Below are 43,367 nucleotides of genomic sequence, written 5' to 3'. Positions count from 1 at the left end.
CCGTTTTTTTTTCAAGCAGCAGACGGCAGCCGACATCGGAGGCCGTCGCGTGGGCTCGGAGATGAGGATATCAGACAGCCCCAAAACCCCCCCCCATAACCGAACCCCCATCAAAACCCACACCTTGACATCAATCAAACGTTCAAAACCCATCTGCACACAGTCAATTGACCTGCGTCAATCGCAACGCCTCGCCACCTCGTAGACTCAATTAAATCGCGGGCAACCACCCGCCCACGTCTCTCAGTTCCGGAGCAACAGCGATGACTTACAAAAGTATCCTCGTGCAACTCGATACGGGCATTCACGCGCACACCCGCATGGAAGTCGCGCTACGTCTCGCACAGAAATTTCGTGCAAAACTGACAGCCCTCTTCACAACATATCTGCCCGATCCGCACGCGTTCTACGTGATGGCAGGCACGGCGGCCTACTACGCCGAACACGAGCGACAACGCCACGAACGCGGCGCCGCGCTCGAACGGCTATTCCATGCGGAAGCGGCGCGCGCCAAGGTCGAAACCCGCTGGATCGCAACGGCAGGCTACGCGAACGACATCGTGCCGCCCTACGCGCGTCTCGCCGATCTCGTGATCGCCGGTCAGGACGATGCACAAGACCCGGAATCGTTTCTCGCCGACCAGTTCGTCGAGCATCTGCTGATGTCGGCGGGACGGCCCGTGCTGCTGTTGCCATCCACGGATGTGCGCGCAACGCCTGGCCAACGCGTGCTGATCGCGTGGGACGGCAGCCGCGAAGCCACGCGCGCGATTCACGACGCGATGCCGTTCCTCTCGCAGGCCGCCGACGTCACGCTGCTGACCGTCAACGCCACGCGCACCGAGCCATCCGCGTGGCGCATCCCCGGCGCCGACATCGCGCTGACGATTGCCCGGCACGACGTCAAGGTCAACGTGCGTGAAGTCTCCACCAGCGACGACACACCGATCGGCGACGTGCTGCTATCTCAGGCGGCGGAATCGGGATGCGACCTCATCGTGATGGGCGCCTATGCGCATTCGCGTGTGCACGAACTGGTGCTGGGCGGCGCGACGCGCACCGTCCTGCAGTCGATGACCGTACCCGTGCTGCTGTCGCATTGACCTGATCGTATCGAGTCCGACAAGGAACTGACATGAGCTACAAAACCCTGCTCGTCCATCTCGACGATAGCCGCCGCAGCGAAACGCGCCTCGCGTTGTCGCTCGAACTCGCGCAGCGCTGGGATGCCCATCTGATTGGCCTGTACGTGGTGTGCCAGGATCTGTTGCGGCCCATCTTCCGGCAGGACAGGACACTGTCGTTCGCGCAGATCGAGGCGCACGAGGCCGAGCGCCGCGACAAGGCCCGCGACGCGTTTCTCGACGCTGCCGAACGCGCGGGCCGCAGCGCCGAATGGCGCGCGCCGCACGGGCCCGCACTCGATGTGGCCATGCTTCACGCGCGCCACGCCGATCTGCTGGTGCTTGGCCAGCAGGATCCGAACGATCCTGCGTCGTTCGTGGCGCCGCATTTTGTCGGCGATCTGCTGCTGGGCGCGGGCCGTCCCGCGCTCGTCGTGCCGTATGCGGGCGAGGTGCGCACGCTCGGCGAAAACGTGCTGGTCGCGTGGGACGGCAGCCGCGAAGCCGCGCGCGCCGCCGCCGACGCCATGCCGCTGTTGCAGCGCGCACGCCACGTCGGTATCGAGATCGTGCGGCATCACGGCCAGCCGCTCCATGACGCGCCCGAAGGCCTCGACGTCGCCGCGTGGCTCGACACGCATGGCGTGCGCGCGTCGTTTTCGACCACGCCGCATCACATCGGCGTCGGCACGGGCGCGACATTGCTCAACCGTGCATCCGATCTGCACGCGGACCTGCTCGTGATGGGCGCATATGGCCACAGCCGCGCCCGCGAACGCGTGTTCGGCGGCGCCACGCGGACCATGCTGGAGTCGATGACGGTGCCCGTGCTGATGGCGCATTGATGCACGTGCGGTTTGGGCGCCCGGCACGCCGATGCGAGCGCCGTGGTGCTGACGGGCCGCGCGTGCGGCCAACACTACGTGCTGCGCATCGCGGATAATGGCCGAGGCGCTCAAGCCCGCGCGTGCGCCAACCTGAGCACCTCCGGCAGCACGACCACGCGTCGTTAGATCTGATCGGCGTGCGCGAACGGGCTTACATGCCGGGCGGTTCGATGCAGATCGATTCCGCCGGTGACACCGGCTTCGCATTGACGGTGACCTTTCCCTTGCAAGCGGTACAACAGGAACAGACGCATTCATGATCAAGGTATTGCTTGCCGACGACCACACCCTCGTGCGCGACGGCCTGCGACACATCCTGCAGTCCGCCAGCGGTTTCGACGTATCGGGCGAAGCCTGCGACAGCGCGACCACCATCGCGCTGATCCGCGCCACCGACGCCCATGTGCTGGTGCTCGACCTGTCGATGCCCGGTCGCAACGGGCTCGATCTCATCAAGCAGATCAAGGACGAAAAGCCCGCGCTGCGCATTCTCGTGCTGACCATGCACGCCGAGCAGCAATACGCCGTCCGCGCCTTCAAGGCGGGCGCATCCGGCTACATGACCAAGGAAAGCGCCAGCGCCGAGCTGGTCGGCGCGGTAACGAAGGTGGCCTCGGGCGGCGTCTACGTGAGTCTGGCGATGGCCGAGCGTTTCGCGCAAAACCTGAATGAACCCGCCGAAGCGCTGCCGCATCAACGGCTGTCCGACCGCGAGTACGACGTATTCCGCCGCATCGTCTCCGGCCAGAGCATCACCGAGATCGCCCGCGACCTGTGCGTGAGCGTCAAGACCATCAGCACGCACAAGACCCGCATCCTCGACAAAATGCAGATGCCGAACGAAAACGGGCTGGTGCGCTACGCGATCCGCCACAAACTGATCGATGATGAGGGCGATATCTAGGCGCGATTCTTAGAAGTAGCGTCAATGCAGTAGGAATATTCCTATAACCCCAACCCAAACTCCTAGAACAGCTTCCATCGCGTCCTATACATTTTCAAGATAAGACCGCCGATACTGCTGGACATGGATACCGCCGTGCCAGCCCTCGCCGCAAAGGTCTATCTCGTCGACGCCGCCGTCGAGGTGCGTTGCCGGCTTGCGCTGCTGCTGTGCGCGATCGCAGGCGTCGAGATCGCGGGTGAAGCGGAAGACGGCGACGCGGCGCTCGAAGGCATCCTCGCTTCGGATGCCGATATCGTCGTGCTCGATCTGCACCTTGCAACCGGCAACAGTCTCGAACTGATCGCGACGCTGTCGCGCCTGCACCCGGCCATCGTCACGATCGTGCTGACCAACCACATCGCGCGCGCTTTCCGCGACGCCTGTCTTGCGGCGGGCGCCAGGTTCTTCTTCGACAAGACGTCCGAATTCGATGCAGCCTGCCGCACCATCGCAGGCATTGCGCGGGCGCCACGCGCGCCCGCTGAGTGAACAGGAGCCGACCATGCTTGCCGTCACCGACCCCGTCATCGCGCCTGGCAGCGACCTTCCCGCAGCGCGGGCGCGCGTCGTGCCGATTCATCCTCTGGCACGAACCACGGGCACCGATCCGGCCGCACGGCGTGCGCCGCGCTGTTCCGCCTGCGCGATGCGCGCGCTGTGCATTCCCGCCGAACTGAACGCCGAAGAACTGGCGAAGCTCGACGCCATCATCTGCTCGACCCGCCCTGTCCGGCGTGGCGATGCGCTCTACCGCGCCGGCGACGCGTTTCATAGCCTTTACGCCGTGCGTGCGGGCTCGTTCAAGAGCATCGTGATGCATCGCGACGGACGCGAGCACGTGACAGGCTTCCAGATCGCGGGCGAAGCGCTGGGGCTCGACGGCATCGGCACGGCGCAGCACAACGGCGACGCCATCGCGCTCGAAGACAGCGTGGTCTGCATCATTCCCTTCGCGCAGCTCGAAGCGGCCTGCCGCGAGATCAAACCGCTGCAGCATCACATCTATCAGATGATGAGCAGCGAGATCGTGCGCGAATCCAGCCAGATGATGCTGCTCGGCACGATGACGGCCGAGCAGCGCGTCGCCACTTTCCTGCTCAACCTGTCGCGGCGCTTCAAGGCGCGCGGCTTCTCCGCTGCCGAATTCAACCTGCGCATGACGCGCGAGGAGATCGGCTGTTATCTCGGGATGAAGCTCGAAACGGTGAGCCGCATGTTCTCGAAGTTCCAGCGCGAGCGGCTGGTGGATGCGAACGGCAAGACGATTCGTATCGTCGATGCCGAAGGGCTGGCGCGGGTGTAGCGCGAACAGGGACTGCCCTTGCCCGCTTCCCTGCAATCTGGTGCAACCGATACCGAACTGATATAACTCAGCTTCGAACCCGCACCGCGTCCTTTCATCCACAGCCGGCAATCACGATGGCCACTTCGGGCAATGAGCCGTCCCGCAACGACAAGGCGACGTCCGCATCGGATGTCTCGCTCGAAGACCGCTATTTCCTGCTGATCGAGGCCGTTCAGGATTACGCGATCTTCATGCTCGACCCCGCTGGCCATGTCGCAAGCTGGAATCCGGGCGCGCAGCGTATCAAGGGCTATTCGCACGGCGAGATCATCGGCCATCATTTTTCGGCCTTCTATACGCCCGAAGATATCGCGGCCGGCAAGCCGGCCCGCGAATTGGAGATCGCTGCAAGCGACGGCCGCGTCGAAGACGAAGGCTGGCGCGTGCGCCGCGATGGCTCGCGCTTCTGGGCCAACGTCACCATTTCGGCCGTACGCGATGCAGCGGGTGCCTTGATCGGCTTCGCCAAGGTCACGCGCGACATGACCGACCGCACGCGACTCGCGGAACTCGAACGCGCGAGCATGGTGGCAGCGCAAGTGCAGATCACCCGCGAGAACGAGCAGAAGCGCATCGCGCGAGAACTGCATGACGATCTCGGACAGCAGCTGACCGCGCTGAAAATGAGTGTCGCGCTGCTGGAGGCGTCGCTGGGCGCGAAGGCGGATACGACGCCACTCGTGCAGCAAACGCAAACCTTGCAAAAGGAAATCGATGCGATGGCGATGTCGTTACGACGCATCGCTTCGGATCTGCGCCCGCCGCTGCTCGACGATCTCGGCCTGACGGCCGCGCTCGAATGGCTCGCGGAAGACTTCACGAAACGCTACGGCATCGCGGCGACGGCGCATATCGAAGCGGACGAGCCGAAGTTCAACGAGTTCGCGTCGACCAATCTCTTCCGCATCGTGCAGGAAGCGCTGACGAACGTCGCGCGCCACGCGAAGGCGAGCCGCGTGCGGATCGAACTGGCGTGCTCCCGCGACCTCGTCTCGCTCGACATCGAGGACAACGGCGTCGGCGCGATGCTCGATCTGCCGGTGGGCGGCGCATCGTTCGGGCTGCTTGGCATCCGCGAGCGCGTGAGGCAGCTACATGGCACGGTGTCGTTCACCAGTTCGCCGGGCGAAGGTTTTCATATTGCGATCAGCGTGCCCACAGCCTGCACGCGGTAACGCTAATGCTGACGCTGACGCTGACGAGCGTCACTCCATCCGACGCAACTCACGGCGCAGAATCTTGCCGACCGTCGACTTCGGCAGTGCATCGACGAAATGCACGACCTTCGGCACCTTGTACGCGGCCATGCTCGCGCGGCAATGCGCGATCAGCGCGTCGTGCTGCACATCGGCGCCGGGTGCCGTGACGACGAACAGCCTGAGCGCCTCGCCTGTTCTGTCATCGGGCACGCCGATGCACGCACATTCCGCCACGCCGGGAAACGCAGTCGCGACGGCCTCCACTTCATTCGGATAAACATTGAAGCCCGACACCAGCACCATGTCTTTCTTGCGGTCGACAATGCGCAGAAAGCCTTTGTCATCGAATACGCCGACATCGCCGGTGCGAAAATAGCCGTCCGCCGTGAACGCTCGGGCGTTGGCTTCGGGCTGCTGCCAGTAGCCGCACATCACCTGCGGGCCTTTCACGCAGATCTCGCCCGGTTCGCCGATGCCGGCCTCGCAGTCGTTTTCGTCGAGCAGCTTGACGTCGGTGGACGGCACGGGCAAGCCCGTGGTGCCCGTGAAGGTGTCGATGAACTGCGGGTTGAACGACACCACGGGCGACGTCTCCGACAAACCATAGCCCTCGCGAATGAAGCTGCCTGTCACGGTCTTCCAGCGCGCCGAGACGATGTCGATCACAGCCGCGCCGCCGCCCGCGGACAATTTGAGCCGCGACCAGTCCACTTCCGCGAGACGTGGATGCGCGGCCAGCCCCGCGTAGAGCGTGTTGACGCCGACGAACACGGTCGGTCGCGCAGCCTTCAGCACGTCGATGAAGGGATCGACGTCGCGCGGATTCGCCACCAGCCAGTTCTCTGCGCCCACGGAGAAGTACGTGAGGAAGTTCACTGTCAGCGCGAAGATGTGATACAGCGGAATCGCCGTCACGACCACTTCGGCGCCCGGCTCCAACGTATCGGGCATGAAGGCCTTGAACTGCGCGATATTCGCGACCAGGTTGCGATGCGACAGCGCCGCGCCCTTCGACAGTCCCGTGGTGCCGCCCGTGTATTGCAGAAACAGCAGATCGTTGCCGTTGACGTCGACGGGATCGGCGCGGAGGCGCTGACCTTGCGCGAGCGCCTGCGGTAGCGTGATCGCGCCGCGCAATGCCGGGTCGACCATCGGACCGGGAATCGTGGTGCCGCTGCCGTCGCCCGCGCCTGCCGTGATCACCGTGCGGATCTGCGTGCTGCCGATCACACCCGCCAGCGTCGGCGTCGAACCGTCATACACGACGATGGTCTCGACACCGGCATCGTTCAACTGATGCTCGAGTTCGCGCGCCGTGTAGAGCGGATTCACGTTGACCTGCACGGCGCCAATGCGCGCGATCGCGATGAACGCAATCGGAAACGCGAGCAGGTTGGGCAACATCACGGCCACGCGGTCGCCCTTGCGGACACCCGCCACTTTCTGCAGATACGCGGCAAACGCCGCCGACAAACGGTCGATGTCGGCATACGTCAGCGTCTGGCCGAAGGCGCGAAACGCGGGCTGCGCAGCATACCGGTGCAGCGCCTGTTCGAGCAGCGCATTGACGGACGGCCACGCGTCGGCGTCGATGCGGGTGGGGATCGGCCCATACGACCTGAGCCAGGGCCGCCGGCTCGCGGCGTGCTCAGCGGGCGATGTCGTGCAAACGGCGGGGTGGTCCACGGTGTCTCCTGATCGAACTTGTCTGTAGTCGGCACTATCGCAAGACGGGCGCGGCGTGCAAATGATCGACGCGGCCTGATTGGTGATCGCAACGGACAAGCTGCTCGCACGGCGCGAACGGTACATGTCGCACCAACACGCTTCAAAACGGGTTGAATCAGGGTGAACCCTATGGCGAACGACGCCTTTCGGGCGCAAAATTCCGGGCACGCGACGGGTATCAATTCGGACACAGGACTCACTCATGCCACCACGCGCGCCCGCGGCTGCGGCGCCCGACCATCAACCGGGCGAGCGGATCAACCATGCCACGCCCGCTATCGGCTGGCGTGAAAAGCGCTTCGCGCCGTCCAAGCTGGTGGCGCTGCTCGATGTGACCTCCGCGGCAGGCATCGACCCGAACGCCGTGCTGGCCGGCACCGAACTCGACGCCGACGCGGTCGCCAATCCGTTTACGCTGACGTCGTCGCTGCAGTTCCTGACAGCCGCCCGCAATGCTGTGCAACTGTGCGATGAACCCGATCTCGGCGTGCGCGTGGGCTGCCGTCTGCATGCGTCGAGCTATGGCATGTATGGCTATGCGCTGCTGTGCTCGGAAGCGCTCGCCAGCACCTTCGATACCGCCGTCAAATATCATCAGCTTGCCAACGGCATGCTCGATATCCGCTGGATCGAGCATGACGACGCGGCCTCGTGGATATTCCCGAATCGCGACGACGTGCGCCTGCCCGACATCGGCGAGCCGTTGTACCGCTTTCTGATCGACCTGCAGTTCGCCGTGCACGTCACCGTCATCAAGGACGTGATGGGCGCGTGGTGCGTGCCCGCGCGCGCGATGTTCACGCAGGCGCCGCCACCGCACGCAGCGCTGCTGGCCGATGTGCTGGAATGTCCGCTCGTATTCGAGCAACCGCAAAATCTGTTGAGCTATCCCGCCGCGTGGCTGTCGCGTGCGCCGCAGCTTGCCAACCCCATCACGGCGGCGCAGGTGTCGACGCAGTGCGCGCGGCTGGTCGAGCAGTTTCGCTGGCAGGCGGGCGTCACGCGGCGCGTCTATCAGGAACTCACGCGCACGCCGGGCAAGTTTCCCGACATCGAACAGATCGCCGAGAGCCTGTGCATGACCTCGCGCACGCTGCGACGCAAGCTGGAGGCAGAAGGCGCGTCGTATAGCGAGTTGCTGACGGGCGTGCGCAAGGCGCTCGCGGTCGACTACCTCGGCACGACGGCACTCAGCATCGAGGACATTGCGCTGACGCTAGGTTTCAGCGACGCCGTGAGTTTCCGGCACGCCTTCAAGCGCTGGACGGGCAAGACGCCAAACGAGGTGCGGCGCGACCGCGGCGTGGGGCTGCCATAAACGAACGGCTATGGCGTGCCAAAGTTTGTTTTATTGTTCCGCGCGAAAGCCGCGACCTTACACTTGAACACTACGCTGGAGCCGAAAGCGTCACTTCGACCATCCGATAACACTCACGCCAAGGAGACGATGCCTTTAAGCCAGGGCATCAGCACCTCATGCCGCCCACTCTCGTCTATACGCACGACGCCTGTCTGAATCACAAGCCCGGCCCGCATCATCCCGAATCGCCCGAGCGTCTGAAAACCGTGCTGCAAGCGTTGCGCGCACCCGAATTTGCCGCGCTCGAATGGCGCGACGCGCCGATGGGCACGCTCGAGCAGGTGCAACTGATCCACGTGCAGGACTTCATCGACGAAGTGGCGGAGATTGCGCCCTCGCACGGCTACATGCCGCTCGATGGCGGCGATACCATCATGTCGCCTGGGTCGTGGGAAGCCGTGATGCGCTGTGTCGGCGCGGCGTGCGCGGGTGTCGATGCCGTGCTCGACAACCAGGCGCGCAACGTGTTCTGCGCGACGCGCCCGTGCGGGCATCATGCGGAACCAGGCAAGGCGATGGGCTTCTGCATCTTCAATCAGGCGGCTATCGCGGCGGCGTACGCCTATGACGTGCACAAGCTGGAGCGCGTGGCCGTGGTCGATTTCGACGTGCATCACGGCAACGGCACGCAGGCCGCGTTCTATGACCGGCCCGAGCTTTTCTACGCGTCGAGCCATCAGTCGCCGCTCTATCCGGGCACCGGCAAGGCCGCCGAAACGGGCGTGAGCCACAACATTCTCAACGTGCCGCTGCCGCCCGGCTGCGATTCGGATCTGTTCCGCTCGCGCATTGAAGCCGACATGTTGCCCGCCGTGCGCGAGTTCAACCCTGAGCTGATCATCATTTCAGCCGGCTTCGACGCGCACCGGCTCGATCCCCTCGCCGCGCTGCGCCTCGACGACGACGACTTTCACTGGATTACGCAGGAACTCGTGCGTATCGCCGACGAGACCTGTCAGGGCCGCGTGGTGTCGATACTCGAAGGCGGATACAGCATGGAAGGCCTTGCCGGAGGCACACGCGCGCACATGCGTGCGCTGCTGGGCATCTGAGGATGGGTCCGGCGCAGTTGTGAAAGGTCAGCCGCGCATCGACATCCACTCGTGATGCCGATGCGCGTGCGTTACGTCACTGACTTTGTTGCTGCTGCAAATACTGCTTCACGTCGTTCAACGACACTCTGCCCGAACGCGCGGTGTCGATCTGATCGAAGTGCTTCGCGATGAAGCCAAGCCCGCTGCTTTGCGCCTGCGCCTTCGTGATCGACGCGCCATTGCTCAACACCGAATTGCCACCCATGCGCGCATCGATGCGCTGTTGCGCCTGCTGCTGCAATTGCGTGCCTGTTGACGGCAGAACGGCCGCCGTGCGCTTGTTCGGAAAGAAAGGACCATCGACGCCATGATTGCCCTTGGGCAACGTCACCGGCGCGACCGACTGCGTTGCCGCCTGCGCGCTGCCGATCACTGCACCGAGCACCGCGACGACGGGAAGAATGCGCAATAACCTCGTGAATGAAGACATGATCACTCGCCCTGAATAGATGTGCCGGAGATCCCCACGTCGAGTGCGCGGGGATCTGCTTCAATGAATCCTATTGCGCCGCCTGCGCGGTGGCCGTTGGCGTGCCAGCCGGCGCTTCGTCGCGCCACGGTGCAGGCAACGTCCACAGCGACAACGCGAGCGGTATCGGCTGGCCGCGATAGTAGTCGACCAGATCGTTCTTCATTTGCGGACGCGCGACATCATCCAGATAGATCATGTGACCGCCCTGGAAGAAATTCACCTGCAGGTTCGGATTCAGGCGTGGCACCGTTTGCAGACGCGCCAACTGCTTTTCCGTCGTGAAGAACGGCGTGGCGAGATCGTGATAGCCATTCTCCGACAGCACCTTGAGCTTCGGATTCAGCTGGATCGCGCCGAGCAGATCGGGCAAGGTGTCGGGCAGCGCCTGGCCGTTGTGTGAGAAGTCCCACACGTTGATGATCTCGTCGTTCAGCGGCTGATACGTTGCGTTCGGCGCGGTGTAGCCGAGATAGTCGGGCATCTGCGTCGCGAGCGCGGTCGTGAACGGCTGCGAGATCAGGATGTCCGACGGGTCGCCGTCCGTTTGCAGGCGCGGGTCCGAGTTGGGTAGCACCACGCGTCCGTCGTAGCGTCCGATGGTCGAGCCCGGAATCAGCGCGAGACCGAACGAGTTGGGATCGAAATATGCCTGCAGAGCGTGCAGCGTGAGGCTCGACGGCCATTGCCACGACTGCAGCGTACGCGTCGCCGGATACACGGGCGGATCGAAGTAACCGGGCAGCCCGAACTGGCTCAGCGTCCACGTTTCCGCGTACTGCTGGAAGTGGTTGTACTGCCCTGTCGCGAAGATCTCCGATTGCAGCGCGAACAGCCCCTGGTCGAGCAGCGGCGGCGACACCTGATGGAAGTACGCCGCGACCTCCGCATAGCCGGGGTAATAACCGGCGAGCGTATCGGTGTCGAGCACGAGGCCGTCCTTGGTGCCGAAGATCGCCGTGGCTTCGATCGAATCCGCGAAGTAGTTGAGAATCGACGACTGCAGCACGATGCCCGTCAGTTGCCCGCCCGCTGTTTCGAGTGCGAGCGCGAGCATGTCCGTGCGCGGCGTGCCGTACGATTCGCCGTACAGATACAGCGGCGAGTCGCTGCGATTATTGGCGGCCAGATAGCGGATGATGAAATCCCGCATGATGTCGACATCGGAATCGCATCCCCAGAATTGCTGGGTCGTGAAAGGCAGGACGGCTTCTGAAAGACCGGTGCCGGGAGGATCGATGAAGACCATGTCGGTGGTGTCGATCAGGCTCTCGGCGTTGTCGACGAGCGGATAGTTCGGCCAGTTGGTGAGCAGCGGATCGGGCGTCGCCACGCGTGTCGGTGCAAACGAGCCGAGCCGCAGCCAGATCGACGATGAACCGGGACCGCCGTTATAGACAAAGGTCAGCGGGCGCGGCTTGCCGTTCGTGCTGGGCGCCGTGTAGGCCACGTAGGACATCGTGGCTTCCGGTTTGCCTGTCGCATCGGCGGCCGTCAGGTGGCCGGTGGTGGTCGTGTAGTTGATCGTCGTCTTGCCCGACTTCCACTGATAGTGCATCACCGCCGCCTTCTCCGCGACCTGCGATGCCGCCAGCCCGTCGTTCGCGTGCGGCGAATAGGGAATCGGGTCGGTGTACGGCTGGGTGGCTGCCTGAGGCTTCGCCTGCTGTTGCGCGAGCGCTTGTGCATTCGCCGCCTGGCTCAACGCGCTCGTCGCCGACGACGCGCCACCGCTGTCGCCGCCGCCACATCCTGCAAGAACCAGCAACCCGGCAAACATCGCGCCTGAAGCGACGAGCAGCCCGAGACGACCCGAGCGGCTGCGGCTGGTGCTACGGTCTGGTTTCATTTCTGTCCCTGTGATTGGTAAGTTACCGCTACACAAAGGCCGCCTTCGCCGGTAAGGCGCATAGGACACGGACAGCAGTGCAGAACCTCGTCGGCACTTATGGCGGCTGACATTAAACTTTCTATTTTCTATCAGCCTTAATACAGATTGTTTTATTTTCCAGTAATTCGGATCGCTAATTACATAAAAGGAAATTGGCCGGTAACTTGTACTGATTCTATCTAACTTTCCATTCAGGAAAGATTTGGTAATGAATGCAGCAGAGGAAAAATAGGAGGTCGCGTAGGGCTTTGTCAAGGCACGTTTTTACGTGCTATGCGCATTGAATAGGAGCGAAACTTGCATTCGCGATGCTTTGCTTCGGTTTTTATAAATCGCGCAAAATCAATTAAAGACAATTAACCTGCCATTCAATACGACGGCAATAGATGATTCGCATTATTTATTTAAAGCACATTCGAAACGGGCAACTCACACCGGGTGATACTCGTGCGATTTCCGTACATGGAAGCCGTGTCTACTGCGACTGCAGACTCGATACGTAACTGGCGAGGTTACGAATGTCGTCATCGGTCAGATTGCGCGTGACGCTGCCCATGTTGCCGCCATCGTTGGTGCGCTTGCGCGAGCGGAAGTCCTGCAGCTGTTTGACGATGTATTGATAGTGCTGTCCGGCGACGCGCGGCACTTCCTTTTGCCCAGCGAAGTTGCCGAGATGGCATGTCATGCATTGCTCGCCAGCCGACTTTTTGCGTCCCGCTTCGACCGCGGCACTATCCGCATTGAATGCGATGGGTGCTGGCTTTTGTGAGGCGAAGTAGTCAGCGAGATCCTGCGCGTCTTCTTTGGAAAGCGCTGTCATCGGTGGCGAACTACGCGGATGTTTGCGAGCGCCTTCCTTGAAGTCCTTTAGTTGCAGATACAAGTAACCCGCTGTTTGCCCTGCGAGCACGGGATATTGCGGGTCCGTCGAATTGCCCATCGGGCCATGACACGCGACGCAACTCCTCGCCTTCGTCTTGCCGGCTTGCGCATCGGCCTGCGCCTCACCCTGCGGCCACATGACGCCCCCTGCACACAGCACAACCGCGCAAAGCCGCGCGACGATGCGCGATACAAGCGGCGCGATCCACGGCGGCATCATCTCGCGCATGCATCACCCAGATACGCCCACAGGGTCCCGATTGTCGAGGGCACAAACGAGCCAGGCCGGTTCCGGGATGGATTCATCGGGTCTCCTCCGCCTTGTGTTGCTTGACGTCGCAAGCGATTACCTGTGTGTTCAATCACACGCTAATGACGCATGAACGGGCGCAGTTTTGCAATCCCTCTGACATGAAAGGGCTTGAATGTGCAACCGTTGGACAGGTTTAATCGGGGTGAGGTGGCCGCTGCGAAACGTGGGAGCGAGCCGCGTTGCGCAGCTCTGCAGGCCGGTCAGATGAAGCGTAGTCGATGCCTCAAGGATTTGCCAGGCGAGACCACCGCATCGGCGCAGGATGGCCCCACAGGCGCATTCAGAACCACTTCATGTATGAGGATTCGCCGCCGCTCGCAACGGCGGCTTCAGGCGCGCGAATACCTCAATCCTGAGCTTCGGCGTCCGAGTCGAGCATGCGCATGGCCGCTTTCTCTGCGTTGGCAACGTGCAGTTGGGCAAGCGCCTGCGCTTCATTGGCGTCGCGCGCCTTGAGCGCCTTGTACAGCTTGTCGATTTCGCGCAGGCTGCTGGGCAGCCGGTCCGGGTGCATCAGCGACGTAGCGCGCAACAGGTTCACGCGCGAATACAGGCTGTTCAGAATCTCTTTCACCAGCGCATTGCCGCAGTTGTCGAGCAGCACGTCGTAGAGCGCCGTCTTGGCCTTCAGCACGCCCGCCTGATCCTGCGCCGTGGCTTGCGTGCGCAACTCCTTCGCGGCCTCGCCGAACTGCGCGATGGCTTCGTCGCTGGCAAGCCGCGCGAATTCGTGCGCCGCGAAACCTTCGAGCAGCCCTCGCAACGCGTACAGCTCGCTCGCCTCCTGCTGCGAGATCACAGCGACGATCGGGCCTTTGTGCGGCACGCTGCGCACCAGCTTTTCCGCTTCGAGCTTGCGCAATGCCTCGCGCACCGACGTACGGCTCACGCCGAGCGACTCGCACAGTTCGCGCTCGATCAGCCGTGCACCCGGTGCAAAGCGTCCGCTCATGATGGCCTGACGCAACACGTTTTCGACCTGATGACGCAGTGTCTCAGGCCGGACCAACCCGATATCAGTCGACATTATTGTCTTCCCGTCCGACAAAGTTACAGTCGCTATGATACTTCACTGCCAGCCGTTTTCCGCCCTCCGTTGCGCATAAGATGCGTCGAATGTTGCCCGTCGTTGCCGCTTTCGCGCCGTGCTAGTTGTAGCCAAGGATCGCAACGGCCCGTACATGTGCGTGCTCGGTGCCGTTCGCTGCGAGCCGCGCGAGCGGCACGGTCTGCAACGCGCGGAACGTCGAAAGTCGCTGGCGTTCAGGCTCGGCGGCGTGGCGTGCCGTCGCTTCGCTGCGCGTGGGCCGCACACCCGGGTTCAGCATCGCGCGGTTATGCATCGGCGGCCACGCGCTGCTTCATCAAAGCCGCTTCGAGCAGCGGTGCGCCAAGCTCGGCACCATGAATGCCCGTCGTGCTGACGATCTCCAGCAGTTCCATCAGTTCATACGCCGTCGCGCCATAGCGCAGCGCGTTGCGCATGTGCAGCTTCAGACCCGGCACGTACAGATGCGTCGACGATGCATCGAACGCGCAGTACATGAACTCCTTGATCTTCGGACTCAGCACGCCGGTGCGCCACGGCACCGAAGAAAACTCGACATACGCTTCGAACAGATCGGGATCGAGTTCGAGCAGCCCTTCCCAGGTCGGGTGCCAGTAGCCGCGGTTCTTTTCGAACGCGTCCTTCAGCGCGCGGCGCCGTTCGTCGAGCGGCGCAGGACCGTCACGCAGCCCTTCTTCCTCGAGCACTTCGAGCAGCACGGGCACGCCGACATTGCTGGTATGAATGCCGATCGTGCTGATCAGCTCCAGCACTTCCATCAGTTCCTCGCGGGTCGCGCCGAACTCGAGCGCCCGTTCGAGATGATGCGCGACGCCGGGCGCATACAACTGCGTTGCGCACGCATCGGCGGCGAGCGCGATGAACGCGCGCGTCTTGTCGTCGAGATGGTTGCGGCGCTGCGGCACAGCGGAGAACTGCAGATAGGCGTCGACAAAGCCGGCATCGAGACGCAGCATGCTGTCCCACGCGGCGTTCCAGATGCCGTGCACGCGCACGAAGTCGTCCTTGATCTGCTGCGGCTCGCGCGGCGGTTTTACTGCCTGCTTCATTCGTCTGTTCCTCCCAATGACAGCACCATCCCGATCAAAGCCTCAAACCGCGACCAGCCCATGCGGATAGTCCGCTTCCGCCACTTCTTCCTGCCAGGTCGCCTTGCCGATCGATGTCGCGATATGCACCATGTAGCTGCCGTCGCTCGCGCCGTGCCAATGGCGCTCGTTCGGTCCGATAAAGACAATGTCGCCCTGGCGGATCTCCTGCGGCGCTTCGCCTTCCTTGCAAATCCACCCCTTGCCCGCCGTCACCTGCAGTACCTGGCCATGCTCGTGCGTGTGCCAGTAGGTGCGGCCGCGCGGCGCGAAGAACACCGTGTTGATCGTCACGCCGTCAGTGGGCGGCATCACCGGGTCGGCCCATACCGTGCCCGAGAACGTCTCGCCGCGCAGTTCCGACATCTTCCCTTCTGCCCTGCCGTGAAATACCTTCATGCCTGCTTCTCCCTTTTATTTGCCGTTCCTTCATGCAGGCGCACCCCGCCCGACACATCGCCGATCGCATCGACCACGCGATTGCTGATCACATCGCCATAACCCAGTGCCGTGCCGAGTCCGAAACTCGCCAGCGGGCCGGAAGCATTTAGCGACACCACACCCAGTTCGCGCGCGCGATCTACATACAGCACGACCTCTTTTGTCATCAGCTTGCCCGTCAGCCCGCCTTCCAGATAATCGCCATCGACGATCTTCGGGAACCGATTCAACGTTGCGAAGTTCACGCCGCTGCTGCTGTTGAGCACGTCGAGCAGCAGATGCAGGTCGAGGCCCGCCTTCTTGCCCGCCACCATCACTTCCGCGCTTGCCGCGAGGCTCACGGCATTGAGGAAGTTGTTCAGCAGCTTGGTGGTGTGGCCCGCGCCGCTCTCGCCCATGTGCGCGACCTTCGAAGCAATCGGCGCGAAAGCCCATTTGAGCGCTTCGACGGCGCTGGCATCGCCACCGACCATCAATGTCAGCGAGCCTTTTTCCGCGGCAGCCGCGCCGCCCGAAATGCCGGCATCGACATACTGGACGCCCGCTTGCTTGAAGCGCCGTGCGAGCCTGATCGTCGAACTGGCGGCAGCCGTGCTCAGATCGACGACGATCTGTCCGGCGCGGCAATGCGCAAGCACACCACCCTCGCCTTCGACGACGGCTTCGACAACTTTGCTGTCGGGCAGCGACATCATCACGATATCGGCGAACTTCATCACGTCCGCGATGGAAGCCGCAGCCTGCGCACCCGCCGCTTTCACGCGCTCGGGCGCGGTGTCATAGCCGAGCACGGCGATACCCGCATCGACGAGACGCCGCGTCATGCGGCCGCCCATGTTGCCGAGACCGATGAATCCGATCCGTTCCTTGTTCATTTCCACTCTTCCCCTGAAATCAGGTCATTGGTCAGAAATCGACATCCTTCGTTTCCGGTCCCATCAGCGCGCCGACGGCACCGATCAATCCGCCGACACACAACAGCACCACCGACGTCAGCCGCAGCGGCATGAATGCACCGAGCCAGTTCATATAGAACGCGTAGAACGACGGGATGATCACCGAGAGACTGAAGCCGACGCCGAAACCGGTTGCGCGCACATCGGTGACGAAGCGCTCGTTGATGTACGTGACGATTACGCCCCACGGCGACGTGACCAGTACCGCGAGCACGCAGACCAGCGCGATGATGGCGGGCAGCGACAGACCGTCCACATTCGCCAGCACGTAGAGCAAACCCGCACCCACGGTCGCGATCAGCGGACCGACGATGACGAAGAAGCGCCGCCGCCCGATCACCTGCGCGAGCATCCCCGAGCCGATGTAGCTGAAGAACAGCACGAAGTAGGTGATCATCAGCGTCGACGTCATCTGGAAGCCCGTCAGATGCAGCGTCTTCACGAGCAGGCCAGTCGGCAGGAAGATCGTGATGATGTTCTGCGTGAGCCAGAAGCCCGTCATCATCACCAGCACCTGCAGCAGATTGCGCCCGCTCTTGCCGCGCAGCAGGTCCGTGAGCGGCAGTTTCTCCGGCTGGCTGGCTTTATCGGCAGCCTCGCTTTTCCAGATTTCCGATTCGGCTACCTTGTGCACGTAGTACATCGCGAGAAAGCCCGCGAGCACGGCGCCCAGCACGAACGGAATGCGCCAGCCCCACTGCGCATACGGCGAGTTCATACCGTTGAGCGGAAACAGCGCGAACATCAGCATCGCGACGAGGTTGATCGACACATAGGCCGCCGGAAAGCCCGCAATAATGAAGCCGCCCACGAAGCCGCGCTGCTCTTTCTTCGAGTACTCGATGGCGAGCGGCATGGCACCCGTGTAGCCGCCGCCGAGAAATATCCCATCGACGAAACGCAGCAGCACCAGCGCCCAGTACGACACGATGCCGATGCTCTCGTAGCCCGGCAGCAGCGCGATCAGCAGCGTCACGACGCCAAAGCCAGAGACCGACCAGATCGACGCCTTGCGCCGCCCGATACGGTCCGCGATCATGCCGAACAGCAGCGCGCCAATCGGCCGTCCCAGCAGCGTGGTGATAAACACCAGCGACGCCAGGATCGTCTCCATGCCGCTCGACAGATGCGGCGGCTGAAAGAACGCCAGCACCGGCGACAGCACGACGACGGGCAGATAAATATCGAACATGTCGATATATTCGGAAAAGAACGCGCCTTTGATGGCATTGCGCCGTTTCGTTTCTATCGACTGCTCGCCTTCGGACTGTGCGATGTCGGTCGCAGTGAGGGTTTTCATCGTTGTCTCCAATCCATGTCTTTGACGGCATCGCGCGATGGTTGCGCGCTGCCGCGTGTGGTGTCGTCGCGCCCGCTCAGGCCGCCGAAGTCTCCGCTTCGTACGCCTTGATCGCTTCCGACGCGACGCGGAACGCCGCCAGCGCCAGCGGCGCACCGCAGTACACGGCCGCCTGCATCAGCACTGCGCGGATCTCGTCCTTCGTCACGCCGTTGCGCAGCGCGCCCTTCACGTGCACGGCCAGTTCGTGGTGCTGGCTCATCGCCGTGAGCATGCCGAGGTTCAGCATGCTGCGCGTTTTGAACGACAAGGTCCTGTCGCCCCAGATATCGCCCCAGCAGCACTCCGTGACGAACTTCTGCATCGGGCGGTTGAAATCGTCGGCATTCGCCCACGACTTCTCCACATGCCCCGCGCCGAGCACTTCCTTGCGGTTCTCGAAGCCTTTTTCGAAACGTTCGTTGCTATCCATCTTGAGGTCCTCTTCGTTGCTTAACCCGTTCAGTTGCTTTCTTCGATCAGACTGCCTGACGCACTGATTGTCGGACAATTAAATCGCGCAAAATTTTTTGGCGCTACTCGCCGTAGCCCACCATCGCCTTCGTTTCCAGGTACTCGCGCAAACCCGCTTCGCCCCATTCGCGGCCATTGCCCGAACGCTTGTAGCCGCCAAACGGCGCATGGAAATCGGCAGGTGGATAGTTCAGATGCACGCCGCCCGCACGCAGCGCACGGCCCACCTTGCGCGCGCGTTCGATATCCGCCGATTGCACGTAAGCCGCGAGACCGTAGTCCGTGCCATTGGCGATCGCGATGGCCTCTGCTTCGCTGTCGTACGGGATCATCGACAGCACCGGCCCGAAGATCTCCTCGCGCGCGATGGTCATGTCGGGCGATACGTCGGCGAAAATCGTCGGCTTCGCGTAATAGCCTTTTTCAAGGCCGGCGGGCAAGCCCGTGCCGCCTGTGACCAGCCGCGCACCTTCGTCGATGCCTTTCTGGATCAACATCTGCACGCGCTCGAACTGGTTGCGGTTGACGAGCGGCCCGAGTTGCGTGGACGCTTCATCCGTCGGGCCGACGCGATACGTTTCCGCTGCGCGCTTCGCAATCTGCGCGGCATCGTTCATCAGATGACGCGGCACCAGCATGCGGGTGGGAATCGAACACGACTGCCCCGAATTCGTGAAGCATGCGGCCACGCCACGTTTGACGGCCTCTTCGAGATCGACGTCGTCGAGCAGGATATTGGCGGACTTGCCGCCCAGTTCCTGTGCGACGCGCTTGACGCTCGTAGCAGCCGCCTGCGCGACCAGCACGCCCGCGCGCGTCGAGCCGGTGAACGACACCATGTCGATATCCGGATGGCTCGCGATCGCCTCGCCGACACCTGGGCCATCGCCGTTCACGAGATTGAACACGCCGGCAGGCACCTGCGCTTCGTCGAGCACTTCCGTGAACAGCAGCGCGCTAAGCGGCGAGTATTCGCTTGGCTTGAGCACCATCGTGCAACCCGCCGCGAGCGCGGGCGCGATCTTGACGACGATCTGGTTGACGGGCCAGTTCCACGGCGTGATCAGACCGCACACACCGATCGCTTCGAGCACGACCCGCGTGTTGCCGCGTTGTTCTTCAAACGCGAAGCGCTCCAATACATCGATGAGTGCATTCAGATGCGCCGGACCACGCGCCGCCTGACCGTTGCGCGCGAAGGTGATCGGTGCGCCCATTTCACGGCGCATCGCTTCCGCGAATTCGTCATAGCGGCGTTCGTAGAGTTGCAACACGCGCCGCAGCAACGCGACGCGTTCCGCGACGCTCGTAGCCGACCATGCAGGAAACGCACGACGTGCAGCGACGACAGCACGATCGACATCTTCTGCATTGCCGAGCGCGAGCCGCTCGAAAGGTTCTTCTGTAGCAGGATCGACGATATCGAACCAGCGGGCCGACGTGGGTTCGACCCATTGTCCGTCGATATAAAACTGCGCTGCATGTGACATGGCAGGCTCCGTTGGAAAAGGGTCACTCGGCATCGGGATCGAGCAGGCGATACATCTCGGTGTGATCGGTCGTGGGCGTCGAACGTTGCGCGGCTTCGTCCCACATCGTCACGGTGGTCTCGCCGAGCGTCATCGGATAACCCACCGATCTGGCGAGCGCACGCGCGATCTTCAGATCCTTGTTCATCAATTGCAGCGCAAAGCCGGACGCGAACGTGCCGCTCAGCATGAACTGCTTGACCTTGTTTTCCGACGTATTGCTGCGCCCTGTCGACGCGTTCAGCACGTCCGTCATCACACCCGGCTCGATGCCGAAGCGTTGCGCGACCAGCAGCGCCTCGACCGTCGCCGCCAGGCCCGCCGCCGACACGTAGTTGTTCAGCGCTTTCGCCGCATGGCCCGCACCCGCGCCACCGATATGCAGAATGCTCTTGCCCATCGCGGCGAGCACCGGCTGGCATGCCGCGAGCACGTCCACGCGCCCGCCGACGAGAATCGCCAGCGTGCCTTCCTTCGCTTTCTTCACGCCGCCCGAAACAGGCGCGTCGAGATACGCGAGGCCGCGCTCCTCGAGCACGGCGCCGAGCTTGCGCGAGCGTTCCGGTTCGGACGAACTCATATCGATCACGACCGCGCCCTGCGCGAGCACGCTCGCCCAGCCATCCGCGCCGCTGCCGAGCAGCACGCTTTCGACAATCGCCGAATTCGGCAACATGGTGATCAGCACATCGAGTGCGGCGGCGTTCCCGCGCGTCAGACGCTGCGCGCCAACTTGCGCGGCGAGCATGTCGGCGCGTGTTGCGTCGGCATCGTCGATATAGAGGTCGAAGCCTGCATTGGCGAGGCATTGCACCATTGGCGCGCCCATCATGCCAAGCCCGATGAAACCGATGCGCTTGCTATCTGTCATGGTTTTGCGGCTCCTAGCGCAACGCGGAGAACGACGTCGGCGTCAGGAAGTGATTCTCGATGCGCTCGATGATCGGCTTGTCCGCTTCCGAAGCCGCGCGAATCCTGATCCAGTCGGCGTCGGCCTGGAACGCATTCCACTTCTGCTCGCGTTCGGCAAGGCTGTCCCACTTGATCATGTACGTGAGCGCATGATTGCTCGGGCCGATCAGCGTGGTCCAGAAGCCAATCTGCTCGATGCCGTACTTCTCGAAGAAGCCCAGCGTGTGCGTGGTAAAGCGGTCGAGCAGCGCCGGCAGGCGCGTCGCGGCGCAGTGATAGATGCGCATTTCAACGATCATGGTGTTCTCCGTGTTGATGTCTTGTTTTGCTTCGCCGATGCTTCAATCTTCCAGGCCATCGACCGACGACCAGCGCTCGACATACCTGACCAGTTCCGTCATGTCGCGCGCGGCGCCGTCCTGCATCGCGGCGTAATTCCACACCTGACGCGCGACATTGCCCACCCACATCGGCACGCCGAGCGCCTGGCATTCTTCGACGGCAAGGCCGATGTCCTTGCAGACGCTGCCCACCGGAAAGCCGAAATCGAAGCTGCGCGGCAGCACGTGCTTCGGAAACTTGTCGAGCGTCGCGCCGTTCTTGCCGCTGCCCGAGTTGATCACCGACATCATCACTTCCGGGTTCAGTCCGCCGCGCATGCCCGCAACAAATGCTTCCGACGTGATCGCAAACGCGGTGGAGGACAGCATGTTATTCAGCAGCTTCAGCAGTTGACCTTGCCCCGGTTTATCGCCGACCACGAACACCTTGCCGCACACGTCGAACAGCGGACGCACTTCTTCGAGCGCCACCGCGCTGCCTGCCGCCATGATCGCGAGCGTGCCCTTCTTCGCGCCCGCTGCGCCGCCGCTCACGGGTGCATCGACGGTTTCGATGCCTTTGGCGAGCAAGCCTTCCGCTACTTCTTTCTCGGTGCGCGAGCCAACCGTCGACAGATCGACCAGAACCTTGATCGCGTTGCCGTTGATCAAACCGCCTTCGCCGAGTGCGACCTGTTTGAAAACCGCGGGCGTGGGCAGACTCGTGAAAACGATGCGCGCAGTGTCCGCCACGTCGCGCACCGACGCGCCGACCTGCGCGCCCGCCGCCTTCAGTTCCGCCAGCGCTGCTTCATCGCGGTCGTACACGATCACGCTGTGACCCGCTTCGATCAAACGATGCGCCATCGGCCGGCCCATCGTGCCGACGCCGACGAAACCGAGCAAGGGACCGCGTTGCTGACCTGATGCCTGACTACTCGACATGACAATCCTCGTGAATGAAAAAGCCTTGATTCCGGTTCAGATGCGAGCACGCGCGAGATGCATCACTGCACCTGCGTCCTGTGCCGTTTCGAACTTCCATAACCTGTCGATCAACGCGTGCGCATCGATCGCCGAGCGGCCATACGCAGCCAGCTGATGCAGCTTGTCGGCCAGTTCGACATTGGCAAGCGGCGCGGCAAGACTGCCGCGCGCCGCATGCACGCGATGTGCGACGCGCTCGCCCGAGCGCAGCACGATCGTCACCTGTGCCGACTCGACGGGCCACGACGCGTCATCGATGAAACGAAGCTTGCCTGCCAGCGCACGCAACGACGGATCGGCCACGGCTGCATCGCTGAATGCTTCGAGGTCCGCTTTGCCGCGCGCGAGCACCACGGCCACGGCATGCTGCGCGCTCACCTGCGATTCGCGCCCCGTGCGCACGCCGGGCCGGTCGGTGCGCTCGCGCAGCAACGGATGCCCCGTCAATTCGATCTGTTCGATGTCATCGAGCGACCAGCGTGCGTCGCGGCGCAAGTCGAGGCACGCATCGATCACCGGGTTCAGCACGACACCGCACGGATACGGTTTGTATGTGTTCTTCAGCAACTCCCATGCGTGACCGAGATCGGACGTGATCGCGGACCAGTCAGGCTGCGACGCCGTCACGCGCAGAAAGCCGCGCTCGCCTTCGAGCGGCGCGTCCGGGCCGGAGAAGCCCTCTTCAGCGAGCAGCGCCGACAACAGGCCGTTGCGCGCCGCGTTGCCCACGCTGATGCTTTTGGACATCGTGCCGAGCGTTTCAACCAGCCCGCCCGTTTGCACCGAGGCGTTGCCGAGCGCCCAGACGGTTTTCTGTTCATCGAGTGCGAGTGCTTTCGCCACGGCGGCAGCCGCGCCGAACACGCCGCATGTCGATGTGATGTGCCAGCCGCGCTGATAGTGCTCCGGCGACACCGCATTGCCGATACGGCACTCCACCTCCACGCCAAGCACGAACGCGAGCAAAAAAGTTTCACCGCTCATCGGCTGCGATTCCGCGAGCGCGAACAGCGCAGCCGCAACAGGCGCAGTCGGATGAATGATGGTTGGAATGTGCGTGTCGTCGAAGTCGTACACGTTCGCGCTCATCGCGTTGAGTGCGGCGGCGTTCAGCATGTCCGTGCGCTCGCTGCGGCCGACTATGCTCGCGTGCGTATCGGCGCGAAAACGCTGATAGGCATTGACGGCTTTATCGACGGTCGGATCATTTGCACCTGCCAGCGCGACCGCAAAGTAATTGACGAGCGAACGTTTTGCTTCGTTGCGCACGGCGGCTGGCAAATCGCTCCATTGCGTATCGGCAACGAAGCGCGCGAGCGCTCGCGTCAATGCACCGCTGCGCAATGCGTTCGAATCGATGGAATCAGCCTGCAAGCCAACCTCCTTCTATTGGCATCATGGCGCCCGTGATCTGGCTGGCCGCTGGCCCGCACAAAAACACCACCATCTCGCCGACATGTGCGGCATCGACCAGTTCGCCCGTCGGTTGCTTGCCTTTGAGGAATTCGCGCACGGCATCGCTGCGGTTCAGTCCGCGCTCGTCCATCAACGCGTTGATGCGTCCGTCGATGTTCGGCGTCAGCACCGAGCCAGGACAGATAGCATTGCAGGTGATGCCCTGATTCAGGGTTTCGATGGCAACCGAGCGTGTGAGGCCGAGCAACGCCGTTTTCGTCGTTACGTAGTCGACGCGGTTAGCGACAGCCCGCGCGCCATAGACCGATGTCATGTTGAAGATGCGTCCCCAACCGCGCTCGCGCATGCCGGGCAACGTCAGTTGAATCGCGCGGAACGCGGCCGTCAGGTTCACCGCGAGCGCGTTGTTCCAGTGTTCGAGTGAAAACGCTTCGATGCCCGCGAAATGCCGCACGACGGCGTTGTTGATCAGCACGTCGAGCGTCCTGACGTAGTCACGCGCTGTCGCAATCAGCGCATCGACGCCCGCAGGCGTGGCGAGATCAGCCTGCACATACGAAACCTCGACGTCGAAAGCAGACGACAGTTCTTCGACCGTAGACGCCATCTGCTGCGGCGTCTCCAGGCCGTGCAGCACGATGTCGCATCCCGCGCCCGCAAGCGAGCGCGCCATTGCGAGCCCCAGACCATTCGACGAACCCGTCACCAGCGCGCCTTTACCTTTTAGCATCACGTGCGGCTCCTTCAGCGCGACGGTGCGTCGAGCCGCACGATCCAGCCTTCCGTCTCTCGATCATGCGACGGATAACGCGTCAGCACCGCTGGATCGTGGCCCGGAATCACATGCTCGGGCGAACTCGCGAGCCGGTGTGCCGCTTCATATCCTTCGAGCATGTCGCCGACGTTGTAGACCACGGGAAACGGCCGATGCTCCTGCATGTTCGCGTAGAAATGCGATGCATCCGACGCCAGCACGACCCAGCCGCGCTCTGTATGCACGCGCACCACCTGCAAGCCGTTCGTATGTCCGCCGACCCAATGCACGCTCAAACCCGGCGTGATCTGCGATGCACCATCATGAAACTGCACGCGTCCTTCGAACAGACGGCTCACCATCGATTTCACATCTTCCGGCTCGAACGGATGACTCAACGCGTGATGACACATGCAGCGCCCCGTGCAATACGCCATCTCGCGATCCTGCAGGTGATAACGCGCGCGCGGAAACAGCGCGCTATTGCCGGCGTGGTCGTAGTGCATGTGCGTGATGATCACGTCTTCGACATCATTGGCGCGAATGCCGATCTGCTTCAGCCCGCGCTCTACTGTGTTAGTGATCGTGCGGCCACGCTTGTCGGCCATTGCCTGATCGAAGCCCGTATCGACGATAAACGTGCGCGATTCGCCCACCACGGCCCAGACGAAGTAATCGAGCGGCATCGGCACATCATGCGAATCGCCGCCGATGAAGTTGTCGCCCGAACGGCGTTCGAAATGCGCGTACTTGACTGCGTAGATCCGGTACTGCTCTGTGGGCGATGCCATGTCTCGTGTGTCCTTTTGTTTGAATTTCCGTCCGACTTCAGGCGTTCTTCAGGCGCTCATTTGATACCCGCCGCCGCGCCGCCTTCGAGCGTTTCCGCATCCGCGCTGCCTGCCTCGGCGGCAATCGATTCGAGCGAACGCTGTTTCGTCTCCGCGCCGAGCACACCGACGATCAGCGCCTGAGCCAGCAGCGTGCCGACAATCAAGGTCAGCACACCCGCAATGCCGAACCGCGTGAACGAACTCGCGACCGCGTACGGCACGCCGATGCTGACGGCACGGCCAACCGTATTGGCAAGACCCGAACCACGCAGGCGCAGTTCCGTCGGAAAGAGTTCCGGCACATACGTCGCGACGCTGAACGACGACAGCACGTAAATGCAGCAGGTGATCGCAAAGCCGAGCGCCGTGATGGCAACGGCCGATTGCGCAAACGGATACGCCACGCCAAATGCCGCACACACCAGCGAAAACACCACGATGCCCCACTTCCGGCCGACGCGCTCGGCGAGCGCAAAGGCGATCAGCGAACCGATCGGGCCGCCCGCGAACATCAACGCCGTGATGCCAAGCGAGTTCGACACGCTATGTCCCTGCTTGACGAGGAAGGTCGGTATCCAGCTGACGAACGCGAAGTTCACCGTGAACAGCGCGACGAGCACGGTGATGCCTGTGATGGTGCGCGTCAGCAGGCGACGCGAGAACAGATCGGAGAAACGGCCCGTGTCGTTCGTATGGAACTCGCGCGTGGTCGCTTCAGCCCCGCGCACCGGCTGATGGACCACGTTGCCGCATGCCGTCTCGATGCGTTCGACGATCTGCCGCGCTTCATCGTTGCGTCCACGCGATGCCAGCCAGCGCGGCGATTCGGGCATCGACTTGCGCAGGAACCACACGAACAGCGCGCCGCATCCCGCAATCGCGAACATCCAGCGCCAGCCGTACTGCGGCACGATCAGCCAGCCGAGGAAGGTCGACAGGAACAGCGACGTGTTGATGATCAGATTGAGGATGGTGCCGAAGCGGCCGCGCCACGCAGCGGGAATGAACTCGCTGAGCGTGCCGTAGCCGACCACGATTTCCGCGCCCATGCCGAGTCCCATGATGAGACGGAAGAAGATCAGCCAGTAGATGGACGGCGCGAGCGCAGCGGCAATCGACGCGAAACCGTAAATGCCGAGATTGAACTGGTAGCAGAAGCGCCGCCCGAAGCGGTCGCCGAGCAGACCCGACAGCCATGCGCCCGTCATCATGCCGATGAACGTGACGGACACGAAGGTCGCGTTGAGGCCGAGCGTGGATTCGCCGCTATGGATCATCGCGGCGAGCACCGTGCCGGCAATGTAGATATCGAATGAATCGAAGTACATGCCCGCCGCAATCAGACCCAGCAAGCGCCAATGAAAACCGGACAACGGAAGTCTGTCCAGGCGCGCCCCAATGCTGGCATCCATCTGCATGATGCTGTCTCCGTGATGTTGGCGTTTTTGTGTGGCGCGGCTTCGCGTTCAGTGAGTGACGCGAACGGCCAGTTCGTGAGACGGATTATATTCCTGTCATACAATCCGTCAAGAAGACGATTTACCAAGATGAAGTCGGCGTTGAATCCCTGTATGTCAAATATGTGGATAAAAGGCTACAACTTGCCTCACGAATGTTTACTGCAGACTGACATCTCGATATATTCCCACCACTACATCGGCGCCATCTCCTTACGGGGCGGCGCTTCACGCAGTCCAGACGCGCCACGAAAGCCGGAAGACAGGTTCTGACCTGCATCGTGGAGCAATGCTGCGGCGCGTGTGCATCGCTGTGCATACCGCCCGTTGCATCGACAGACATACACAGGCATCGAAACGCAAGATCGTGCGCACCCCCGCATGAGGCCCCTGCTCGTTCTGACGTTTCGCGCCATTCACGCAGCACGTTTTCAAGACCATGTCGCGCGGCCGCCGCCAACGGACACGCGGGCATTCACTACAAGAAGGAAGAGAATGAAAAAGACCATCCTGGCCGCAGCCGCTCTCGGGACTGTCAGCATCGCTGCTCACGCACAAAGCAGCGTCACGCTGTACGGCCTGCTCGATGCCGGTATCACGTACGCCAACAAGGCAGCGACGTCGACCGGTCATGACAGCCTCGTCAAGTACGGCGACGGCGTTGCGTCGGGCAGCCGTTGGGGCCTGCGCGGCACGGAAGACCTGGGCGGTGGCCTGAAGGCGATCTTCGTGCTCGAAAGCGGCTTCAGCACGGGCGACGGCACGTCGGGCCAGGGCGGCGCGCTGTTCGGCCGTCAGGCGTACGTGGGTCTTACGAAGGACGGCGTCGGCTCGCTGACGTTCGGCCGTCAATACTCGTTCTCGACCGACTACCTCGGCGCGAACTACACGATGGGCAGCCAGACGCCCGCCGGTAACTACGCGTACCACATCAACGATCTGGACCAGCTGACGTCGAGCCGGATCAACAACTCGGTCAAGTTCAACAGCGCGAACTTCGCGGGCCTGACGTTCGGCGCGATGTACGGCTTCTCGAACTCGACGCAGTTCGCCGGCACGCCGACCACGACGGGCACGGGCGGCGCGCAGGGTTCGTCGAGCACGTACAGCTTCGGCGCGAACTACGCGAACGGTCCGTTCGGCATCGGTGCGGCATACACCAACATCCGCTTCCCGAACGGCGCGACGCCGGCCTTCAGCGTGAGCATCGCCAACATCAACACGCTCGGCCTGCGTGACCTCGAAACGTTCGGCGTCGGCGCACGCTACGTGATCGCTTCGGGTCTCGTGTTCGCCAACTGGACGCACACGAAGTTCGAGCCGCTGACGGGCGAATCGTCGAAGCTGAACAACTATGAAATCGGCGGCCGCTGGGGCTTCACGCCGGCACTGTCGGCAGGTCTGGGCTACACGTTCTCGAAGCTCGACGACCGCTTCGAAGGCAAGTGGCATCAGATCAACAGCTCGGTCGACTACGCGCTCTCGAAGCGTACGGACGTGTACCTGCTGGGTATCTATCAGAAGGCATCGGGCAGCAATGTCGTCGCGGGCCGCAACGTGCCGGTGCAGGCTGAGATCGGCTCGTCGTCGTCGTTCATCGGCAACGCGGGCGCGAACACGCAGTTCGTGACGCGCGTGGGTATTCGTCACCGCTTCTAAGCGCCTCGCTTCATCTCCTCCTGTGGCCGCCGCGCAGCTTGCGCGCGGCCACGATCGAGCAGACATCGCCGAGTCGCGCTAACCTTACGGGTTTTGACCGACTCTCAAAGGACCGCGATGTCTGCTTTTCCCTTCGACGCCGTGTTATTCGACTGCGACGGCGTACTCGTCGATTCCGAAACGATCACCAACACCGTGCTGGTAGAGATGCTGGGCGAACTCGGCTGGCACCTGGGCATCGATGAAGCGATGTCGATCTTCGTCGGCATGACGGTGATGGACGAAGCGCCGCTGATCGAAGAGAAAACCGGCTTCCGGATCACACCCACGTGGCTCGAAAAGTTTCGCGACCGCCGCAATGCCGCGCTCGAACGCGACGTGACGGCCATCGAGGGCATTGTCGAGACGGTTGCCGCGCTGCATGCGCGGCTGGGTGGCAAGATCGCGGTCGCGTCAGGCGCCGACCGGTTCAAGGTGCGCCTGCAACTTTCGAAGATCGGCGTGCTCGACTACTTCGAAGGACGCATCTTCAGCGGCCACGAAACGCCGCGCAACAAGCCGAATCCCGATGTGTATCTTGCCGCGGCCGCCGGGCTTGGCGTCGATCCGGCGCGCTGTGCCGTGGTCGAAGACACGGTGACAGGCGCCACGGCAGGCCGCGCGGCGGGCGCCACCGTGGTTGGCTACAGTCCCAGCGATAAAGGCCATAGCTCGAAAGAAGCGTTGCGAGGCGTAGGTGTGGCCGAGGTGTTCGAAGAGATGGCGCACTTGCCCGCGCTGCTGGCGGGCTGGCAGCGCTGAGCGCGCTCGCCTTGACTTGCCTGGCTTTGCGTCAACCACGGCGCGCGTGATCGCGCGCCGCGTCTTCAAAGCATTTCCGCTTCTTCGAGATTCGCGCCGAAAAAGAAACGACTCAGCTCGCGCGTGAGTTCGTTGAGGATCGCCATTTCCGGCTGGGTGATCTTGTGGACGCCTTGCGGGTCGGTCCAGTCGCCGTAGACGAGTGCGACGGTTGTATCGTTTGCCTTCACGGGCAGCAGCACGAACGCCTGGGCATCGGCGAGATGCGCCTTGAACCAGTCGGGCAAGCGGGCTTCCATGCGCGGCTCGTGCGCGTTCTCGATGAAAATGCCGACCGGGTTGGCAATGGCCAGATGGAACACGTCGGGCTGAAAACCCGCGCCGAAGCTCAGCGTGGGCAGCATGCGCTCCATGTCCGGCCCGAAACCGATGCGCGCGTGATAACGCGCGTCGGCCTGACGCACGAACACCAGCGTGCGCGACAGCGCCAGACCCGCGAGGATCGTTTCCGATGCCAGCGTCAGAACGGGCGTGAGCGCCTTGCTCGACGGCAGCGCGCGCAGATCTTCCAGCCCGGCCGATAGACGCGCCTGCGCCGACTTGCCGCTGCGCACGATGGCATCGGCGTGGGCGCGCAGTTCGGAGATCTCCTGCATCAGCCCTTCGTTGCTCTCTTCCGCAATCAATGCGGCGCTCAGCGCGTCGAGCCGCGCCGGGTCCATCCTGAGCGCGTCGCAATAGAGGTTCGCGAGCTCGGCCAGGTACGTTTTCAGTTCTTCGCCCGGTTGCTGGGTGACGAGCGCGTTGGCCACTTCCGTCGAATAGCTGTTCACCGCCCGCAGCCAGCGCACATGCTCGGAGAGCGGCTCATCGGATGGCGTGCCGATGGCTTGCATGCCCGCCGAGATCGTCTCCGGCAGGCGCCAGCGGCGCGCGGCCTCGCAGCCGATTTCGTCGAAGCTCACGCCCAGTTGCACCGCGCAGGCTTCATTTTCGTCGATGGGTTCGGTCGCCGCCGTGCGGCGCAGCTTGTCCCACTCGCCTTCGAGATAGAACGCCACCAGCAGCCGGCCGACCTGGCGCATCAGCGCACAGACCACGGCTTCTTCCGCGACGCGCAGATCGATGCCTTCCGTGATGCGCCGCGCGACCGTGCCGCACAGCAGCGCACGGTTGAGTTCGAGCTTGGCGTCGATACGGTGCGGCGCGCTGTGATGGAAGTGATCGACGATCTTCATGCCGACCACCAGATGGCCGACGGTATCCATGCCGAGCACCATCAGTGCACGCGTGACCGTGGTGATGTTGCCGCCGAATGCGAGATACATCGCCGAGTTGGCGAGACGCAGCACCTTCTGCGTGAGGCCCACGTCCGACAGCACCACCTGCACGAGCGACGTGAAATCGAGGTCGTCGTTGTTCATCGCGGACACGGTGGTGCGCAGCGCCTGCGAGAGCATCGGGAAATCCCCGCGCTCGCTCATGCGCGCCCACAGTTTTTCCAGCAGTTCGGACTTGACGACGGGGGACATCGGATGGTGGTGATCGATTACGGATTCGTTGAAAGACTACAGCGGCACCCGTGATTAAAACACAACCCGTCGCCCATCACCGTGCACACGAGCCTTGGACAGTTCGCAAACTGCCTCCGCTACACGATTGCGCATTGTTTCAAAGCCTTTCTTTGTCGCCATTGCGCGACATTCGAGGCCTTCCAGCCGCGGCGGATCTCGCATCACGCGTTGTGTGCGTCAAAAAAACCGCCTCAAAAGTCCTTCATGAACGGGTGGCCGCTTCACCCCTCGACACCCGACGCGACGATCATCGCGCCCGCATTGCCAGGCGGTGTGCCGTTCGCGCGCGGGCAATAGACCATTTCGCCCGCCGCGATCGTGCGGCCCGTCAGCACACAGGTGCCCGAACGCCGTGCGATGTTCACGCGCCATGTCTGGTAACCGTAATGTCCCGTGCGCGCGTCGCACCACGAGACAGTCAGGGTCTGCGCCGTCGGTTTGTCGAGCACGCGCACGGTCGGCTCGCTGCCGCCGTCCCAGCGCGCCGCCGGGCGCGCCCTGCGCCGGGCCGGGCGTGGCACGGCGGCCTCGGGTTCCCGCCTGACGCCGAAGTTGCGGATCGCCGCAACCGTTCCGCGCCAGACATCGGCACGTTCTTCGATCCGGATGCACTCAGCCATGATTAATTCAACACTTGATGAATATCAAGATCGTAGCGGCGGCGGGCCAATCTGTCAAACGGTGTCAAACGGTCTCCAGGGGCCGGCCCACTTCGGCTCCCGCTCAGGCGCTCGGTTACACTCACGCCTGATCTGACGATCGGCAGGCTCATCGGAATGAAAGACGTGACGGCAGCAGCGGAACCCCAGAAGGAAACCAGACGTGCGCGTGGACGCCCGGCGTCGAGCGCGTCGGTCGGGCCGGACGTCATCCTGCGCAACGCGCGCAAGGCATTCGGCAAACGGGGTTTCGAGGCGACCAGCGTGCGCGAGATCGCACGCGATTCAGGCGTCGATGCCGCGCTCGTCGCGCATCATTTCGGCTCGAAGGAAACCTTGTGGCTCGCCGTGGTCGAGCAGATCGCCGAACAGATGACGCCGATGATCGACGCCACGTCGGCGTTGCGCGCTGCGCCGCTGGGCGCACGGGAACGGGTGGAAAGCGCGGTCGCGCACTTCATCGACGCGGTGTTCGACGATCCCGATGTCGGCATTTTCTTTTCGACCGCCGCGACGGAGGAAGGCGAACGGCTCACGGTGCTGATCGAGCGGCTGGTGCGCCCTTACCACGACGCGCTCGTGCCGCTCTTCGCCGATGCCGCACGGCAAGACGCGTTGCAGGTGCGGGACGCGAACCTGATGTTTTTCATGTTGCTGAACGCGATCAGCAAGACAGTCGCGTACAGCCATCTGATGCGGGCATTTTCGTCGCTGCCCGACCACGAGAAGAAGTTCAAGAAGATGGTGCTGGAGACGGCGCTGGGCATGCTGAACTGGCGCTGACGCGCCGCCGGCGTGCTGTCAGGCAGCAGCCGTACCGCGCGCCTGAAACAGTATTTCCCGTTCGAGCAGATCCAGCAGCGCAATCACGCGTTGCCGCTGCGTCGTCACCAGATCGTGGGTTTGCGCGAGCTTGCGCAGACGTTTTGCCCAATACTCGTAGTCGAGCTTCGACAGATCGTCGTTTTGCGTGCGGCGTGTCACGTACTGCACCATCCGTTCGAGATGATCCAGTTCGACATCGGCCACGCTTGCTGAGCGCAGCGTGCCGACATCCGACGATGTTTCCATGCGTGTTGCTGCCATATTGGCCCCCCGATCGTTGTCTATTGCCGCCTGGCAATCCGCGCAATCTGCCCGGCTGTTTTCACACAACGATACCGCCGCTTTTCGTGCGGACTTTACCGTGCGTCTCAATTCGTGATGCACGCGTCCAGATCATGCGCGATGGGTATGCGATCAAATGCATGCGTTTGCCGTCAGGAATTTCCAGAAGCAAACGATTGCGGTTCGATCAGAGTGCCTGAAACAGCCCGACTCGCCCCACCGCTCAACTCGCCGCAACACAAAACGCCAGCAACCCCGCCGTCACCTCGTCGATGATCTGCTTCATTTCCGGATACGCGGGATGGAACGGCGTCGGGTTGTCGGGGCTGCCCCATTCGATCGTGTACGAGAAGACCTTCGCCTTCTTCGCATCGACGATATGCCGGCTGTACGCGTAGTCGTCGGAGGTGCCCGCTGTCGGATAGAGGCTCATGGCCTGCTCGGTCTTGTAGACGCGGCCGCGCGACGCCTTGATCGCGTCGCGCATTGTGTTGGCGAGATGAACCGCTGTCGTCTTGTCCGGCGTCGTGATGTACTCGCGATAAGCCTTGTCGTGCGCCATGCCGCGCTTGCCGTCGTAGGCCGGATTCTGGAAGTTCATGGCGGGGTCGCTGCTCTGGTCCTCGTCATCGCCCCAGCTGTACAGGATGTCTTCCGAATAGCTGTGCAGATCGACGAAGTAGCGGATGTTCGGATACGTGTCGAACATCCACACGGCGTTCTTCGTTTCCGGTTCCGATTCGGCGGCGGGTCCGATATACACCTCGTAATCGCATGGGTCCGTCGAGTTGGTGATCGGGCTTTCGGGATCGAAGTACTGCGGAAAATTCCACAGGAAGTTGTAGTTGCGATTGATGTCGACGCCGCAGCATTGCGGCTGCGTGTGACCTGCCGGCGCGGGCCTGCGGTTTTTGCGCCACATCGACTCCGTGGTCATGCTGTAGTGGCGGCCATCGGGGTTCGCCTGCGGAAACACGAACAGGTCTTTCGACTCGATCACGTTCTTGATGTCCGCCGCCGCAAACGTGCGGCTGCCGATCGTGATGGGCGTGTGCGTGATGTAGGCATTGGCGAGCAGCTGCACGAAGTGGATCAGGATATCCGGGCTGCCCCATTCGCGCGCATGCACGCCGCCCAGAAAATAGATGCCGGGACGTTTCGCGCCACTGCCCTTGCCGATTTTCAGCGCATGACAGGTGCGCTTTTCCCAGGTCGGATGCGGCAGCTTGACCCGTTGCGTGAAGACGTCGTTGGGCGCCGCGCATGCAGCCGCGAGCGCGGCCTCCACCTGATCGACGTCGAGATAGGTATTGCTCGTCGCCACCGAAAGCGCGTTAGCGGCGTGCGGCGCCGCCAATGCACGCGTTTCGGCCTGACGCTGTTTGCCTTGCGCGTCGGCGTCTTCGCGCTGCTCGACCTGATAGCCTGCCGCTTCGAGCGCCTTGATCTGCGTGTCGCCCGCATGCGCATCGACGCGATAGCCGTCGTGGACTTTCTCGATGGTATGGCGCGCCACGGTGATCTTGTGCTTCGTCACGAGATCGGCCAGCGCCGCGACATCCTTGCCGGTGATACGGACGTGATAGCGGGACATGTTCAGCTCTCCTGTGACGAAGGCGTGCCATATGATCGAGAACGGCGCACGCTGCGCACGTTTCAACGCTTCCTTCCATTCCCCCGTCGACCTTTCATTCGCCCCGCTTCACGCGCAGCAGTTCGGCGCGCTTATGACCAAAGTCATATAGGCCGCGACGCGCCCGCCAACGATACTGGTTTCATGCGGCGTGCATAACGCGCCACGATTTACGTGTCAACGAAGTCAATCCTGTTACCCACAGATCCTGCTGGTTGTGCACGTGTAAAGGTCGGCGTGTTGGCCCGTTCCAGCGAGCGCGGCACACGCTGTTCGTCTCGGTCCGGCGCAACCGGGTAATGCGCTGCAATGTTCGTAAGGAGACTTCAAATGAAGACCGTGCTCATCCTCTGCGGTGGTGCGCTTTGCCTGTCCGTGTGGCAAGTCAATGCGCAGGAAGCCACCACGACCAGCGCGTCGCCCGCCGCGACGCCAGAAACCGTCATCAATTCCGAAGGGCCGGGCATGTCGTCGAACTCGATGTCTGGGGGCGCGGCCATGCAGCATGGCAAGACGCGCGACGAGGTCTACCAGGACCTCGTACGCTCGCAACAGAACGGCGAAGCAGACCGTATCCGCGAACTGTTCAAGGGCGGCAACTGAACGCTGCGCGCGCGGCCGCCGAGGCGGCACGCGCGCTTCGCTTGCGGCACCGTGGCCCGCCTTGAACGGCGGGTCGTTTCGTATGCACGGCTCGCGCATACGCACTACAGCCCGATGCCGCGCTTCTTCCAGCGCGCTGAAGAAAAGCGTCCCGAGCCTGCGCGCACAGCCGGCAACGCTGGCACCCAGGCATGCTGGCCCAGCGGCAGAACGGGCGGCGCCAGCGTGGCCGGACACTTGCCGACATCGTGCGGCGGGATCGTGGGCGGTGCGGGATCGGCCTTCGCCGCGAGCGCGGCAACCCAGTCTCGCGCCGGATGCGGATACGTCGTCAGTGGAACGGCAAACGGCGCCTGCCCCTGCACCTTGTAGCACGCGACCAGACGGGCCACTTGCGGCGCAGCCGCGCTGGTCCCCGTGATCGCCAGCAACGTGCCGCTGCGTGTGCTCGCGCCCAGCACACCCGCACAGGCAGGCGAGTCTTCGCTGATGGCTGCCGCGTCCGGACCCGTGCGCGGTTTGGCGGCCAGCGTGGGCCCCGTCGACGAATACGTCGCAGCCGTACCGTCCGTGCGTCGATATGCACCGACCACGACGGTTCTGTCGCCCGTCGCAATCGAATTGAGCGTCGTGCCGCGCGTGATCCACGACTCGCTGCCGTCGTCGAAATCCCGCACATGCATGCCGGTGACGAAACGCTTGTACGCGATATCGTCGAAACGCGACTGGCGGCCGCGCATGGGAAAACCATACGCCGTCTCATTGCGCTGCACCCACGCGTGGATTTCCAGCGCGCCGTCGGTGGGCGCGTCGTTCGATATCGTCACGGTCCAGTTGCCCGCTGACGAAGCAGACCGCGCTGTCGAGCGCGTATAGGTCGGCGCCAGAGCGATCAGGATCATGCTGCGTTGCCCCGTCGCGACCGGGTCGATATACACCGCCGTGCACGTGACCATCTTGCCGCTTTGCCAGACGAGCACATTGTTCGCGGCGAGTGGCGGACTCTCGACGCCCGACGGCGGTTTGATCGTGAGCGAGACGTGTTCCGCCGGCGTGCCTTGCGGCAGCCATATCTCCAGGAAACTGGGCGTGGCGCAGTCGGGCAACGCACGCCATGTGATCGCTTGCGGCGCGCCCTGGATCACGGGCAGATACCCGTGACAGCGCAGCAGGTTGCTGTTGCCCGCCGGCACGATGACGCTCAGATCGCGATGCATTCCGATCAATTCGTCGATGGCCTGTTCGATGATCGAACTGCCGTCGTGCGGCCCCGCCATGTAGCCGTAACTCAGATTCAGCACGACGCAATAGCGTGTGCCGCTGGCGAGATCGTCGGCGCAGCGCAGGATATAGCGGATTGCATCGAGCGCGTAGACCGCGAACCAGCGCCCCGAGGTATCGCGCACGGCGCGCCCCGCCGTCTTGAACTGCACGCCGAGCAGATGCACTTTCTTCAGCGCTTCGCGCCGCGCCTGCTCGTCGGGATCCTGCATCAACGCATGCAGCGGATTGGGCCGCACGCCACCCGCGAGATCCATCACCTCCGTGCCATGCGCCCAGCGCCTGCGCACGTCGATGTAGCCAGCCTGCCTGTAGACGGCGTCTTCATCGACCTGCCCCGCCTGCGTGCAGTCTGCCAGCAGAGCGTTGATCTTGTTCTCGTCCAGTTCGCTGCCGTAGTGCAGACCTGGCGACGTGCCGGCTGCGTCGTCCTGATTCCAGAATCGGACGATACGCGTCTTCGCCGGCACATCGGTCGTGCGAAAGCGTTCATGCGCGAAGGCAAGGCCATCGTCCATCACACCGAGAAACACCTGCTGCGGAGGATCGGCGCTCGTGCCGGCAGCGACCGCCGCAGACGCCGGGCCGAATGAAGGCCCGCCGCCCGCCGCGAGTCCGTTGGCACCGGATAACGCAGCATCGTCGGGTACGACGGGCATGCCGATCTCGAAGCGCTTCACATAGTCTTTGAGCGTCTTGTCGAGTTCGGTGAAAAACTGCTTCGTCACGGCAGCCGTGAGGAAGCGCGTCTGTCGAAGCGAAGCGGGTGGATAGCGATAGAACGACGATACCTGGATCCACGCCTGCCATGCCGCGTTCGGTCCCGCCAGATTTTCCGCGATCGACTGCGCTGTGATCGGCGTACCGTCCGGCAAGGCGGGTTGGAGTTCGATGATCACGCGCACCCAGTCCGCGGGTGGTCCGCCAAGATCGGCAAAACCGGTTGAGTCGGCCCATACGAGATATGGATCTGCTGCCGGCGTGCCGGCCACACGTCCCGTCCACTTGATGCCGCTCCACGCGCCGGCCGTGCCCGTCAACGATTGCCACGTCATCGCTCACCTCGCTTGCACCGGGTGCGTGAGCTTGCTGCCCTATCCACCAGGATCACGGAAGCCACAAAAACCACCGACACTACGAAGTCGATCAGGGCCCCGTATTCGGTGTGAACGTCGTGTTGTTGAGGCTGTTGCCGTTCCATTCGCCGACGGCCTGATTCCATAGCCACGCCAGAATGTCCGAGCCGTCGACAGGCGTCGTGCTGACGGGGCCCCACGTGAGATACGGGAACTTCGCCTTCACGGTGGCGGGAGTGTTCGTGTCGGCTGGGTCCAGCCCCATCAACGGCGCGTACGCCTCCACGTCGGCATCGCTCAACGGCTCGTTCGGATCGAAGTCAGGGTTGTCGGCCGCCGTAACGAGATGGCCCTTGAAGCCGCGCGGCGTGATCTTGCCACCCGGCGGCCCTGACTGCGTGGCCAGGTTGCGCGTGCAGCGCGCCACGAAATACTCGCCGAGCGACGTGCCGAGCAGATGCCCCGCAATGCCGTCGACGGGAAAATGCACACCCGCCACCGTGCGGTTCATCGCGACGCGATACGCCTGGCGCATCGTCTGTTGGTAGTACACGGAATTGCGCGTCTGATTGAACAGCGCGCACAGCACCACGGCGATGATGAATGCCTGCGTCGAGTGCCCGCTAGGCAGCGAACCGTGGCCCGGCGTCTGGATCATCGGCTGGATCTGCGACGAATACTCGATCGCGCGTGGTACTGCGATTGCATGCTTGAAGCGGATTTCGGTGAAGATCGCGAAACGCACGGCAGCGTCGAGCAGTTCGATGGTTTTCGGCGTGCGGCTGGGCTGGAGGTAAATCAGCATGCTCCAGAACGCGTGCTGCGGCCCAAGCTGGCACAGTATCTCGGCCATGCGGTCGTCGCGCAGATCGGAATAGAAGTCGAGCCATTCGGCCTGCGCCTCGAACACCTGCTTGCTGGGCCGGCTCAGACTGACAATCTTGATGTCGCCGCCCGCCGCGCTTCGATGCGATAGCTGCGCATAGCCGTCAGGATCGCCGGCATCGGTGACCGTGAATTTCAGGCACGACAGCAGTTCAAAGTCGAATGCGACCGCGCGAACCCACGGTTCCCAGCGCCATAATTGCCGGTAGTCGTCGATCGGCTGAAACTTCTTCTGATCGAAACCCAGCGTGACGTCCTCAGGCGCTCGCCAGCTGCCGACGATCCCGTCCCGATGTCCGATCTGCGCCTGCGCGAACAGCGAGCCGTCGAATGGCATGCCGCCGCCCTGATCGTAGACACCGCCCGCGCCACCAGCACCGCCTGCGCCACCCGCGCCACCTGCTCCGCCCGCGCCTCCCGCACCGCCCAATCCGCTCACGATAGCCCTCCTCTGCCGGCAGTCGCGCTGCGCACCGCCGCTTACCTCTTAACGATCTTCTCACCGCCTTTTTCTACGACGGCAGCCCTGCCTGTCGCAATGCTTCCGACCAGATCTTCCCGGTCTCATACGCGCCGCTCGGCGAACGTTCGAGATAGCTCTTCACCGTCAGCGACGGATCCAGCGCGAGCACCTCGTTCACCGTCAGCCGCGCCGCGTCGAGATCGCCGAGCAGCGATTGCGCAATGGCCAGCGCGCGCAAAGTCGACGTGTTGGTGCGGTTCACCCGCAGCGAGCGCTGCGCGAGTTCGACGGCGCGCTCATAGCGCCCCGCCGACAGCGCCGCCGTCGCACCCAGCGATTCGTAGAAATAGCGCAACGGGTCGAGTGGCGAGAGGCGCAGCGCGCGCTCGGCCGCATCGACGGCCTCGCTGCCTTCGCCTTCGAATGCCAGCAGCGTGCCCTTCAGCAGCCACGCGAGCGAATCGTTGGGATTCACCTCGAGCGCGCGCTCGTAGCGGCTTTGCCCGACATCGAGCTGCTTGAGCAGGTTGGTGTGCACGAAACCGTCGATGGTCAAGGCAAGCGAACAATCGGGATCGGCGTCGAGCGCGCGGCGCGTGCAGTCGAGCGCGGCGTGCGCCTGGCCCGAGCGGTCGTTGGTCCAGCCGCGGTTGAAGCGCAGCACGTGCCACTTGCCGAGCCACGCATGCGGCAGCGCCTGGCGGCGCGCACGCTCGATCAACGCTTCGAGCATGTCGCGCGCGCGATGGAAATCGTGCGACGCGCCGCGATGCATCAGCACGATCGCGCTCATCAACAGCGTCGAGCTGGCGAGCGTCGGCAGTGCCTGCGAGCGTGCGCGCTGCAATTCGCGGTCGATGATCGCGCCGCTCACTTCGGCGACCACGCGATCGATCAGTTCGTCCTCGCCGAGCATGATGTGCGTCGCGCGGCCCTTGATGCTCTGCGTCCACAGAATGTGGCGCGACTGCGCCTCCGCCAGTTCCACCACCAGCACGACCTGATCGCCCGAGGTCCGGTACGCGCCCGACAGCACATAGCGCGCGCCGAGATACGCGCTGATCTCGTCGAGCGTGGCGTCGCGCTCGCGGAACGCGGTGGTCGACAGACGCGAGATCACCTGCATTTCGGCCGTGCGCGACAGCGACGAGATGATCTCGTCCGCCATCACTTCGCCGAGCACCTGTTGCTCGGTTTCGCCGCCGCGTGCGACGAACGGGATCACCGCGATGGTGGGCCGCAATTCCGGCAGGAATGCACTGCCCGGCTCGATCACGGGGCGCGGTCCAGGCGGCCCGATGCGGTAGGCGCGCACGGGCTGATCCAGGTGCTTCAGATGGCACTCGCCGAGATCTTCGATGTCGGCATCTAGCTCGGGCGTCAACTGGTCGCGCACCTGCGCCGACACGACGATTTCGCCGGGGCCGGCAAGCGTGTAGAGCCGCGCGGCCAGATTGACGCCGCGTCCGTATACATCGCGCGCATCCTCGTACAGCTCGGTGACGTGCAGGCCCATGCGCAGCAGCATGTGCCGCGCAGGCGGCTGTCCCGCATTGGCGTCGACCGACGCGCGCTGGATCGCGAACGTCGCCGCGAGCGCGTCTTGCAACTCGACGAAGGTCACCATCAGCCCGTCGCCCTCCGTTCTGATCAGGCGGCCGCGATGCGCGGGCACGATGTCGTTCTCGATGCTCGCCTTGTATCGGCGCCAGCGGCCCGCGGCCTCCACTTCGTTGTCCTGGATCAGCCGGCACGATTCGACGAGATCCAGAAAAAGAACGGTGCGGATAACACGCGCGAGTCCATCGGATGAGCAGGAAACTTCTGCAGTCACGATTATTCAAGCCTTTAAAGCAAGCTGATTCAGGCGCGCGACCGGCAAATACCGCATATGACGATGGATGACGGCACATCGCAAAGCGGTGGCGGCGCATGCGATGAGACGCTGCGCGCGGGCTGGTCGAAGTCAGGATGGTTCGCAGGTTCCGGCGGCTTCCGCGGAACACGTATCCGCCGATGCAATCTGGCGTGCGATTGCTTTGTGTTATAGGTCAAAATGCGGCGTTTAAAACGGCGTTTTTCTTGCATCCTGCCTGCGTGATTTACTTCACGAAACGCCGTGTGCCGATTGATACCGCGTGTGTAAATAAACCGCTGCGTACGAAACTAGTTTTTCGCGCGCTGCTTGTCGGCTTCGAGGCGGCGCGTGATGAGATGGATCAGGTACGTTGCAAACTCCGGGTCCTGATAATAGAGCCGCATGGCATCGGTCGCCGAGACGGTCAGCAGTTCGCAATCGCTCAGGCAGCGCGCCGTGCAGGTGCGCCGATGATCCGGCGAAAACAGCCCGATCTCGCCAAGTATCGTGCCTTGACCGACCTCGATGTTGATCTCCACCAGACTGACCGAGCCGCGCACGACGTAGTACAGCGCATCGCTCGGATCGTTCTTGCGGAACAGCACTTCGCCCGATTTGAAGCGTGTCGGTATCGTGAACGCGAGCAATCTGCCGACCGAAAGCTGACCGTCAAGTGCGTGATGCAGTTGCGCGTCGCCGATCTGCTGCAGACGTGCGGCCGCCACGCTGGCCTGGCCGCGGCTGCCGACCTTGAGCGCCTTGAACACGGTATAGAGGTGCACCTTCACGGTGCCTTCCGTGATGTTCAACTGCTTCGCAATCGACTTGTTCGATTCGCCGCGCGCGGCCAGCGCCAGCACCTGAATCTGACGCGGCGTGAGCATGCTGGGTTTGCTATCGGCGGGCTGCTCGGGAATAGATGCATCCGATGCGCCTGCATCGACCGACGATGCATCGGGCGGGAGCGCTTCCAGCACGAGCGGCGACGAGGCGGGATAGCGGCTGCCGGCGAGCAGCAGCCGCAGCGCATCCAGCAGCGCCCGGCCCGATTCCGATTTGCCGAGCTGCCCCGCCACGCCTGCCGACACGAACTGCTCGACGGTTTGCGGATCGACGGCCGTCAGCAGCACGAGCACGGGCAGCCCCTCGCTCAGCCGCTGCGAAGCGGTGGCGACGCTGAGCGCATCGGGCAGATAGTCGCCATCGAGCACGACGAGATCGGCAGCATGCTCATGGTCGAACACATTCGACGCGTAATCCGCGCAATGGACTTCCACCCGCTCACCGAGATCGGCGAGCAGTCGCGCGACACCATCGCGAAACAGACCGGTAGGCGCAACGAACAGAATCAGCATGCGCCCTGCTCCTTTGCGGTTGATCGGCCGAACTTGCGCGCCGCGCTTCGTCCTTACGCATTGATATGAGCAAAAACAGGCACGGCTATCGATAACCGTTATAGCGCACGTAGCGGGCTGAGTGAACGACGCAAAAATGCGACACGAAACAGGGCGCAACTGAATGCGTCAGCGCGCGAAGCTCTCGACGATACCTGCCGCCGCGCACAGCAACACGATGAATAGAGGCCGAACCCGCCAGCGCACGAGCAGCAACAGCGCGATCAGGGCGATCACGAGATCCGTCGCCGACAGCACGGCGCTGGTCCAGACGGGCGTGCGAAATGCGCTGGCCAGCAGGCCGACCACGGCGGCATTCGCACCTGCGAACAGCGCAGCGATCGCCGGCCGCGCGCGCAATGCCTGCCAGTGCGGCAACACGGCGATCACCAGCAGCAAGCCAGGCAGAAAGATGCCGAGCGTCGCGCACAGTGCGCCGATCCAGTGATGCGCACCCGGACTCATGATCCAGCCGAGGTATGACGCGAAGGTGAACAGCGGGCCGGGCATCGCCTGCGCGGCGCCATAGCCTGCGAGAAACGCATTCGCCGGAATCCAGCCGCTCGCGACGGTGGCTTGCTGGAGCAGAGGCAGCACGACATGACCGCCGCCGAACACCAGCGCGCCGGAACGGTAGAACACGTCGAACAGCTTCAGCGCCCATGGGGATGAAAGAAGCGCTTCCAGCGCGGGCAAGCCTGCCAGCAACGCGCAGAACAGCGCAAGCGCCATGCCGCTGGCGGCCCGTGGCAGTGCATACGCATGGATAGCGTGTGGTGCGGTGTGTGAATCGGCAGATGCAGATGTCCGGCAGAACGCCAGCCCCAGCAGCGCGCCGCCGCCGATGGTGACAAGTTGTGCGTACACGCTGTGGAGCACGCTCAGCAAGGCCAACGCCGCCAGCGCGATTGCCGCGCGCGGGACGTCGGGGCAAAGACGTCGAGCCATGTCCCAGATGGCTTGCGCAACGACTGCCACGGCAACGAGTTTCAGGCCATGTATGAGGCCGTTGCCGAACGGATTGTCGAGTTGCGGGGCGATGCTTGCGCAGGCGGCCATCAAGAGCGCCGACGGAAGCGTGAAACCGAGCCAGGCGGCCATGCCGCCCCAACATCCCGCGCGCAGCAGGCCAATCGAGAAGCCGACCTGGCTGCTTGCGGGGCCGGGCAGGAATTGGCTCAGCGCGAACAGATCACTGAAGGTGGCGTCGTCGAGCCAGCGACGTCGTTCGACGAACTCGCGGTGGAAGTAGCCGATGTGCGCGATCGGGCCGCCGAATGAGGTGCAGCCGAGCTGCAGGAAGACGCGTAGCACTTCGAAGGGGGGGCTAGTGGGGGTATCTTCGCTTTGCGGTGAGGGTTTGGGTTTCACGCTGGGCTGTTGTGAGTGGGCGCTGGTTGGTTCGTTGTTTGTTTTTGGTGCTTCGAGCGGGGTGTCGTGTGGGTTAGGGTTTTCGACTGGCGTCCGCTTTTTGTTAGTGGTCCGCCTGGGTTGCCCCTGTGCGGGGCGGCACTTACTTTCTTTGCCGCCGCAAAGAAAGTAAGCAAAGAAAGCGGGCTAA

General features: G+C 63.1%; 41 protein-coding genes. 13 read left to right on the top strand and 28 right to left on the bottom strand.

Annotation, left to right across the window (positions count from 1 at the left end; all coding sequences use genetic code 11):
- The 7 genes from DK391_RS45035 to DK391_RS31080 all read left to right on the top strand — a co-directional run.
- A partial coding sequence (locus DK391_RS45035) for a hypothetical protein (RefSeq protein WP_204117477.1) occupies nucleotides 1–205 on the top strand: 205 nt, incomplete at its 5' end.
- Between the two features lie 58 nt (nucleotides 206–263).
- Nucleotides 264–1,103: a universal stress protein gene (locus DK391_RS31110; RefSeq protein WP_109481841.1), complete on the top strand. Its 840-nt coding sequence runs from the start codon at nucleotides 264–266 to the stop codon at nucleotides 1,101–1,103.
- Nucleotides 1,104–1,135: 32 nt separating this feature from the next.
- On the top strand, nucleotides 1,136–1,969 hold the full coding sequence (locus DK391_RS31105) for a universal stress protein (protein ID WP_109481840.1): 834 nt from the start codon (nucleotides 1,136–1,138) through the stop codon (nucleotides 1,967–1,969).
- 298 nt (nucleotides 1,970–2,267) lie between these two features.
- A complete protein-coding gene (locus DK391_RS31095) occupies nucleotides 2,268–2,915 on the top strand; it encodes a response regulator transcription factor (protein ID WP_109481838.1) in 648 nt (215 codons plus the stop codon).
- A 123-nt stretch (nucleotides 2,916–3,038) separates the two neighbouring features.
- Nucleotides 3,039–3,446: a response regulator gene (locus DK391_RS31090; RefSeq protein ID WP_109481837.1), complete on the top strand. Its 408-nt coding sequence runs from the start codon at nucleotides 3,039–3,041 to the stop codon at nucleotides 3,444–3,446.
- 13 nt (nucleotides 3,447–3,459) lie between these two features.
- On the top strand, nucleotides 3,460–4,260 hold the full coding sequence (fnr, locus tag DK391_RS31085) for a fumarate/nitrate reduction transcriptional regulator Fnr (protein ID WP_109481836.1): 801 nt from the start codon (nucleotides 3,460–3,462) through the stop codon (nucleotides 4,258–4,260).
- Nucleotides 4,261–4,376: 116 nt separating this feature from the next.
- Nucleotides 4,377–5,477, top strand: coding sequence for a PAS domain-containing sensor histidine kinase (locus tag DK391_RS31080; protein WP_109481835.1), 1,101 nt, complete (start codon nucleotides 4,377–4,379; stop codon nucleotides 5,475–5,477).
- Between the two features lie 30 nt (nucleotides 5,478–5,507).
- On the opposite strand, the gene DK391_RS31075 is transcribed toward DK391_RS31080, so the two are convergent.
- Nucleotides 5,508–7,187 (bottom strand): AMP-binding protein, encoded by a 1,680-nt coding sequence (locus DK391_RS31075; RefSeq protein ID WP_239482997.1) that lies wholly within the window; start codon nucleotides 7,185–7,187, stop codon nucleotides 5,508–5,510.
- A 244-nt stretch (nucleotides 7,188–7,431) separates the two neighbouring features.
- Between DK391_RS31075 and DK391_RS31070 the strand changes: the two genes are divergently transcribed.
- Both DK391_RS31070 and DK391_RS31065 read left to right on the top strand, forming a co-directional pair.
- The gene (locus DK391_RS31070; protein WP_109481833.1) at nucleotides 7,432–8,547 is read left to right on the top strand and encodes an AraC family transcriptional regulator; all 1,116 of its coding nucleotides are present in this window, start codon (nucleotides 7,432–7,434) and stop codon (nucleotides 8,545–8,547) included.
- 158 nt (nucleotides 8,548–8,705) lie between these two features.
- Nucleotides 8,706–9,641, top strand: coding sequence for a histone deacetylase family protein (locus tag DK391_RS31065; RefSeq protein ID WP_109481832.1), 936 nt, complete (start codon nucleotides 8,706–8,708; stop codon nucleotides 9,639–9,641).
- 76 nt (nucleotides 9,642–9,717) lie between these two features.
- On the opposite strand, the gene DK391_RS31060 is transcribed toward DK391_RS31065, so the two are convergent.
- The 18 genes from DK391_RS31060 to DK391_RS30975 all read right to left on the bottom strand — a co-directional run bounded on the left by DK391_RS31060 (nucleotide 9,718) and on the right by DK391_RS30975 (nucleotide 26,774).
- Nucleotides 9,718–10,113 carry a 2-oxoglutarate dehydrogenase gene (locus tag DK391_RS31060; RefSeq protein WP_109481831.1) on the bottom strand — a complete coding sequence of 132 codons (396 nt, stop codon included), beginning with the start codon at nucleotides 10,111–10,113 and terminating at the stop codon, nucleotides 9,718–9,720.
- A 70-nt stretch (nucleotides 10,114–10,183) separates the two neighbouring features.
- A complete protein-coding gene (locus tag DK391_RS31055) occupies nucleotides 10,184–12,001 on the bottom strand; it encodes a peptidase S10 (RefSeq protein WP_109481830.1) in 1,818 nt (605 codons plus the stop codon).
- Nucleotides 12,002–12,518: 517 nt separating this feature from the next.
- A complete protein-coding gene (locus DK391_RS31050) occupies nucleotides 12,519–13,064 on the bottom strand; it encodes a c-type cytochrome (protein WP_109481843.1) in 546 nt (181 codons plus the stop codon).
- 520 nt (nucleotides 13,065–13,584) lie between these two features.
- The gene (locus DK391_RS31045; RefSeq protein WP_109481829.1) at nucleotides 13,585–14,265 is read right to left on the bottom strand and encodes a GntR family transcriptional regulator; all 681 of its coding nucleotides are present in this window, start codon (nucleotides 14,263–14,265) and stop codon (nucleotides 13,585–13,587) included.
- Nucleotides 14,266–14,386: 121 nt separating this feature from the next.
- The gene (locus DK391_RS31040; RefSeq protein ID WP_162600954.1) at nucleotides 14,387–14,566 is read right to left on the bottom strand and encodes a hypothetical protein; all 180 of its coding nucleotides are present in this window, start codon (nucleotides 14,564–14,566) and stop codon (nucleotides 14,387–14,389) included.
- Nucleotides 14,567–14,573: 7 nt separating this feature from the next.
- Nucleotides 14,574–15,356: a carboxymuconolactone decarboxylase family protein gene (locus DK391_RS31035; RefSeq protein ID WP_109481827.1), complete on the bottom strand. Its 783-nt coding sequence runs from the start codon at nucleotides 15,354–15,356 to the stop codon at nucleotides 14,574–14,576.
- Nucleotides 15,357–15,398: 42 nt separating this feature from the next.
- Entirely contained in the window at nucleotides 15,399–15,794 is a 396-nt protein-coding gene (locus DK391_RS31030) for a cupin domain-containing protein (protein ID WP_109481826.1), read from the bottom strand.
- Nucleotides 15,791–16,711, bottom strand: coding sequence for an NAD(P)-dependent oxidoreductase (locus DK391_RS31025; protein ID WP_109481825.1), 921 nt, complete (start codon nucleotides 16,709–16,711; stop codon nucleotides 15,791–15,793). The genes DK391_RS31030 and DK391_RS31025 overlap by 4 nt, the downstream gene beginning before the upstream one ends.
- Nucleotides 16,712–16,742: 31 nt before the next feature.
- A complete protein-coding gene (locus DK391_RS31020) occupies nucleotides 16,743–18,092 on the bottom strand; it encodes an MFS transporter (RefSeq protein WP_109481824.1) in 1,350 nt (449 codons plus the stop codon).
- A 76-nt stretch (nucleotides 18,093–18,168) separates the two neighbouring features.
- Entirely contained in the window at nucleotides 18,169–18,564 is a 396-nt protein-coding gene (locus tag DK391_RS31015) for a carboxymuconolactone decarboxylase family protein (RefSeq protein ID WP_109481823.1), read from the bottom strand.
- 103 nt (nucleotides 18,565–18,667) lie between these two features.
- The gene (locus DK391_RS31010; RefSeq protein ID WP_109481822.1) at nucleotides 18,668–20,095 is read right to left on the bottom strand and encodes an aldehyde dehydrogenase family protein; all 1,428 of its coding nucleotides are present in this window, start codon (nucleotides 20,093–20,095) and stop codon (nucleotides 18,668–18,670) included.
- A gap of 22 nt (nucleotides 20,096–20,117) precedes the next feature.
- Nucleotides 20,118–21,005: an NAD(P)-dependent oxidoreductase gene (locus DK391_RS31005; RefSeq protein WP_109481821.1), complete on the bottom strand. Its 888-nt coding sequence runs from the start codon at nucleotides 21,003–21,005 to the stop codon at nucleotides 20,118–20,120.
- A 13-nt stretch (nucleotides 21,006–21,018) separates the two neighbouring features.
- Entirely contained in the window at nucleotides 21,019–21,345 is a 327-nt protein-coding gene (locus DK391_RS31000; protein WP_109481820.1) for an NIPSNAP family protein, read from the bottom strand.
- A 42-nt stretch (nucleotides 21,346–21,387) separates the two neighbouring features.
- Nucleotides 21,388–22,311, bottom strand: a complete 924-nt coding sequence (locus tag DK391_RS30995) for an NAD(P)-dependent oxidoreductase (RefSeq protein WP_109481819.1) — start codon at nucleotides 22,309–22,311, stop codon at nucleotides 21,388–21,390.
- A 36-nt stretch (nucleotides 22,312–22,347) separates the two neighbouring features.
- Nucleotides 22,348–23,727, bottom strand: a complete 1,380-nt coding sequence (locus tag DK391_RS30990; protein WP_109481818.1) for an MmgE/PrpD family protein — start codon at nucleotides 23,725–23,727, stop codon at nucleotides 22,348–22,350.
- Nucleotides 23,717–24,502, bottom strand: coding sequence for an SDR family oxidoreductase (locus DK391_RS30985; RefSeq protein WP_109481817.1), 786 nt, complete (start codon nucleotides 24,500–24,502; stop codon nucleotides 23,717–23,719). Before DK391_RS30985 ends, DK391_RS30990 begins: the two co-directional genes overlap by 11 nt.
- Before the next feature lie 11 nt (nucleotides 24,503–24,513).
- Nucleotides 24,514–25,314: an N-acyl homoserine lactonase family protein gene (locus DK391_RS30980; protein WP_109481816.1), complete on the bottom strand. Its 801-nt coding sequence runs from the start codon at nucleotides 25,312–25,314 to the stop codon at nucleotides 24,514–24,516.
- A 56-nt stretch (nucleotides 25,315–25,370) separates the two neighbouring features.
- The gene (locus tag DK391_RS30975) at nucleotides 25,371–26,774 is read right to left on the bottom strand and encodes an MFS transporter (protein ID WP_109481815.1); all 1,404 of its coding nucleotides are present in this window, start codon (nucleotides 26,772–26,774) and stop codon (nucleotides 25,371–25,373) included.
- A gap of 534 nt (nucleotides 26,775–27,308) precedes the next feature.
- Here DK391_RS30975 and DK391_RS30970 point away from each other — a divergent pair.
- On the top strand, nucleotides 27,309–28,472 hold the full coding sequence (locus DK391_RS30970) for a porin (protein WP_109481814.1): 1,164 nt from the start codon (nucleotides 27,309–27,311) through the stop codon (nucleotides 28,470–28,472).
- Between the two features lie 117 nt (nucleotides 28,473–28,589).
- Nucleotides 28,590–29,273 (top strand): HAD family phosphatase, encoded by a 684-nt coding sequence (locus DK391_RS30965; RefSeq protein ID WP_109481813.1) that lies wholly within the window; start codon nucleotides 28,590–28,592, stop codon nucleotides 29,271–29,273.
- A gap of 65 nt (nucleotides 29,274–29,338) precedes the next feature.
- Here the strand turns inward: DK391_RS30965 and DK391_RS30960 are convergent, their stop codons facing one another.
- Both DK391_RS30960 and DK391_RS30955 read right to left on the bottom strand, forming a co-directional pair.
- Complete coding sequence (locus tag DK391_RS30960) at nucleotides 29,339–30,805, bottom strand: HDOD domain-containing protein (protein WP_109481812.1); 1,467 nt, start codon at nucleotides 30,803–30,805, stop codon at nucleotides 29,339–29,341.
- A 263-nt stretch (nucleotides 30,806–31,068) separates the two neighbouring features.
- Nucleotides 31,069–31,467: a DUF3331 domain-containing protein gene (locus tag DK391_RS30955; RefSeq protein ID WP_109481811.1), complete on the bottom strand. Its 399-nt coding sequence runs from the start codon at nucleotides 31,465–31,467 to the stop codon at nucleotides 31,069–31,071.
- A 156-nt stretch (nucleotides 31,468–31,623) separates the two neighbouring features.
- Here DK391_RS30955 and DK391_RS30950 point away from each other — a divergent pair, with 156 nt between their 5' ends.
- Nucleotides 31,624–32,289, top strand: coding sequence for a TetR family transcriptional regulator (locus DK391_RS30950; protein WP_109481810.1), 666 nt, complete (start codon nucleotides 31,624–31,626; stop codon nucleotides 32,287–32,289).
- A gap of 18 nt (nucleotides 32,290–32,307) precedes the next feature.
- Here DK391_RS30950 and DK391_RS30945 read toward each other — a convergent pair whose 3' ends face one another.
- Nucleotides 32,308–32,577: a hypothetical protein gene (locus tag DK391_RS30945; protein WP_109481809.1), complete on the bottom strand. Its 270-nt coding sequence runs from the start codon at nucleotides 32,575–32,577 to the stop codon at nucleotides 32,308–32,310.
- A gap of 259 nt (nucleotides 32,578–32,836) precedes the next feature.
- A complete protein-coding gene (locus DK391_RS30940) occupies nucleotides 32,837–34,207 on the bottom strand; it encodes a M14 family metallopeptidase (RefSeq protein ID WP_109481842.1) in 1,371 nt (456 codons plus the stop codon).
- 369 nt (nucleotides 34,208–34,576) lie between these two features.
- On the opposite strand from DK391_RS30940, the gene DK391_RS30935 reads away from it, so the two are divergent.
- Nucleotides 34,577–34,849, top strand: coding sequence for a hypothetical protein (locus DK391_RS30935; protein ID WP_109481808.1), 273 nt, complete (start codon nucleotides 34,577–34,579; stop codon nucleotides 34,847–34,849).
- Nucleotides 34,850–34,953: 104 nt separating this feature from the next.
- Here DK391_RS30935 and DK391_RS30930 read toward each other — a convergent pair whose 3' ends face one another.
- The 5 genes from DK391_RS30930 to chrA all read right to left on the bottom strand — a co-directional run bounded on the left by DK391_RS30930 (nucleotide 34,954) and on the right by chrA (nucleotide 43,177).
- Complete coding sequence (locus DK391_RS30930) at nucleotides 34,954–37,185, bottom strand: S8 family serine peptidase (protein WP_109481807.1); 2,232 nt, start codon at nucleotides 37,183–37,185, stop codon at nucleotides 34,954–34,956.
- Nucleotides 37,186–37,276: 91 nt separating this feature from the next.
- Complete coding sequence (locus DK391_RS30925; protein ID WP_239482996.1) at nucleotides 37,277–38,530, bottom strand: phosphatase PAP2 family protein; 1,254 nt, start codon at nucleotides 38,528–38,530, stop codon at nucleotides 37,277–37,279.
- A gap of 73 nt (nucleotides 38,531–38,603) precedes the next feature.
- Nucleotides 38,604–40,388 (bottom strand): tetratricopeptide repeat protein, encoded by a 1,785-nt coding sequence (locus DK391_RS30920; protein ID WP_109481805.1) that lies wholly within the window; start codon nucleotides 40,386–40,388, stop codon nucleotides 38,604–38,606.
- Between the two features lie 332 nt (nucleotides 40,389–40,720).
- Nucleotides 40,721–41,767 (bottom strand): LuxR C-terminal-related transcriptional regulator, encoded by a 1,047-nt coding sequence (locus DK391_RS30915; protein WP_109481804.1) that lies wholly within the window; start codon nucleotides 41,765–41,767, stop codon nucleotides 40,721–40,723.
- 168 nt (nucleotides 41,768–41,935) lie between these two features.
- A complete protein-coding gene (gene chrA, locus DK391_RS30910; protein ID WP_109481803.1) occupies nucleotides 41,936–43,177 on the bottom strand; it encodes a chromate efflux transporter in 1,242 nt (413 codons plus the stop codon).
- Nucleotides 43,178–43,367 lie beyond the last annotated feature (190 nt).

Origin of the sequence: Paraburkholderia sp. C35, from assembly GCF_003121405.1 — a bacterium.
Lineage (GTDB): Bacteria > Pseudomonadota > Gammaproteobacteria > Burkholderiales > Burkholderiaceae > Paraburkholderia.
The sequence above is the reverse complement of the archived record's forward strand: the minus strand, read 5'-3'. Positions and strand labels throughout refer to the sequence as shown.

Excerpts from the sequence above, each read along its gene's own strand:
- DK391_RS31110 (WP_109481841.1), top strand. The coding sequence starts at position 264 with ATGACTTACAAAAGTATCCTCGTGCAACTCGATACGGGCATTCACGCG.
- DK391_RS31105 (WP_109481840.1), top strand. The coding sequence starts at position 1,136 with ATGAGCTACAAAACCCTGCTCGTCCATCTCGACGATAGCCGCCGCAGC.
- DK391_RS31095 (WP_109481838.1), top strand. The coding sequence starts at position 2,268 with ATGATCAAGGTATTGCTTGCCGACGACCACACCCTCGTGCGCGACGGC.
- DK391_RS31090 (WP_109481837.1), top strand. The coding sequence starts at position 3,039 with ATGGATACCGCCGTGCCAGCCCTCGCCGCAAAGGTCTATCTCGTCGAC.
- fnr (WP_109481836.1), top strand. The coding sequence starts at position 3,460 with ATGCTTGCCGTCACCGACCCCGTCATCGCGCCTGGCAGCGACCTTCCC.
- DK391_RS31080 (WP_109481835.1), top strand. The coding sequence starts at position 4,377 with ATGGCCACTTCGGGCAATGAGCCGTCCCGCAACGACAAGGCGACGTCC.
- DK391_RS31070 (WP_109481833.1), top strand. The coding sequence starts at position 7,432 with ATGCCACCACGCGCGCCCGCGGCTGCGGCGCCCGACCATCAACCGGGC.
- DK391_RS31065 (WP_109481832.1), top strand. The coding sequence starts at position 8,706 with ATGCCGCCCACTCTCGTCTATACGCACGACGCCTGTCTGAATCACAAG.
- DK391_RS31060 (WP_109481831.1), bottom strand. The coding sequence starts at position 10,113 with ATGTCTTCATTCACGAGGTTATTGCGCATTCTTCCCGTCGTCGCGGTG.
- DK391_RS31055 (WP_109481830.1), bottom strand. The coding sequence starts at position 12,001 with ATGAAACCAGACCGTAGCACCAGCCGCAGCCGCTCGGGTCGTCTCGGG.
- DK391_RS31050 (WP_109481843.1), bottom strand. The coding sequence starts at position 13,064 with ATGTGGCCGCAGGGTGAGGCGCAGGCCGATGCGCAAGCCGGCAAGACG.
- DK391_RS31045 (WP_109481829.1), bottom strand. The coding sequence starts at position 14,265 with ATGTCGACTGATATCGGGTTGGTCCGGCCTGAGACACTGCGTCATCAG.
- DK391_RS31040 (WP_162600954.1), bottom strand. The coding sequence starts at position 14,566 with ATGCTGAACCCGGGTGTGCGGCCCACGCGCAGCGAAGCGACGGCACGC.
- DK391_RS31035 (WP_109481827.1), bottom strand. The coding sequence starts at position 15,356 with ATGAAGCAGGCAGTAAAACCGCCGCGCGAGCCGCAGCAGATCAAGGAC.
- DK391_RS31030 (WP_109481826.1), bottom strand. The coding sequence starts at position 15,794 with ATGAAGGTATTTCACGGCAGGGCAGAAGGGAAGATGTCGGAACTGCGC.
- DK391_RS31025 (WP_109481825.1), bottom strand. The coding sequence starts at position 16,711 with ATGAACAAGGAACGGATCGGATTCATCGGTCTCGGCAACATGGGCGGC.
- DK391_RS31020 (WP_109481824.1), bottom strand. The coding sequence starts at position 18,092 with ATGAAAACCCTCACTGCGACCGACATCGCACAGTCCGAAGGCGAGCAG.
- DK391_RS31015 (WP_109481823.1), bottom strand. The coding sequence starts at position 18,564 with ATGGATAGCAACGAACGTTTCGAAAAAGGCTTCGAGAACCGCAAGGAA.
- DK391_RS31010 (WP_109481822.1), bottom strand. The coding sequence starts at position 20,095 with ATGTCACATGCAGCGCAGTTTTATATCGACGGACAATGGGTCGAACCC.
- DK391_RS31005 (WP_109481821.1), bottom strand. The coding sequence starts at position 21,005 with ATGACAGATAGCAAGCGCATCGGTTTCATCGGGCTTGGCATGATGGGC.
- DK391_RS31000 (WP_109481820.1), bottom strand. The coding sequence starts at position 21,345 with ATGATCGTTGAAATGCGCATCTATCACTGCGCCGCGACGCGCCTGCCG.
- DK391_RS30995 (WP_109481819.1), bottom strand. The coding sequence starts at position 22,311 with ATGTCGAGTAGTCAGGCATCAGGTCAGCAACGCGGTCCCTTGCTCGGT.
- DK391_RS30980 (WP_109481816.1), bottom strand. The coding sequence starts at position 25,314 with ATGGCATCGCCCACAGAGCAGTACCGGATCTACGCAGTCAAGTACGCG.
- DK391_RS30975 (WP_109481815.1), bottom strand. The coding sequence starts at position 26,774 with ATGCAGATGGATGCCAGCATTGGGGCGCGCCTGGACAGACTTCCGTTG.
- DK391_RS30970 (WP_109481814.1), top strand. The coding sequence starts at position 27,309 with ATGAAAAAGACCATCCTGGCCGCAGCCGCTCTCGGGACTGTCAGCATC.
- DK391_RS30965 (WP_109481813.1), top strand. The coding sequence starts at position 28,590 with ATGTCTGCTTTTCCCTTCGACGCCGTGTTATTCGACTGCGACGGCGTA.
- DK391_RS30960 (WP_109481812.1), bottom strand. The coding sequence starts at position 30,805 with ATGTCCCCCGTCGTCAAGTCCGAACTGCTGGAAAAACTGTGGGCGCGC.
- DK391_RS30955 (WP_109481811.1), bottom strand. The coding sequence starts at position 31,467 with ATGGCTGAGTGCATCCGGATCGAAGAACGTGCCGATGTCTGGCGCGGA.
- DK391_RS30950 (WP_109481810.1), top strand. The coding sequence starts at position 31,624 with ATGAAAGACGTGACGGCAGCAGCGGAACCCCAGAAGGAAACCAGACGT.
- DK391_RS30945 (WP_109481809.1), bottom strand. The coding sequence starts at position 32,577 with ATGGAAACATCGTCGGATGTCGGCACGCTGCGCTCAGCAAGCGTGGCC.
- DK391_RS30940 (WP_109481842.1), bottom strand. The coding sequence starts at position 34,207 with ATGTCCCGCTATCACGTCCGTATCACCGGCAAGGATGTCGCGGCGCTG.
- DK391_RS30935 (WP_109481808.1), top strand. The coding sequence starts at position 34,577 with ATGAAGACCGTGCTCATCCTCTGCGGTGGTGCGCTTTGCCTGTCCGTG.
- DK391_RS30930 (WP_109481807.1), bottom strand. The coding sequence starts at position 37,185 with ATGACGTGGCAATCGTTGACGGGCACGGCCGGCGCGTGGAGCGGCATC.
- DK391_RS30915 (WP_109481804.1), bottom strand. The coding sequence starts at position 41,767 with ATGCTGATTCTGTTCGTTGCGCCTACCGGTCTGTTTCGCGATGGTGTC.